Source organism: Arthrobacter sp. GQ119 (assembly GCF_059759125.1).
In genome coordinates this window covers 1-54,081 of sequence record NZ_JCAXEA010000019.1, presented here as the reverse complement: position 1 = coordinate 54,081, position 54,081 = coordinate 1, and the positions used below count along the sequence as shown (strand labels likewise).

Sequence of the window (54,081 nt, the reverse complement as noted above, 5' to 3'; positions counted from 1 at the left end):
TCTGCACCACATCCCGGCCGGCCCGCTGCAGGAGGCTGGCGGCCACCCCCGCACGGTATCCCGAGGCGCAGTGCACCCAGATCCGGCCCTCCGGGAGCTCGCCGAGCCGGCCCAGCAGTTCGTGCAGCGGCACGTTCACCGCACCTGCCACGTGGGACTCGGCGAACTCATTGGCCCGCCGCACATCGAGGACGGTGTCGCCGTCCGGCTTGTCAACGACGACGGCGGCCCAGTCGACCCGCGGATAGGAGGCCAGCGGGGCGTTCGGAGCCAGCGCCGCAGGCTCTGTTCCGACGGCGGCATCCGGCCGGTCGATGCCGATCCGGGAGAGGTCCCGGACGGCGTGCTGCAGGTCGTCCCGGCTGCCCACCAGCGTCAGTTTCTCGCCCCAGGGGATGACCCAGCCCAGGTAGGAGCTGAACATGGATCCTGAGCCGTATTCGAAGCACACGGAGCCCTTCAGGTGATTGCTGGCGAAGGCCATGCGGCGTCGGAGGTCCACCACCCATTCGCCGTTGGCCAGCCGGCGGGTCAGCTCGTCGGCATCCGGCGGCTCCGGCAGGCCCAGGTCTGCGGGCGGCGGGCCGGTGAGGTTTATCGGAGCCATGTGCGCGTAATAGGAGGGGTAGGCCGCAAGATTGTCCAGGAGCTCGGCGACGAAGTGCTCGGGATCAGGATCAGTGAGTGCGTGGTTCGTGGTGAGCTGCTCGCCGATGGTCGATGATCTGGCGGAAGTGGACGGCCCCACCGAGCAGAACGATCCGAAGCCGTGGGTGGGATACAGCGCTGCCGCGGGACCCGCCTCATCGGCCAGTCTGCGGACCGAGGCGTACTGGTTCCTCGTCAGTTCGTCGGTGTCTGCCGGACCGAGCAGATCGGTCCGCCCCACTGAGCCGTACAGCAGGCTGCCGCCCGAGAATACGGCCTGCTCCCCGTCCTCCGAACTGACGATGTAGGACAGGTGGGTGTGCGTGTGCCCGGGGGTGCTGACGGCTCGCAGTGACAGCCGGCCAATCGGCACTGTCTGGCCGTCCGCGATGGGTTCCCGCTCGAAACCGACCGCGTCCGCAGCGTTGACCAGGTAGGTGGCACCGTGGGCTCGGGCAAGGGTCAGGCCGCCGGTGAGGTAGTCATTGTGGATGTGGGTTTCGGCGACGTGCGTGATGCGCACTCCGGCGGCGCGGGCGGCTTCCTCGATGCGGTCTGTGTCGCGCTGGGCGTCAATCACCAGGGCCACGTGGCCGTCGTGGACCAGGTAGCTGCGGTCCCCGAGCTGCGGGGTCTCGATAACAACAACGTCCATAAACCGGTCCTTTCCCGCGACGCTCCCGCAGTTCTGCTCCACTTTGCCGGCCTGCACGGAGGCACCGGCCCTGATTCGCGGGGCCGGTGCCTCTCTGGGCGGCCGAAAGCGGTGCAGAAATTCCCTGGCCTGGCGGTTTCAGACCTTCAGGGGGACGGGGTGGACCTCGTCTGCGGGATGGCCTGCGCGCTCATGGATGCGCTTCACGGCATCCGCGGACGGCGCCTCGGAGAGGCAGTAGACAAGCCCGGAGTCGGGGTCGGCCCAGGCATTCTTGAACACCACGTCTTCCTCGCTCTGAATGGCGACGTCGGCCTCGTGTGCTTGCTTGAGGGCTTCCTGGGTCAGTCCCGCCATGTTGCGGTGGACATCCATGAATTCCGGCATGATGACGCTCCCTAATTGCTTCGACGGTGAATACCCGGGATGGGGCTGACGGTAGACCTGTGCCCTGCCCCCGTCAAGAGGATTTGGTGCCCACTTAAAGGCAGAACGACGGCGGCACGTGCGGTTCCGTGAAAACAGAACCGCACATGCCACCGCCGTCGTGATCAAAAACCCGTTAGCGCTTAGCCGGAGGGGTCAGATGCGGTCAGCCGCTCCCGGCCCGGGGCGGTTGGCGACCACCGGGGACATGCCGGTGAAGCCGTCGCGGGTTTCGGCGATCTCATGGATCTGTTTCCGGCAGGCGTACCAGCCGCCCACCATCAACCCGCAGGCCACGACCGTGACCAGCAGGGTCAGCGGCGAGTCGATGAAGACCATGACCAGCACGCCGAGGAGGAACAGCAGGGAGAGGTAGCCGGTGTAGGGGGCGCCGAACATCCGGAAGGACGGGCGCTTCAGCCAGCCCTTGTCCGCCCAGCGCTTGAGCTGCATCTGGCACAGCACGATGGTGGCCCAGGTGACGATGATGCCCACGGAGGCGACGTTCAGGACGATCTCGAAGGCCTGGGACGGGACGAGGTAGTTCAGCGGGACGCCGAGCAGGGATACGCCGGCGGTGATGGCGATGCCGCCATAGGGGACGCCCGCCTTGTTCATGCGCTGGGCGAACTTCGGGGCGGAGCCGGCGACGGACATGGAGCGCAGGATCCGGCCGGTGGAGTAGAGGCCGGCGTTCAGGGAGGACAGGGCCGCGGTGAGGACGACCAGGTTCATGATGACGTCCACGCCCTGGATGCCGATGGAGCCGAAGAACGTCACGAAGGGGCTGACGCCCTTTTCGTAGGAGGTGAAGGGCAGGAGCAGCGCCAGCAGGATGACGGAGCCGACGTAGAAGACGGCGATGCGGAAGACCACGGAGTTGATGGCCTTGGGCATGATCTTCTCAGGGTTCTCGGTCTCGCCGGCGGCGGTGCCCACGAGCTCGATGGAGGCATAGGCGAACAGGACGCCCTGCATCAGGATGATCATCGGCAGCAGCCCGTTCGGGAAGATGCCGCCGTTGTCGGCGATGAGGCTGAATCCGACTTCCTGCCCGGCGACCGGGGTGCCGAAGATGACGAAGTAGCTGCCGATGACCAGGAATGCGACCAGCGCTGCGACCTTGATGAGCGCGAACCAGAACTCCATCTCGCCGAAGACCTTGACCGAAACGAGGTTCAGGCACAGCACAACAACCAGTGCGATCAGCGCCCAGGCCCACTGCGGCACGGCGGCCATCCAGGGGACGTAGTTGCCGAAGAAGTTCATGTACAGGGCCGCGGCAGTGATGTCCACGATGGTGGTGGTGGCCCAGTTGATCCAGTAGAACCAGCCCGAGATGAACGCGGCCTTCTCGCCGTAGAACTCACGGGCGTAGGAGACGAACGAGCCCGAGGAGGGGCGGTGCAGGACGAGTTCGCCCAGGGCGCGCAGGATGAGGAAGGCGAAGAACCCGCAGACCGCGTAGGCGATCACGAGCGAAGGGCCTGCGGCGTTGAGCCGGCCGCCGGCGCCGAGGAACAGTCCGGTGCCGATGGCGCCGCCGATGGCGATCATCTGGATCTGCCGCGGCTTGAGGCTCTTGTGGTAGCCCTTGTCCTCCGCGTGAAGGAGCGATTCGGTGGCGTGGGCCTGGGCCGGGACGGTGTGGTCCGTGATGGCCGCTTCGGTAGCGACGCCCTGTAGGGGGTTGGGCATGGGGGATCCTTTGGTTTCCGGTTTTGGGGTTTCCGGTTGGGGGGGCGGTGGTGGTTACTTGCTGAGGTTGGCCAGGCGTTCGGGGCTGAGGAGTTCCTGGAGTTGCCCGGCGGTGAGGAGGCCGTGTGCGAGGACGAGCTCGGCGACGCCCTTGCCCGTTGCGAGGGCTTCCTGGGCGATGGCGGTGGCGGTGGCGTAGCCCAGATGGGGGTTCAGGGCGGTGACCAGGCCGATGGATTGTTCCACGGTGAGGCGCAGGTGTTCGGTGTTGGCGGTGATGCCGCGGACGCAGCGTGTGGTGAGGGTGCGGGCGGCGGCTTCGAGGTGGGAGATGCTCTTGTGCAGGCTGTGCACGATGATGGGTTCGAAGGCGTTGAGCTGGAGCTGCCCGGCTTCGGCCGCCATGGTGATGGTGACGTCGTTGCCGATGACTTCGTAGGCCACCTGGCTGACCACTTCCGGGATCACCGGGTTGATCTTGCCGGGCATGATCGAGGATCCCGACTGTACGGCGGGGAGGTTGATCTCGCCGAGGCCGGCACGGGGTCCGGAGGAGAGCAGCCGGAGGTCGTTGCAGATCTTGGAGAGCTTGACGGCAACGCGCTTCAGCACGCCGGAGAGGTGGACGAACGCGCCGACGTCCTGGGTCGCCTCGATGAGGTCGACGGCGGTCACCAGGGGTAGCCCGGTGATGTCGGCCAGGTGCCGGCAGGCGGCCTCGGCGTAGCCGGGAGCGGCGTTCAGGCCGGTGCCGATGGCGGTGGCGCCGAGGTTGATTTCGTGGATGAGCAGGTCCGCTTCGGCCAGGCGCAGCCGGTCCTCGCCGATGGTGATGGCGTAGGTACCGAATTCCTGGCCCAGGGTCATGGGCACGGCGTCCTGGAGCTGGGTGCGGCCCATCTTGACCGTGGTGCGGAATTCCAGGGCCTTCTCGGCGAAGGCGTTTTCGAGGACTTCCAGTGCGGCCAGGAGCTCCTTGACAGCGAAGATGGTGCCGAGCTTTATGGCAGTGGGGTAGACGTCGTTGGTGGACTGGGACAGGTTGACGTGGTCGTTGGGGTGCAGCCGGGCGTAGTCGCCCTTGGGGTGTCCCAGGATTTCCAGGGCCCGGTTGGCGATGACCTCGTTGGCGTTCATGTTCGAGGACGTCCCGGCGCCGCCCTGGATGACGTCCACCACGAACTGCTCGTGGAGGCGGCCGTCCAGGATGTCCTGGCAGGCCTGTTCGATGGCGGCGGCGCGTTCGGCGTCGAGGAGGCCGAGTTCCAGGTTGGTGCGGGCGGCGGCGAGTTTGACGGCGGCCAGGCCGCGGACCAGGTGCATGTTGGTGGAGAGCGGCTGGCCTGTGATGGGGAAGTTCTCCACCGCGCGGAGCGTGTGGACACCCCAGTAGGCGCCCGCGGGGACATCGCGGTCACCGAGCAGGTCATGCTCGGACCGGACGTGCAGGTCTTGCGCCTCCGGCAGGGGCAGGGTTTCGGTCATGTGCAGTCCTTAGTTGGCATCGTTGGCAGGGACGGAGTCGTTGGCAGGGACAGAAGAGAGGAAATCAGCGGCCTGGAGCAGGCCCACCGGCCTGCCGCCGCCGAGGACGGGGCCGGTGGCGATGCCGGCGAGCGGTGCGGTGTCGACGTCGAGCGCTTCCAGCGCGCGGACGGTCACCGGCATGCGGGCGCGGTCGCCGCCGTCGGAAATCTTGATGACGATGGCACGGCCGTCCGGCAGCCCCACGGCCTGGATGCCCTCAAAGCCGTCCTTCGCCAGCAGGCCTGGCATGAGGCGCATGAGCTCGGTGACGTCGCGGCCTTCTCCCGCCACCATCTCCGGGTGGCGACGCATGGCATGCGCGACGGCGGCTTCCGGACTTGCGGGGGCCGTCCCGCCGTCGTTGGAGGCGCCATCCGGGAGTCCTGCGGCGGCGAGCCGGCCGAAGGCGCGGGCCATCCCCCGGAGGGACAGCGCGAAGAGCGGGGTGCCGCAGCCGTCGGTGCTGATGCCGGACGGCTGCTCACCGGTCAGCTCGGCCACGGTTTCCCTGACGAGCTGCTGCAAAGGATGGGACGGGTCGAGGTAGCCCCGTACCGGCCAGCCGTTGATGACGCAGGTGGCGGCCATGGCGGCGTGCTTTCCCGAGCAGTTCTGCGTGATCTGGGTGGCCCGGCCGCCCTCTCGCACCCACTCTTCGCGTTCGGCCACGCCGTAGGGCAGGTCGGCGCTGTTCTCGAGTGCAGCGGCGGTGAGCCCGTGCATGTCCAGGATCCGGTTTGTGCCGTTCCGGTGCTCCGCGGCTCCGGAATGGCTTGCGGCGGTGAGGGCCAGGAGGTCAGCCGGGATGTCGAGCCCTGCGCGGACCAAGGCCACGGCCTGCAGCGGCTTGAGCGATGACCGCGGATAGAACGCGGCCTGCGGCTCACCGACGGAGAGCAGGGTGCTGCCGTCCGGTGCGGCAGCGATCAGCGAGCCGTAGTGGATGCTTTCCACGAGGCCGTCGCGGGTCTGGAAGGCAAGCGGTTCGTGGCGCGGCAGTGCCGCTGCAACGGCTGCTGGGGCAGGCGCCGCTGCAGCAGGCGCGGTGAACGAAGGGCTTGCCGGCATGGCGGGGGAGGGCATGGAGTCCTTGGGGTGGTGGGTTACTGCTGGCGGTTACTGCTTGAGGATGGAGTCGAGGGCCTCGCCGACGGCGAGCAAGTGGGTGCTCATGGCGGCGCTGGCATCCGTTGCCGAGCCGGCTTCGATGGCGTCGAGGATGCGCTGGTGTTCTATGTCGGAGGCGTGCTGGCGGTCTGTGACCAGGTTCAGGGTTTCGGACTGGTGGGTCAGGGCGTCGCGGATGTCCGCCACGACGCTTTCGAAGACCTTGTTGCCGCTGGCGCGGGCGATGGCGGCGTGGAAGTCGGAATCGAGCGCCACCCAGGCTTCGGGATCGGTTTCCCCGGCCATGGACGCCACCATGGAGCGGAGGACCTCCAGGTCCTCTGCTGTCCGGCGTTCGGCGGCGAGCCCGGCGGCGGGGACTTCGATATGCGGCCGCGCCTCGTTGAGGTCGCGTGCCGAGAACTGGCCGAGGACAAGGTCGTTGGCCACGTGGTCGGCGACGACGAACGTGCCCCGCCCAGTGCGGGTCACCGTCAGGCCCAGGGCAGTGCAGGAGCGGAGGGCCTCGCGGATCACGGAGCGGCTGACGCCGTACTGCTGTGCGAGGGCAGCCTCGGAACTGAGCTTGGCGCCAACGGCCACCTTGCCGGTTTCGATGTCTCCGCGGATGGCGTTAAACACGGCTTCCGCGGCGCTGAGGCGGGCCAGTGGTGCGGGAGTTCCTCCACTCTGCTGTCCGGCTGTCCGGCTGTCTGACAGGTTCACGCTTAAAATATGGCACTGGTCACACCTGGTGTCAACCCGGAGGTGCTGGAGGGTGGCTTTTCTGCGAGTCGGCTGCTGGGCTGTATCCTTCTGCCGCCACGGGCCGATACCCTCCTGCCATGGACGAATATTCAGAGGAACTTGTCAACCTTGCATTCATGGCGTTGGATCACGCGATCGATTCGGTCGTCTCATCGGGCGTCGACCTCGTACCTTTTGTTATTCGGGAAAACGGCGATCGACGGGATCTGCAGCGTTACCTCGCGGGCCAGCTTCAGGAAAGCGTCGCCGCAGCCAGGCGATCCGTCCGGGAAGAGCCCTTCCCTGACCGCGCAGCCGTCGCCTGGGACGGTTTTATGACCACTCAGGACGGGCGGCAGGAGGCCGTTTTTGTTGAATCCTACGAACAAGGCGCGCCCGCCGGGTTCATTCTGGCCCAGCGATATCAGCGAGCCGGGTTCCTCAAGAAAAAGCGGGAAGCAGTGGGGAACCCTGCATTGGTGGAGAAGAACACCGCGCCGCTTTTTTGAGGACAACATCCTGCATGCCGCACAGAATATTGAAGAGCGATGGAAGAGCAAGGGCCACAGGCTAATTCTTATCAGTAGCAGATTTCGTTTCCCTTAGATTTAAGGCAGTCGGTACGAACGTTCCGATATCGTGCTAATGCTTCTCCCAGTCAGAGCGTACGATGTGTATCAGGCAGAGAACGGCACGATCGTACCGAAGCGAGGTTCGGAGTGGCTCAAGGGTTTTCAGCACAGCTTGCGGCGGAAGTCCGCACCCGCCGCGCTGCGCTTCGGCTGAGCCAGCAGGATCTCGCCGACATGGCCGGAGTCTCCGAACGCTTCGTCCGGTTCGTGGAGCGGGGCAAACCGAGTGTGCAGCTGGACTCCCTCCTCGCGGTGCTGGAGACGCTGGGCCTGGAGCTGCGGCTGGCCACACGGGCGAGGGAAGCGGCCCGCGCACTGGTGAGCCAGCCGCCGTCGCCCGTTCCGCCAGGCGCCTCAGGTGGAGAGGCGGACGGGCAGCCATGAGGCACCGCATCGCGGATATCTACAAGCAGGGCGTCCTCGCCGCGCGGCTGGAACGGCACGACGGCGGCACCAAGTTCAGCTATCTGCCCGCATACCTGCAGAACGGCGGTCCCGCCGTCGCGAGTTCGCTGCCGCTCACGGCCGAACCGGTACTGTCCGCGGCAGGGGCGGCCCCGCCGTACTTCACCGGGCTGCTGCCCGAGGGCCGCCGGCTGAACGCCCTGCGGAGGTCGATCAAGACCAGCGCCGACGATGACCTCTCCCTGCTGATCGCTGCAGGCGGCAACCCGGTGGGAGACGTGCAGATCGTGGGGCACGGCGAGCCGCTGGATGTCGAGGAGCACGCGGTCGAGGTGGACCCGCGGAGGCCCGTGGACTTCGATGAGCTGCTCGGGGACTCGGGCCTGATCGATCCCGTGGCGCTTGCGGGCGTGCAGGACAAGCTGTCGGCCGGGATGATCTCCATGCCGGTGGCCAGCGCCGGCCGTCGGTTCATCCTTAAGCTCAATGCGCCCGAATTCCCGCACGTGGTGGAAAACGAACTCATCATGTTCCGCTATGCGGCGAAGCTGCGGATTCCGCTGAGCCGGGTGCAACTGATGCGGGACGTCGCGGGCCGGCCAGGGCTGCTCGTGGAGCGGTTCGACCGCGTGCCGGTGGCGGGCAGCACTGACCAAGTGGCCCGGCTCGCCGTCGAGGACGGGGCGCAGGTGCTGAAGCTCTATCCGGCGGACAAGTACAACGTAGGTTTCGGAACGGTCTGCCACGCGCTCGCCGAGTACTGCGCCGCACCCCTGCCGGCCCTGCGGAACCTGGCCATCCAGGCCGCCTTCGCGTGGCTGAGCGGCAATGGGGACCTGCACGCGAAGAACGTGTCCATGGTGCAGCAGCCACACGGGGAGTGGTCCATCGCGCCGGTGTACGACATCCCCTCCACCGTCGTCTACGGCGACAAGACCCTCGCACTGACCCTCGGCGGCAAGCGCACGGGCATTTCGCGGAAGCACTTCCTGGGCTGGGCCACCGGCCTGGGTCTGACCGAACGCGCGGCAACGCAGGTGGTGGAGCTTGCGCTGAAAGCGGCGGCCCCACTGCTCGCGGACCTGGACGCCGGCACGGCTTTTGCGTCAACGCACGACGGCGGCGGCTCGCCTTTCCCGGACATGGTCACCAGGGCGTGGGTCAAGGAGCTGAAACACCGACGGAGGCTGTTGGAGGGGTGAGCCGCGCGCAAGGGTGATGTCCCGCCGTCGTGCTTTGCATTTGGTCGGGCCCCTGCAGTTGGTCGGTGCCCTTCGTTGCTAGAGGTGCTGGATGCCTGCCCGCTGCATCGCATCCTTGTAGATGTCCACGCTCTTGGCGAGGAGCTCCTCCTGCTTGGCCTCGGAAACAGCAAAGGCCCGCCCGCCGAGCGCGCTGGCCTTGTAGATTTTGATGCCGTTGTTCTTCAGGGAGGAGTGGTAGGTCTTCTCAAAGAGGGTCAGGAAGGTGGAGGCGTCCGTGCCGTGGGCGATGATGGCCGAGACCCGTTTATTGATTTTCAGGAACTGCCGGAAGGGGCGCAGTCCGTCCGTTTTTTCCTGGACGTTGAGCGCTGACGGCATGTCCGGGTCGCGTACCCAGGGGTAAGCGTTCCACGGCATCACGTAGCGGGGGTCGAGTTCCGCGAGCTCGTAGATCTGGGTTGCCCGGCGCGCGGCTTCATCGTCATTGAGGTGGGACACAAAGCCGGATTCGGTGCCCTTGCCCGGGCTGACGTGCAGGCTGACGATCCGGCACTCGTCCTCGTCGTGGATGGGGTCGATGTAGGGAACGGTGGATCCCGGCTTCTTTTCCATGAGTTCGTCACACAGCTGCGTTACCGCCGCGATGTTCGGTTCCTGTAGCAGGGCCTTTTTTTCGTCCCAGTCAATCGTCACGGTCTCTCCCTCGGCAGCAAGGCGTCCAGAATCAGGCGTCTTGTTCCACTGTACGCTTTTGCCGGTTTGGGTGCGCGGGGAGATTCCCAACCCCTCGGAATATCGGACACCCCGTGAAAGGATGACGGGATGAAGATCACCCGACAGATCGTCGTCTTCGATACAGCAGATCTGACCGCCGAGAGCACCTTCTGGGCCGGACTCCTGGGTGGCACGGTGGAGACCGATGACGACTGGCACACTGTATACGTCGAGGAAGAACCGCGGCTGGGCTTTCAGCTCGCGCCCAACCACATTCCGCCTGAGTGGCCCGACGGGACGCCGCAGCAGATCCACCTCGACCTGTACGTCGATGACTTGGCCATCGCCCATGAGCACGTCATGTCACTGGGTGCCCGGCTGTTGAAGCCGGCAGACGACACGGAATCAGCCGAAGGTTTTCAGGTCTACGCGGATCCCGCGGGGCATCCGTTCTGCCTCTGCTGGGGCTGATTCAGTCGCCGAGCAGGCGGCGTTCGTGAGCAAACGCCACGAGTTGGATCCGGGTCCGGAGCTGCAACTTGTCCAGCACGCTGCGCAGGTGCGTTTTAACCGTCGCTTCAGAGATGAACAGGCCCTCCGCCATTTCACCATTGCTCAGGCCCTTGGCCGCGAGCAGGAAGACGTCCCGCTCCCGCACGGAGAGAACATCGAGGACCGACAGGTCCGGGCCGGTAGCGGGAGCATTGCGGGCGGCATGTTCAAAGAGGGAATGGATGGATCCCGGCGCGATAACCGAGTAGCCGGAGTGAACGGTGCGGATGGCGGCCAGCAGAAACTCGGGCTCCGCGCTCTTGAGCAGATACCCGCTGGCCCCGGCCTGCACAGCTTGAACCACCGCCTGATCACGGTTGAAAGTGGTCAGTGCGATGATCTTTGGCTTGTCGATTCCCGCCGCATCGGCCTGCTCAACGATCCTTCGCGTCGCCTCGACGCCACCCATGACGGGCATGCGCAAGTCCATCAACATCACGTCCGGACGCCGTTCCGTTGCCAGGGCTACCGCCTGTTTCCCGTCGCCGGCCTCGGCCGAGACTTCCATGTCCTCCTGGCTCTCAACGAGCATCCGGATACCGGCACGGAATAAGGACTGGTCGTCAACGAGAGCCACCGTGATGCGCGATCCTGCATCAGCCACGGCCGGCCGCTCCCTGTTCAACCGCTTCCCGCCGCGGCAGACCCGTTCCCATCAGAGGCGGTTCCGCTTCCGCAGAAGCCGCACCGACCTCCGCCGGATAGTCGTCCCGGCTTCCGTAAGGAATGAAGACGGTCACCCGGAAGTGTTCCCCATCCGGTCCGGCCGTCAGCCAGCCTCCGGCAAGATGGGCGCGTTCGCGCATGCCGGGAAGCCCGCGCCCGATCCTGGGCTCGGCCTGGTTCCCAAGGCGTTCCTGATCCACGGGTCCAATGGCCGACGCCGCGTGCAGGGTCAGTCCCGGTCCGGTCCAGTCAAAGTGGAGCCTCACATCTGTGCCGCGGCCGCCATGTTTGAGCGCATTCGTCAGGCATTCCTGAACGATCCGGAAAACGGCCACCTGTTGCCCGGTGGAGAGCTCCACGGGCGCCCCGGATTCGCTGCGGTGGATGTTCAGGCTGCCCCGCTGCATGCTTTCAATCAACGCCTTGATGTCGCTCAGTCGGGGCTGGGGCGTCACCATCCCGTCGTCGCGGACACCTTCGATTACGCGCTGGGCGTCCACCAGCGCGCTGCGGGCTGACCGGGCGATGGTGTCCAGGGCCCTGAGGACAGCAGGGGGCTGGCCCTTGCTCAAATATCGCGTTCCGTCGGCCTGTGCCGCTATGACCGCAAGAGAATGCGCGAGGACATCGTGAAGATCGCGGGCAATGCGTGTCCGTTCCTGCTCCACGACCAAGTCGATTTCGGTTTCCTTCAGGCTGCTCTGGGCCAGCTCGCGGGCACGGAAAAGGTTGCCGCGCTCCTGAGACAGCGCGAGCAGAAGACCGGCGGCCGCGCAGGCCCCCGCGATCAGAAGCAGGAGGGCGAACAACTGCCAGCCATAGGTCATGAGCATCGGCCTGTCACCGTAATGCAAGGGCATGTACCAGCCGACGCCGCCGCCGTATCTCCACGAGAGCATCAGGAAAGCAATAATGGCCGCAAACATCACATTGGCCCCCGCGGCTACGTAACGCATCCGCCGCGGCGCGGTCCACAGGATGAAGCCGAGAGCGATGAATGAGCCGATATATATGGCCCAGTGATTGGACGCCATCATCGGGATGGAATAGCTCACTTGCCCCGCGAGCAGTGCAGCCGTGAACCCCAGAGACACCACCGGTTGCCACACTGCCGAGGCAACAGCCAATGCCATAAGGACCAATGGTAAGTTCCCTGACCACGCCAGAAACGACCCTTGCATTCTGCCGGCTTCGGCCACGCACCAGAGGGAGAAGAAAATGACGGCCGCCGCGGGGGCGCCCCAACGCCGTGCAATATTCAGAACTGATTCCATGCCTGCCACCATATCCACGGGAAACAGGCGGAACCCGTCTGATCACGGCAATCTCAACCTAAAAGCCAGACGATTCATTCATGGGGCCAGTTCTTGCCAGCCTCCGGATCTCAAGCCCACAGCGGTCCCGGCGCCAGCGTTCTACGACCTGCGTGTTGGGTCCGGTTCCGGCGGCCTCGGACCGGGCTCCGGCAGAGGGCCAGGCGCCGGATCAGGATTCGGGCCAGGGGGCTGCGGAGATGTCGGATCCGGAGATCCAGGGGCAGGTTCTGGAGAGGTCGGATCCGGCGAGCCGGGTACCGTGGGTCCCGGCTCAGTCGGAAACGGCTCGGGTTCTGGCAGCGGTGGAATGGTCACGGGCTCCCCCTGAATCCTGCTCTGGCGTGCGGACGGCAATTCCAGACTACGGGCAGTTTGCTTCCGCACAACAGGGCCGGCCGTTGTTATCAGGGCCCGCCCTTATTAGCGGTCGATGCCCCAGTAGATCCGGATTGCCTCTGCGATAGGGCCCGTGGTGACATCAACCCGGAACGCGACGGGCGCGGTCCCTGTCTCTTCGATGACCGTGTCACGGTACACGCGGCCGCATGACGGGCAGAGCGTGTAGAGATCCTCATCTTCTGGCCATGCAGCCAACCCTGCGGGGATAGGGATGGCGCGTCCGTTATAAACGGGGATGCCCTGTGAGTTTGCCTGAATTAGTCCTTCGTTGCTGACTGTGTTGCCGCAGACGCAGGTGATGGTGGTGACATCATGATCGATGACTTCGGCGATTTCAGCGTCCATGATGAGCACTCCCGCGTTGGAATGGAACATTCTGTTCTGCTTGTAGCTTATGCCTGCCAGGGCGCCCAGGTGGCTAGAGCGCTCTACCGGATTTGCCGACCAGTGAGGAACTGATCAGGCGCGTCATGCCCGGGATCCCGGCCAGCCGGATCACCGTCCGCCGCGCAAGTGCGGCGCGGCGGGTGCCGGGGACGAACCAATGCGCGGCGGAAACGCCTGCCTTCTGGTGCCTCAGGACCAAGGGCCGAAGGCGCGTTTCAAAGCAATCGAGAGCCCGTCCAAGATCCGGTTGTTGCTTCAGTTCAGTCGCCAGCACGTACGCGGCGGCCATTCCAAGGGAGGCGCCCTGGCCGGCGAGCAGGGATACTGCCGCTGCCGCATCGCCGACCAGGACGACGCGTCCCGTGTGCCAACGGGGCATCCTGATCTGGGCCACCTGGTCGTAGTAGAGGTCTTCCGGGCACAGTCGGAGGGCTGCCGGGCAGATCCAGTTCAGCCCCCCGTACCTGGAGCGGAGCACGGCCCGCGGGTCATCGGGAGGGGCCGGGTCATCCGTACGGTGCACGGCCATGGCCGTAAGGCTTCCGTCAAGCAGCCGGTAGAAGAACATGGCCTCGTTGCGGGTATCGGTAACGGCAAACCTGTCTCCTACCAGCCGGGCCACCTCCGTGTCCCTGAATGAATAGGCGCCCACGTGGAAGCCAAGGTGGTGGAAGAAATCTGTTTCCGGCCCAAAAACCAGTTCCCTGATTCCTGAGTGGATGCCGTCCGCGCCGATGAGCAGATCCGCCTCCAGGAAAGTCCCGTCGTCAAGGGTTACGGACACGGAAGCGCGGCTCTGCCCGACGGCCAAGACCGTGCGCCCATAGCGCAGATCGACGCCGGGCGGCACTGCTTCGCGGATGGCCCGTTCCAAGTCAGGACGCAGGATGCTGACAAGTTCGCCCCTGACGACTTGGCTGAACCTGGCAAACGGCAGGCTGGCGCGGGTGTTGCCTCGGCGGTCCACATAATCCAGCCGTTCCACAAAGTAGCCCAGGTCCCGGATCCGCGGGATGATGCCCAAGGCCGTCGCAGCCTGCCACCCGGGACCAAAAAAATCCATCATGTAGCCTTGCGGCCGGGGTCCCGCAGCCTGCTCCAGCACGATAACGTCCCAGCCGTCACCCGCCAGAAAGGCCGCAGCAGAGAGCCCGCTGATGCCGGCCCCGCAAATGATCGCCTTCATGGGAGCCCCTTCCCGTTTCGTCCGGACTCTACGGCGGGATCGACCCGTCGCCGCGGGCATTACCCACGCTACGCTCCGGCTCCCGGGGGAACACCGGGGAACGCGGGGGAACGCGGGGGAAGTGTCGCGAACACGGCTAGCGAAAAGCGCTTCATTTTTATCCAGTGAATGGATAAACTGTCCGGGTTGGAGGCCTCTTCGGCTCGGGGGAGACACGGATGACTCCTAAGCAAACTTTGTTGGTAGCCCTCATCACCACAGGCCTCATTGGCGTGGTGTTGCTGTTCTTTGACTGGTCGGCCACCGCCCTGCAGGATCCGGCCAAAACCTTGGGGCTCCTCAGTCCCCAGGGTGTGGTCCGTTTGGGCGAGAGTCCCGACCGCGCACCGTTCACGCTGTTAGAGGGCGTGATGTTCCTGGCTGTAGGGCTGACGTTCGTCACGGCCGGCGTGGCGGTGTGGCAGCACCGGCCGAAGCAAAATCCCGGCCTGCTCCTGATGGTTGCGGGCTGGTTGTGGCTCGCGGCGGGCCTGCGGCGCTCGAGCGACCCCTTTGCTTTCACGCTGGGCGTCACGCTCACGCTGATGTACCAGCCACCGCTCCTCCAGCTTGCGCTGAGCTTCCCGTCGGGAATCCTGAAATCCCGGGCGGAGAAGCGCGGAGTGACGTTCTTCTTTGGTTTGTGGCTTGCCGTCCCAATAGCCAGCTGGGCATTCTTCGATCCCCGCCTGCACGTGGCGGCGGGAGAGTCGACGTCGCGGAACCTGCTGCTGATCTGGGACAGCCCGGAGCTGACCACCGGAATTGGCCATGCGGCTCGGATCTTGCAGGTCGGCGTCGGCGTGGCCGTGCTGGTCGTTCTCGTGAACCACTGGCGCGGGGGCACACGCGCGTATCGGGCATCGTTCCTCCTGCTGTGGCTGGCGGTCCTCATCAAGGCCGCGGCAACCATATGGGTGGCTCTTGCCGTGGTGCAGCTGTCCGGCTCGCTGTCCTCCGAGGCGCTGCTGTTGCAGTACCCCGCCACGGCGATCGTGCCGATTGCGGTGCTGCTTGGGCTGTGGCGCTACAGATTCGCCAGGGGGGACCTGGGTGATCTCATGGTGGAGATCGGTGCCGCACCGGTTGGCGAGAGACTCAGAAATGCCCTGCGGAAATCTGTCAGGGACCCCACCCTGTCGCTGTGGCAGTGGTCGCCGGAACGGAACTCCTACATCGACGGCTCCGGAGCAGTCCGGCGCCTCCCGGAAGGCAAGGCTGGCCGGGCAGGCATGGTACTCGAACACAAGGGGAAGCCGGTGGGGGCGCTCGTGTTCGACGCGGCCCTCCACGACCAGCCCCGGCTGCTTGAAGCCGTCCGGAGCGCCGCCTCCCTGACGCTGCACAACCAGAACGTGGAACAGCAGCTGAGGGAACAACTGAGCGAGGTCCGCCGCTCCAGGGAACGAATCGTCACGGCGGGTGACTCCAGGCGTCGCCAGCTCGAAAGAGACCTGCACGACGGCGCACAGCAGCGGCTGGTTGCGGTCACGATGGAGCTGGCCCGGGCGCGGCGGGCTGCGGAGAACCAGGAGGTGCGGGAACTGATCGAGCAGGCCAGCGAGGAACTGGCCGTCGCGCTGCGTGAATTGCGGGACCTGGCCCGGGGCGTCTACCCGCCATCATTGCAGGAGCGTGGCCTGGAGGGCTCGCTCACCGCGCTGGCTGAACGGGCGCGCGTCCCTGTCGAGCTGGAGATCATCCTTGCCGGAAAGCCGCCGCCGCCCGTGGAACTTGCCGCCTACTTCATCTGCGTTGAGGCCGTCACGAACACCGTTAAGCATGCCCAGGCCTCCCATGTCCTGATCCGCGTGGCCGGCACAGATTCGCAGCTCACTGTCGTGGTCATGGATGACGGCAGGGGAGGCGCGCGGCAGGGGGCCGACGGCGGGCTGCTGGGTCTGGCGGACCGTGCAGCCGCGTTGGGTGGTTCGCTTTCGGTAAGCAGCCCGGCGGGACTGGGAACAACCATCGCTGCAGGGCTCCCCTTTGAGGCCGAGAACGGAAAGCATTGGTCATGAACGTACGCGTCGCTATTGCCGACGATTCAGCACTGCTGCGCCGCGGATTGTCTGCCCTGCTCACTGCCGAGGGACTGTCGGTCGTCGGGGAAGCCGCGGATGCAGTCGAATTACTCGAGTGCGTTCACACGGAACGCCCGGATGTCGCGGTGGTGGACATCCGCATGCCGCCCAGCTACACGACCGAAGGCATTGATGCCGCCAAAACAATCCGGCGGATCCAGCCGGGAACCGGGGTGCTCCTGCTGTCCCAGTACGTGGAAACGGAGGGCGCGATGGCCCTGCTTGGCGACGGCGCCCACGACCTGGGGTACCTCCTCAAGGAACGGGTCTCTGACATTGACGACTTCGTCGACGCGCTGCGCAGGGTGGCGTCAGGAGGAACCGCCGTCGATCCCGAGGTGGTGGAACGCCTGGTGGCACGTCCGCATGAGGGGCACCAGGGCAGCGACGACCTGACGGGCCGTGAAAGGGACGTGCTGGAACTGATGGCTGAAGGGCGGACCAACCAGGCGATCGGCAAGGCCCTGTTCCTCGGTGAACGCACCGTGGAAGCGCATATCCGCAGTATTTTCCAGAAGCTCGACCTGCGCCCCGAGCCAGAGGACCACCGGCGTGTCCTTGCCGTCCTAAGGTACCTGCGCACCGGAAAGAGCCCTGTACAGTAGGCCGATTACAGGGCAGACGCAGAGGGGCCGGGCCCTGTCTGTGACGGTCCACAGGGCGGGTCCGGCCTCTTGCATGCGATTTTGTTTGACGGTGCTAGTGGCCTATCGAGAGGACCTTGCTGTCCTCCCACTTTGTGAAGCTGGTCCAGACGCCGCTGCTGCCCACCTTGAAGCGTACGTCGTGGTAGACCTCTTCGTCGCCCCATTCGGTGTCGGGCAGTGTGCGGTAACTGTGGAGCGTCACGGTGCCGTCGGAGGATTCCACACGCTTCTTGATGGTCTTCTTCTTTCCGATCTGGTCGTCGGAGAAGGTGTCCTCCTCCCAGAACCTCTGCTCAATCTTGACGTTCCGGTCCTTGGTGCATTTGACCGTGATCCGGTAGTCGAGCACCTTCTGGCCGGAGTTGTTGAACTTGTGGAATTTCGGCTTTGAAGGGTTGACGGTACAGGAAGCCTTGCTGGTGGACGCGTGGGCCGGCGCGCCGCCAAGCGCAAGGGGCACCACGGCCAGGCTCATGGCAACAGCGGCGGAGGCGGCGATGCGGGCACCGCGGGAACGGGTCTTCTTGAGGGTCTGCATTTTTTCTCCTGATTCTGTGTGAGTGGCGTCGGAACCAAAGTCTTCGGTTTCGACGTTTCAATGCTGCGCCCGTGGTCCTGCCCGCCGCTTCCGTGCCAGCACGGTAATCCCTCCCGCTTTCGAGCCGGGGCCACTGCTTCCTGATATGCACCTCCGGTGGGACGATTCCACTATGAGCGAGAAACCAGACGCGGCCGATCACGGCCCGCATCAGCATGCCCACACCGCGCCGACGACCCAGCAGATACGTACCGTGGGTCAGCGCCGCCGGGAGGCGGAGGAGAAGCTTGAGCACCACCTGCAGGAAGCGCGCCACAAAGAGCATCCGCACTCCGATGAGGCCATCAAGGAGGATGGTCCTAAGGCCGATGGCAAGTCCTGAGCACCGGCCCACCCATGCGGCCTGCCAGGACCTGTGGACAGGGCGACGGTTATGCGGCCCTAAACGCCCGGGTTCCGGTGCGTAAACCGCCCCGCCACAAGCGTCGCGGCCACGGGCATTTCGGCGAAGACGGCATCCGGAACAGCCAACGGATCGCCGTCGAGCACCGCGATGTCGGCTGGGTCACCGGCTTGGATGCGGCTTCGCCCGCGTGACGAGGCCGCCAGTGCCTCTTCGCGGGTGAGAGCCTGCTCCGGGTGCCACGGGCCGCGGCCGTCCGGGCGGGAGCGGGTGGTCGCGGCGGACATCGCGAGCCACGGATCCAGCGGGGCGACCGGGGCATCGGAGCCGAGCGCCAGGGTTGCGCCGGCGTCCAGCAGCGACCGCAGCGGGAATGCCCGGTCGGTCCGGCCGCTCCAGTTGGACTCGGCGGCGTCACGGTCGTCCAGGGCGTGCGCGGGCTGAACGCTCGCCGTCAGCCCCAGTTCGCCAAATCGCGCGAAGTCCTCCCGCCGCACAAATTGGGCGTGCTCGATCCGCCCCGAAACGCCGGCGGCGGCGAAGGCGTCCAGCGCCACCTTGTTGGCGCCGTCGCCGATCGCGTGGACGGCCGGAACGAAGCCTGATTCCCGCGCGCGCACCAGCAGCTGGAGCAGCTCGGCTTCGCTGACGGTGAGCATCCCGTGGCCGCCGTGCGGATACGGGTCCATGCAGTAGGCAGTGCGCGTGTTCAGGGAGCCATCGATGAGCACTTTCAGCGGCCCCACCCGCAGCAGTCCCGCCCCGCCGTCGAGCTCCTGGCCGGTGTGCATCCCGGCGGCGGCCGCCCGCTGCAGGTCGTCCGGGTAAACGCCCGCGTCCACCCGGAGAGAGCCGAAGCCACCGGCCAAACGGCGCAGCCAGACGTCGCGGTTCCACGTCATTTCGAAGTCGACGATGCCCACAATGCCGCGGGCGGCGGCGGACCGGCCGGCATCCCGTACCCACGGATCAACCACCTCATCCGGCAACCTGCCCAGCTCCCGCGTCACAGCAAACGCCGCATCCTCGCGCAGCAGGCCGCCGGCATCCACCTCCATGCCGTACGTTGACGCGGCAGCTGAGTTCAGCCACACGCAGTGAAGGTCGTGGCTGAGCAGGGCAGTCGGCTGGTGGTGGGTGGCGGCGTCGAGCATTTCAAGGCTGGGCACATCCGCCCATACCGCGTCCCGGAAGCCGACACCCACCAAAGTGCGGTTCGGGGACGTGCCCGAAAGGCGGGCCCGGACCGCCTCGACGGCATCCCGCGCGGATTCCGCCTTGGACAGATCGACCCTGTTGGCTGCGAGGGCCCACTGCGTCATGTGCACGTGCTCATCCCACAGGCCCGGGATGGCGAATCTGCCATCCAGGTCCACCACCGGAGTGTCGCGGGGCACTTCTCCTGCGGGTCCGACATGGGTGATGACCCCACCGGCAACGCGGATATCCAGCAGCGCCGGCTCCCCGGGCCGCCTGACCGAGGCGAGCAGAAGGTCGGCCGCAGCGGGGTCCGTTGCCTGAGGAAGCATGGGAACAGGCTAGGGGTGGGCCGCCCGGGCAGCAAATCCGCCGCCGCGGCCAAGACCCGCACAGGGCGCCTCTTCACAGCAGCGGCTGGAGGGTGCATTCTGGACCTGAACGCGCGGTTCCGACAAGGACGTCGGGGGAGGAGCCGCGGTCTGCTGACGTCAACGGTCTCGCCATATGTGGGGAATGGCATGGCTGCCCGGGCCGTTCCCGCCGAGCAGGAATGGGGAACCTCAGCCGCATGCACAGCACCACCGATACCCAGCACACCCTTCCACGCCCGGCCCGGGACGTGTGATCGCCATGGACCGCACCCTCACCCAGCACCGGCTCAAGATCCATGTCCACATCGATGACCACCTGCTGACGGCCAGCATTGAAGTGCGCGGAACCCTTACCGTCGCCAACCTCCGCGCCCTGTACGTCATCGCCCGCAGGACCAGCGCGCTGCTGCCCGGCCGCGAGATCGTCATTGACCTCACGCATGCCCGGGCGGCCACGGATGCCGTTAGTGTCCTGCACGATCCGGTCCAGCTCAACAGTCTCGCCATCACTTCCGGCAACAAGGGGCTGCTGTGCCCGCTGCGGATCCTGGATCCCCCGCACATGCACGTTAGCCATCCGCCGGAGGCCCCGACAGCCGACCCGTTCCACGGCGGACAGAACAGGAGGCTGCCAAAGGGGCGGCCCGTCAGGAGGCAGGAGAAAGTATGAAACCCGGCCGCGTCGTGATGCTTGTCCTTGGCACGCTCGCGGCCCTGCTGGGCCTGGGGCTGCTCGCCGCTGCTGCAGGAACCGGATGGCTCAACATCCAGCAGCGCGATGAGGGCTTCTTCACATCATCCACAGAGCGCTTCGAGGCCAGCTCCCACGCCATCACTTCCGTGGGGCTGGACATCATGGTGGGCCAGCGCCTCCCCGACGTCATACCGTCGGACACCGCAGGCAGCATCCTCCTCCGCGGCGCGTCCGCCACCGCGGGCAAGGACATCTTCATAGGCATCGCCCGGCAGGAGGACGTGACGCGGTACCTCGACGGCGTGAGGCGCTCGGAAATCAGGGAGCTCAACCTGCGGCCCTTCAGGGTGGAGTACCGGGACGTTTCCGGTACCAGAACCCCCGCACGCCCCGGCGCACAGACCTTCTGGGCGGCTTCCGCCACGGGCGCCGGCACCCAGGAACTCCGCTGGGACCTGATGCCCGGCAGCTGGGCCATCGTGGCGATGAATGCCGACGCCACCGCTCCCGTCGCCGCCGACCTGCAGGGCGGCATCCGCTCCGACCTGCTCTGGCCGCTCTTCGTTGGCCTGCTCATCGCCGGAATCGTGCTGCTGGCCATCGGCGTGCCGCTGATCGTCGCGGGCGCCATGGGGCTGGGCCGCCATGGCCCGCCGCCGCAGCGTCCGACGGCGGGACCTCCCGCCGCTGTCCCCGCAGGCGCCGGATCCCCGTACAGCGCCGGCCCCGCCGGGGGCGACGCGGCCGCGCCACCCCCGCCGCCCGCCGTCGGGCTCTTCTCCAACGCGCCTTACCCCGCCCGCCTCAGCGGCCACCTCGACCCGGCACTGTCCCGGTGGATGTGGCTGGTCAAGTGGTTCCTGGCGATCCCGCACGTCATCGTGCTGTTCTTCCTGTGGTTCGCCCTGATTGTCACCTCCATCGTGGCGTGGTTCGCCATCCTGTTCACCGCCCGGTATCCGCGCTCGCTGTTCAACTTCAACGTGGGCGTGCTGCGGTGGAGCTGGCGGGTGTCCTTCTACGCTTTCACGGCCGTGGGCACCGACCGCTACCCGCCCTTCACCCTGGCCCGCACCGACTATCCTGCCGACTTCGACGTCGACTACCCGGAGCGCCTCTCGCGCGGCCTGGTGCTCGTCAAGTCATGGCTGCTCGCGATCCCGCACCTGCTGATTGTGGGGGTGCTGGCCGGAACGAGTCGAACCTGGGTGGCGTCCGACGACGACTGGTCCGGTTCCGGGGCGCGCTACGCAGCGGGCGGCTCCGTTTCGTTGATCGCCCTCCTGACACTCATCGCCGCCGTCATTCTGCTATTCACCGGCCGGTACCTCCCCAGCCTGTTCGACCTGCTGCTCGGCCTGAACCGCTGGGTATACCGCGTCACCGCGTACGTGGCACTCATGCGGGACGAGTATCCGCCGTTCCGCCTCGACATGGGCCCGGCAGACCCGGGAGAAACGCTGCCCGCCAATCCTCCGAAAGGCCAATCATGAAACTCACGGTTCAAACATTCGTGACCCTCGACGGCGTCATGCAGGGTCCCGGCGGCAGGGAAGAGGACATCAGCGGCGGCTTCGAATTCGGCGGCTGGCTGGTACCGTACGTGGACGAAGACTTTGGCCGCCTCGTCAACGGCTGGTTCGCCGAGGCCGACGCGATCCTGCTGGGCCGCACCACGTACCAGATGTTTCAGCCCTACTGGGAGCAGGTCACCGATCCGGGGGACGCGGTGGCCGCCGCCCTCAACTCGCTGCCCAAGTACGTGGTTTCCAACACCATCAGCAACCCGACGTGGAACAACACCAGCATTCTCTCCGGCAACTTCCTCGAGGCGATTGATGACCTCAAATCCGGACCGGGCCGGGAACTGCAGGTGCACGGCAGCCACCGCCTGGCCCGGGCACTGCACGATGCCGGCCTCGTGGACGAATACCGGATCCTCGTATTTCCCCTTGTGCTGGGCCAGGGCAAACGGCTCTTCGAAGGCGGGGCCATGCCCTCCGCCTACACTCTGGCCGGGCACAAAGCCACGTCGGCCGGCGCCATCCACGTCACATTGGTCCCCACGGCCTTCGGCGCATCGGAGCTGGAAGCGGGGGAGTTCGAGGTGCGGGAGGGGCGGGGCCAAATTAAGGAGTAGCTGGCCTAAGCGCCTTAACTCCGACGAAGCCGTTCCATTTCCCGCCGGTCTTTCTTTGTGGGCCGCCCTGCGCCGCGGTCACGCTGTGGCAGGCCAAGCGCCGGGGCGATCGGGCGGGGAGGCGTGTGATCCGTAAAGCAGTGCGAGGCCGCCTCCGCCCCGACGCGCTTGGCGATCAGGCGGCGCACTTCGAGGATGCGCTCGTATCCCGGCTGGCGGACCCGGACGGTGTCGCCGGGGGCCACGGACTGCGACGCTTTGGCCGGGTTTCCGTTGAGACGGACATGCCCTGCCCGGCAGGCGGCTGTGGCTGCCGAGCGTGTTTTGTAGGCGCGGATGGCCCACAGCCAGGCGTCAATGCGGACTGTTGCGGGGGCTGAAGGAAGGCTGCTCATGACTGCTGCCGAGTATAGGCCTTGTTTCCGGCCAGCTACTATATGCCTAGTACTCTACACGGGGTATAGTACCGATCATGGTTAGGCATAAGGAGTTTGACGGGACGCTGAGGGACTGGGAAGCGGTCTTCCGGCAGGGGGTGCTGACTTTCTGGACCTTCATCGCGCTGGACGCGGACTGGCATGACGTGTCCAGCCTCAAGGTCCGGATTTCGCAACTGACCAACGGAACGTATGATCCGGCCGACCAGACGCTCTACCGCCAGCTGCGGCGCCATCTGGACGTTGGCTTGGTGGACATGCGTCTGGAAAGCAGTCCAGGCGGTCCGCCGAAGAAGCTGTATACGCTCTCCCCACGGGGGCGCGACGTGCTGGAGCAGTTCACACTCCGGAACATTCAGCCATTCTCACGGCCAGAAGTCCGAACAGTTATCGAGAGGATCCCGGCATGAACTTACAGGTCATCCTTCGCACCAACCTCAAGTGGTTTATCCTCATCAACACGATTAGCACGATGGTGTTTCTGCCGCTCATGAATCATTTCGTGGTCAGCGGATCCCAGCTCGGCGCGGGAATAACGGGAATCAGCTACGGTGCTGTCTGGTTTGTCAGCGGTCTCGTGACCGGCATCGCAGACAATGCAGCTACACGCCAATACCATCCGGGCTTGAGCTACGCAGCCTTCTCACTATGCATCGCCATCCTGGTATTTCTGGCGGGAAAGCTTATCTGGCCCACCATCATGCCGTTGAGCTGGACAGCCGTTCTGGTGTTCTCCGGCGTCTGCGCCGCCGTGGTCGCTCTGCTCCAGCTCAAGATAAGGCGGACTGACCAGGGCTACACGGGCAAGGACCTGTTCGAATAGCGGCCCCGGGCAGGGCAGATGTTCAGGAATCCGAAACGGCGGAGCTGACAGTCGTCGGGCTGTCGTATTCCTTGTCCGGAATGTTTTCCAGCGCGCTGATGACATTCCCGTCCGCGCCTGATTCCTGGGCATGCGCGACAAGGGCGTCACGGGTGGCAGGGTAATCGATACCGCCAAGGAATTTCTGAACCTGGATCGGGTTGGGGGCGTCGCTCATTTCAGTTCCTTTCCTTCATGAGGGGTAGGGCGTTTTCTTTCGGAGAGTCAGAGAGGACCACGTTGAAGGCCTCCACCCGGCGGTCCTTAACCGTAGTGGGCGATTCGAGGTGCACGGCGCCCGTGGGCAGGATCCCGGCCCCGCCGAAGGATTCCATGACGCGCCACTGGGCCACGACGTCTTCGCCGCAGTGTTCGGGCGGCAGCTGCTCCCAGAAGCGGAAGCCGCCGGCTTCCTCCAGCGCCTGGCGGCGGAACATCGTACAGCCGCCCAGCCACGCCACCTTGTAGGGCAGCCATTGCCCGGGCTCGAGGCCCAGTTCGGCGCTTAGGTGGCTCAGGTTGGCGGCACTGTGCAGAGGCCACCGCTGGAAGGCGGGCTCATCCGGCCTGATGCGTTCCGGCATCACGGGCCCTTCCCAGGCAGCAAAAGCCCCGGTCTGCTCGGGCCTGCGGTCAGCAAGATACGAAAGGCCCTGGGGTGCCATGCCCACGAAGCCGCAGCCGAGCTCGTCCAGTGCATCGCTCATCCTTCCCAGGGCGCCGGGCTCCAGCCACACGTCGTCATCGAGGAAGAGCACCTTGTGTGTGATCGCCTGTTCGAGGAGGAACTGCCGGTGTTCTGCCAGGCCCCGGCGGGGCAGGTGCCGGAGCAGCCCGACTTCCGTCCCCTGCGCCCTGAGCACGCGCACGATGGCAGAGACCGGCGCCTTGTCCCAGACGGGTTGCCCGTCTGACTGGTCACTGACTACCAGGCGGAAAATGGGGCCGGGTTGAGCGGCCAGGCCAGCGAGTGTGACGGCCAGTTCCGCCGGTCTGTTGCGCGTGGGGATGAGGATGTCCAGGGTCGCGTCTTCGATGGTCTGTCCTGTGGCCCAGCTGGCTGAAGTATGGCGTTTCATGACCACCGCCTTTCCGTGGCCGATTAGTCTGAGTTGTGCATTGTCCTGAACGGGACATTGTCCTGAAAGGATGCATTGCCCCGAAAGTGTGCATTGTCCAGATACCCCCGCAGCCCGGTTCCTAAACGCGTCTCCGGCGAGTCGTACGGGGAGGACTGACGCGCCGGCTGAGTAGCACGCCACCGGGGGCCAGAAGCCTAGGCCACCAGTACGGCTGCGGCAGAGTCCATGTGTTCGCGGATTGTGTTGCGGGCCAAGGTGGCATCGCCGGTTTCGATCGTGGCCACGATGTCGTGATGGCGGGCGACGCTCATGTTCTTGACGCCTTTTTCCAGCCCGGCGAACATGATGGACATCCGGATGGACCCTTCCAGCGCTTCCCAGGAGTGAAGCAGGGTCTCGTTGCCCGTGAGGCGGCACATGGTGCGGTGGAATTCGAGATCGGATTCGATCCGCTCCTCGAGGGTGCCCTTGGTTGCGTCCTCCATCGCCTGGATGGCGGCGCGGAGCGAATCGATGACGTGCTGCCGGTCCGGCAGTTCGCACAGGGTACGGGCCGCCAGCGATTCGAGGGCAGCCCGCACGGAGTAGATGTCGCGGATTTCCTTGGCATCGAGGTTGCGGACCGAGAGGCGGCCGCGCGGGCCTGCCGTGAGCAGGCCTTCCTGTTCGAGCTGGCGAAGGGCCTCGCGGAGGGTTCCGCGGCTGATCTGCAGCATGTCGGAGAGCTCGGTTTCCACCAGATGGCGGCCGGGTTCCAGGGCGCCGCTGGTGATGGCGGCGCGCAACGCGGCCAGCGCCTGCTCGCGAAGGCTCTTCTTTTGCAGTCCCAGCAGGGACGCTGTTGGCGCGGGCATCGATGGTTCTCCCCAATGTTGGTGGTCGACTGTTTACAGACGCTCTGTTAACAGTAGATGGTACGGCAGAAGCGCGGGTGACGGCAGGTGCCGTCCCCGCGCTTCTTGCGCCCGGTCGGCCTGGTCAGCCGAGTTCTGCAAGGACCTTGGCCACGATCCGCTGTACGGACAGGCCGTAACGCTCGTGCAGCGTGGGCAGGGCGCCGGCGTCGAGGAATTCGTCCGGCAGGGCCACCGGCACCACACGCTTCCCCAAGCCGGCAGTAACAACTGCCGAGGCGACGGTCTCGAACAGCCCGCCCACCACGCTATGGTTCTCCAGGGTCACCGCGAGCCGGTCGGTGTTGATTTCGGCCAGGACGGTTGCGGCGTCGAACGGCTTGATGGTGGGGGTGTGGACGACGGCGACGTCCACCTTGTGCGCCGCCAGCGCGTCAGCTGCCTGCAGGGCCCGCATGGTCATGAGTCCGCTGGAGACGAAGACGACGTCGTTGCCTCCGCGCAGCACCTTGGCCTTGCCCAGTTCGAAGGTGTAGTCGTACTCGTCCAGTACGGTGGGGACATTGCCGCGGAGCAGGCGCAGGTAGGTGGGTCCATCGCTGGCCGCGAGCTGCGGCACGGCCTGCTCGATGTCCAGGGAGTCGCAGGGATCGACGATGGTCAGGTTGGGCATGCCGCGGAAGATCGCCATGTCCTCGGTTGCCTGGTGGCTGGGCCCGTAGCCGGTGGTGAGCCCAGGGAGGCCGCCGACGATGTTGACGTTCAGGTTGGGTTCGGCGGCGTCGAGGCAGAGGAAGTCGTAGGCGCGGCGTGCAGCGAACACGGAGTAGGTGGAGGCGAACGGCACCAGGCCCGTTTCGGCGAGGCCTGCCGCTGCGCCGAAGAGCAGCTGTTCGGCCATGCCCATCTGGAAGAACCGTTCCGGAAAGGCCTTCGCGAAGATGTGCATGTCCGTGTACTTGCCCAGGTCCGCGGTGAGGCCAACGATCTTGTCGTTTTCCTGTGCGGCCTTCACCAGGGCGTGGCCGAACGGGGCCGGGCTGGTCTTCTGGCCGGGATCGGCGAAGGACGCGATCATGGCGGATGTCTTGAGCTTGGGAATTGTGCTCGTGGCGACGGTGCCCTTCACTGCGGTGGTCGTCGCTGCGGTGGCGGTGCTCATCGGGCGGCCTTTCCTTCGTATCCTGCGGTCAGCTGCTCACGGCAGAGCTGCCACTCGTGTTCTTCGATGCGCATGAAGTGCGCCTTCTCGCGTTCTTCCAGCAGCGGCACGCCGCGGCCCACTTTGGTGTCGCAGAGGATCACGGAGGGTCGTCCCACTGCGGCGGCCTGGGCGGCGGCGTTGTCGAATGCCTCCAGCAGCGCGCCCAGGTCGTTACCGTCCACCCGTTGGGTGTACCAGCCGGCGGCTTCCCATTTTTCGGTGATCGGCTCGGTGCGGAGCACTGTGTCGGTCTTGCCGTCGGCCTGCAGGGCGTTGATGTCAACCATGGCGGTGAGGTTGCCGAGCTGGTGGTGGTGGGCGCCCATGGCTGCTTCCCAGGTGGAGCCTTCGTCCAGTTCCCCGTCGGAGAGGAAGTTGTAGACGCGGGCACCGGAGCCCTGATGCCGCAAGCCGAGGGCCATGCCGACGGCGATGGTCAGTCCGTGGCCGAGCGACCCGCCGGAGATTTCCATGCCGGGGGTGTAGGTGGACATGCCGGACATGGGGAGCCGGGAATCGTCAGATCCGTAGGTTTCGAGTTCCTCGACGGGGACGACGCCGGCCTCGGCCAGGGCCGCGTAGTGCCCGATGGCGTAGTGCCCTGTGGAGAGCAGGAACCGGTCGCGCTCCTCCCACTCGGGGTCGTCCGCCCGGAAGCGGAGCTGGTCGGAGTAGACGGCGGCGAGCATGTCCGCCGCACCGAGTGCCTGTCCCACGTACCCCTGGCCCTGGACTTCGCCCATGGTCAGGGCGTGGTGCCGGATGCGGTAGGCGGCGGCACCGACGCGCTCGCGGCGTTCTGTGGCTGTTTCCGTGCTCATTCGTTCCTTCTCAGAGAGTCCGCGGGAGTGCAGTTCCTGCGTGCTGATTTCGTTGATGGCGGTCATCAGGCGTTCACCGACTGGGGTGTGCTTTTCGTGATCTCATCGGCGAGTTGGCGTTCCCGCATGCCCCAGGTCTCGCGGGTGACGACGGCCGCCCAGAGGCCAATCGCCGCGTACAGGCCGAACAGCATGGCCGGGCCCATCCAGCCGAAGCTGACGAACAGCAGGGTGGTGACGAAAGGCGTGAAGCCGGAAACCATGGCGGAGATCTGGTAGGCCAGGGATGCGCCGGATGCACGGGTCTTTGCCTGGAACAGCTCCGGAAACCATGCGCCCTGGGCTCCGGCGAGGGAGTTCTGGCAGACTGCGTAGGAGATGATAATCGTTGCGATGATGAAGACGAACAGGCCGGTGTTTACCAGCAGGAACATCGGAATGGCGAACAGCAGAGCGAATGCGCAGGACCAGACGTACACGGGGCGGCGGCCGATCTTGTCGGTCAGGCGCGCCCAGGCTGCGGTGGCAAAGATGCCCACGGCGGATGCGATGCACAGCGCCACCAGGGTCTGGGTCTTGTCGGCCAGTTGTTCGGTGTGGAGGTAGGAAATCATGTAGGTGATGGACACGGCGTAGCCGGCGGTCTCCGCAACGCGGAGGCCGATGCCCTTCACGATGTTGCGCCAATCCGTCTTGATGACCTCGACGATCGGGGACTTCACGATGTCGCCGCTGTCCTTGACTTCATCAAACACGGGGGACTCAGGAACCTTGGAACGGATGATCAGGCCGACGACCACCAGCACGATGCTGGCAAGGAAGGGGATGCGCCAGGCGAGCTCGCCGCCGAGGTTCACGCTGACCAGGAACACCAGGTTGGCCAACAGCAGTCCTACGGGGAAGCCGGCCTGGACGATGCCGGTGTACTTGCCCTTGGCCTTCCACGGTGCGTGCTCGTAGCTCATCAGGATCGCTCCGCCCCATTCCGCGCCGAAGGCCAGGCCCTGGACGATGCGGACGAAGACCAGCAGCGCCGGAGCCAGCAGGCCCACCTGGCTGTACGTGGGCAGCAGCCCGATCAGGAAGGTGGCGACGCCCATCAGGATGAGCGAGGTGACCAGGACGGGCTTGCGTCCCACCTTGTCGCCCAGATGGCCGCCGATGATGCCGCCCAGCGGCCGGGCGGCAAAGCCGACGCCGAGGGTGGCGAAGGCGGCCAGGGTGCCGGTCACCGGGTCATCCGTGGGGAAGAAAGCCGTCCCGAAGTACAGGGCGGCCGCGGTGCCGAAGCCGATGAAGTCGTAGGTCTCGATTACTGCGCCAACGCCCGAGCCGATGGCGACCCTCTTGGCGTCCTTGGTGCCGTGGACCGGCCCGCGCATATTCAGAGCATCGTTGCTCATGGTGGTTCCCTTTCGAAGAGCGGCTGAATCAGCGTCCAGCGCTGTCGACTGTTAACACGATAGGACCCAGTGTGACCGCGGTCATGCTCAGTGTCAACAGTTAACCTAGGAGGTTGACTGTTAACAGTCAACCCGGCTACTGTGGTGGCCATCACTACCCTGCCTGCCGGGCACGAACAACCAGAGGATCAACGACGATGTTCCATTCCCGACTCGGATGCTCATCCATCAGCTTCAGGCACCAGGACCTTCCCACCGCCTTGCGGACCATTGCGGGGCTGGGTTTCGAGGAGATCGACCTCGGGGCCCTTCCCGGGGTCTGCAACCACGTTCCCTATAAACTGGACGGGCATGCCGTCACCGCAGTGGCCAAAGACGTGGCCGAGTCCGGCTTGCTGGTCCGTTCGGTCAATGGGGACATCGGGGATCTCAACGCAGTGCTCGACGGCGGCCGTCAGGCCGCGCGGGGCCGTCACCTTGACGCCCTGCTCACGCTGGCAGCCAAAACCGGGGCAACGGCACTGGTGCTTCCCTGCGGCCGGCTGAGCCATGAGCCGGTCCGGAGCCTCGAGGAGGATCTGGACGAAATAGCAGCCCAGCTGGTCCGGGCCAGCCGGCGGGCGGCGGAGTCCGGCGTCAAGCTCTGGACCGAATCGCTACACTTCCTGCGGTTCTGCTGGAACCTGGACCGCGCAGAAGCGCTGGCACAGCGGCTGGCGGGCTCCGGCGTCGGAATTGTTATGGACTTCAGCCACATCGTTGCCGCCGGCGAGGACCCGCAGGAGTACCTGCGCCGCCACAAGGGCCGGATTGCCCACGTTCACCTGCGCGATGCCGTGCCGGGCAACCTCAACCTCAGCATCGGCAACGGGCTAACTGATTTCGCCGGAGGGCTGCGCTCGCTGGCAGAACAGGGCTACACGGGCCACTTCTCCCTCGAACTTGAAACCCGCGACGTGACCCACGACGAACGCCCGGCCGCCGCCGCCAAGGCCGCCAGCTTCATCACCGACCTCATCTGAACCGACCCCAAAAGCACATCAAGCAACCCAAGGAGCATCATGACCACCATCCAGCGCACCGCCGTCCTCACCGGGGCAACCTCTGACCGGGGCATCGGCCTCACCACCGCCCGCCGCTACGCCAGCCAGGGCTGGGGCGTGGTGATCCTGGACCTCGACGGCGAGAAGTCCGCGAAGGTCGCCGCCGAAATCGGCAACGAATTCAACGTCCCGGCCTTCGGCTACGAGATTGACGTCGCCAACGAAGGCTCCGTCAACGCCGCCCACAAGGCAGTGGCGGCCGAGGTCGGCGCCGGCACCCTCCCTCCCGTGGGCGCCCTCGCGAACATCGCCGGCATCACCTCACCGGCGCCGTTCCTGGAGACCACCCTGGAGCTGTGGCACAAGGTGATGGACGTCAATGCCACCGGCACCTACCTCGTCACCAAGGCCTTCCTGCCGGACATGACCAACAACGGCTGGGGCCGGATCGTGAACATGTCCTCCGTCTCCGCCCAGCGCGGCGGCGGGGTGTTCGGCAAGGTCCCATACTCCGCCGCCAAGGCCGCGATCCTCGGTTTCACCAAGGCCCTGGCCCGCGAACTCGGTGACACCGGCGTGACCGTCAACGCCATCACCCCCGGTGCCGTGGACACCAACATCCGCGTGGGAAGCACCGAGGAACAGGAGGCCGCCATCAACGCCGGCATCCCCCTGGGCCGCAACGCCACCACCGAGGAAGTCGCCGCCGTCATCACGTTCCTGTCTTCCGAGGACTCGGCCTACCTGACCGGCACCACCATCGACATCAACGGCGGAAGCCACATGCACTAACGGCGGCGCGGTGCTCAGTGACTATGAAGGGCGCTGAACGGCTCCCTGCCTACTCAACGGTCACGCGGACGCACTGGGCCACATTGTTGCCCATGCCCTGATAATTCCAATGCTGTTCGAGCGGCTGGACGGCGCCCGTAGCGTCTCTTGCGCGGCATACCAGTTCATGCTCGCCGGGGTCTGCCACCCAGGGGAGGCTCCAGCTGCACCACGCATAGGCGCCGGCCGGCCTGTCCAGCTGCGCGGGCATCCAGTGCCCGTCGACGCCGACCTCCACGCCCGTCACCGGGCCCTCGCCGGACCAGGCGCGGCCGCGCAGCATCACCGGGCCCCGCGGCAGGTGCCGCCGGCGTGTGAAGAAGTCCGGGACACCCGGTGGAAGCATCAGCGCGCGGACCCTCATCCGCGTCACCGGAGTGCCGGCGTCCTCCGCGGTGTGCTGGTAGCGGTACGCGACCGCCTGCTGGAAACCCTGGAATGGCGAGGCCACCACCTGGATGGAGTGCAGCCACTTGACGCTCGCCATGCCGTACCAGCCGGGAACCACCAGCCGCAGCGGGTAGCCGTGCTGCGGTGGCAGGTCGGCGCCGTTCATCTTGTAGGCCAGCACCACGTCGGCGCGGAGGGCCTCCGAAATGGGCAGGCTGCGTGCATAGTGATGGCGGACGCCGCCCTGGATTCCTTCGTCCAGGCCGGTGAACACCACCTCGGTGGCCTCCGGCTCAATCCCGGCCTTTCCCAGAAGGTAGGCCAGAGGAACTCCCGTCCATACGGCCGTGCCCACGCCTTCGAGCGTCCAGGGCTGGCTCAGCGGCCTCGGCCTCAGGAGTGAACGCCCGTTGCCGGCGCATTCGAGCGTGACCGGCACGCTGATCGCCGGATCCCTCTTCAGGGCGGCCAGCCCCAGTTCCACGGCCCGTTCGACGGCGCCGCCGATCCTCACGTGCCAGGCCGCCGGATCCACGTGCGGTATGTCGAAGTGCGTCAGTACGTAGTGCAGCCCGGGCGGCGTGACATCCTCACGGAGCGCCTCCAGCGGCATCGAATGGTTCCGTACCGCGAGTTGCAACTCCGCACTGGTCAGCGGACCGTACGTGGGTTCCTCCGGATGCGGCGCGGGCCCGGCGGACTTGCGGCGCCTGTAAATCACCTTGGACATGGCATTTGCGATTCTGCTCGGTTCTGCGGGCTGGTCCCCTTTGACAGGTTTACGCCGAGCCCGCGAAGCCGTCAATGCCACAGTTGCCCGTCAGGCCACACTTCGGAAGCCCCACAAGCTCCGAAAAGTCCCGGCCCTTCGAAGGGCTACCCGGCGGGCGGCTGGTAATTCTGCGGCGGTGCCGGAGGCTGGTTGCCCGCGGGGCCCCAGCCGTAGGGACTGCTCGGGGCGCCGGCCGAGCCCTGGAACGTTCCGCCCGGAGGCGTGCCGCCCTGGAGGCGAAGGAGCTCAGCGGTGTTTTCGGCGGTGCGTATGCCAGCCACCAGGGATTCCAGCCCGATTCGTGCCAAGGCCAGGTAGATCAGGACGAACAGCGGTCCGATCACGATCATGACGAGCAGGGCCATAGCCACGTTCCGGCTGGCGAAGGCGCCGATGACGAACGCGAGGTAGGCGATGCCCAGCGCCACCATGATCAGTATGTACACGATCCTGGCGATGGACGGCGCTACAAATTTGGTAAATGACAGGTCAAACAGGGTCTTCATGGTCCCCCCAGACTTCCCCGCCGCAAGCCGGCGGATTGCGATGACATTGCCAGCCTAACCCCTGGAGGCGGCTCCGGGGTCTATGGCTCAAGATCGGTGCTTAGGACCGGACGCGGTTTTCCGTATGCTGCGCCAGCGAGACCATGGATCCCGTGTCCAGGACGGCCATGTGCCCGACATCTGTAGGCTTTTTCGCCGGCCGCGGCGGCTGGGCAGAGGCGGCGAGAGAGGACTGGACCGGCTGGACCTGCGGCGCAGTCCCGGCGGCCTTTGCCGCATCTGGTCCGCTTGCGCCCGCCCCGGGCGCGCGGGTCGGCCGGGGCGGGACCGGACTGGCGTTGGCGCCTTCGCCGCCGTGCAGCGCTGACTCCACGAGCGGGGCCACCTTCACCACTTCTCCCACCCCTGTGACGGGCGCCTCCGGGACCGGGATGTCGAGCACCGGAGCAGTCTCCCGTGCCCGGGCCACGGCCCGGGCGTCCGCAGCGGCAACCGCCTCTGCCCAGTCCTTCGCGAGGACAGGCGGCACCGGGCGTGCCGCAGTCAGCAGCGGGTGATGGGCGACGGCGGTGCGCAGCGCGCTTTGCAGGCCGGCGCGGGTCATCAGTGTCTTCCAGTCCACGGAAGGACGCGGTGCGCGGACCGGGCGCGGGGCACGGGGTTCCTTCGCAGGCTTCGGAGGCAGCGCCTCCCTAGATTTCGTGTCGGCCGGCAGCCGCACAACTTCGACGGTGTCGTTCCTGGGGATCCTGCCGAACAGGGCCATCACGATCAGCACGAGCAGGCGGCTGAAGCCGGCGATTACGAGCATGACGATGAAACTAATGAACAGCCCAAGCGACATGAGAAGGGCCACGAACACCGTGCCGAAAAACGTCAGGTTCAGTGCAACCGTTGTCGGATCTTCCACTTCACCCTCCTAACCCACCGCTGCTGCAAGCCGGGGCATTCATTGCCCACATGCAACAGCCTTTACCACCTTACGGACTATTTACTGCCGACATGCCCGCATGACAAGGCCGGGCGGGTGTTGTTTCGAACCTGTTACCGGACGGGCCTGTCGTCTTAGGCATATAGTCGAGATCAGCAATTTACTCCACACTTTCAGGGAACTTCGTGAGCCAGTCCCAGACCTTTACCGGCAACTGTCCTTGCCTCTCCGGAGAGCAGTACGCCGACTGCTGCGGCCGCTTCCACAGCGGGGCCGCGGACGCCGCGACGGCCGAACAGCTCATGCGCTCCCGGTACAGTGCGTTCGTTCTCCTGGATGCCGGATACCTCCTGAAAACCTGGCACCCGGACACCCGGCCCACCGATCTGGACCTGGATCCCGGGCTGGAGTGGCGCCGGCTGGACATCGTCTCCACGAGCCGCGGCGGCCCGCTGGACAACCAGGGCCTGGTGGAGTTTACGGCGCATTTCAGGCAGGACGGCAAACGGGGCGTCCAGCACGAAACCAGCCGCTTCCTCAGGGTGGACCGCCGCTGGTACTACTTTGACGCCGGCGCCGTCGTCCTTCACCAGGCCTAGCCGGTCCGGACGGGGCCCTGCAGGGCGCGGTACGGGGGACCCACTGTGCCGTGGCTCCTAGTGCTCCTCGTAGTCGGCCGTCGGCGTGAAGCCAGCGCGGTCCACCTTGCGGTGGAAGCGCATGCCGGCCATGCCGCCCACGACGGCGGCCACCAAAGCGACCACCGCGACCACGACGGCGGCGATGATGCTGGTTGTGGTGAGCTGGCCTTCGTTCACCGGAATCCGCGGGAAACTGTTCAGCTGCGCGAGGATATTGAACTGTTCGCCGGCGATCATGCCGAGGACGGCGACGATGATGGCGGCGATCAGCGCCCAGATCCAGACCATCAGGCCCTGCTTGGCGCCGTTGAACCTCGCCATCCGCCCGGCCACGTAGCCTCCGCTGTAATACGAGACGAAGAGGATCAAGAGCAGCACGATGATGCCCACGAGGCCCACCGTCTCGTTCGACGCCGCCTGGCCGATGGCGGCATTGACGTCGGGATTGGTGGCGAGCCCCACGGCCGTTCCGGCTGCCGCCACAAGGGCCGTCAGCAACACGGCCATGCCTGTGGCCGCCAGCCAGCCGAAGAACGCCGAGCCCACCTTGACCCCGCCGAAAGCCTCCTTTTCGCGGGCGATCGCGGTCTCCCGTGAGGCGAGGTTGGGGTCGGAGTGCGGCCGCGCGTCGTCGCCCTCCGGGTCCGGAGCATAGTCCCGCTCGGCGTAGGGCGCCTGAGTGGTCATGGCCCTGGTGCTTGTGTCAGTGTCCCGTGCGACGGTGTCCGCTTCCCGTGTGTCCCCCTCGCGTGACTGGGTGGCGTCGTACACCGGGGTTTCGTCGGGCCTGCGGCCTGACTGCATGTGCCGGGGGCGTCTGTCCTCGGAACTGATTGGGCTGCTCATCGAACGCCTCACTTTCATTGAACGGACCAGGCTCACGGTCTAAGCCGGGCAACGCAATGCCGAGGCCAAGGCGCTGGCCTCACTTCTAGCTAACTCCGTTCAATGCTTTGTAGCAAGGATGCTTACTATCTGGGTTTTCGTGCCGCCCTTCCTGGATGCAACCGGATTCCTTCCCCGGTTAGCGGTACTTTCGGTGCAGGTCTTCCTTAGCGGACGCGTGCGGCGAAGCGTCGGCGATCCATGGCCCGGTGCCTTCGGACTGGTCCAGTACCCCGGCTTCCAGCCACACGTAATCCCCGGCGAGAACCTTGCGTGACAGTTCGCGGTCGCCGTCGTCCGTATTCCGCCACAGCTGGTCAAAGTATTCGTCCACGCGGACGCGGGCCTGCTCGCAGTAGGCCTCGGCCAGCTCGAACGCCGTGGCGCCCTGCTCGGGAGCCGTTCGCAGCAGCATCTCCGCACGCGAGCAGCACGCGGCCATGGCGAAGAGCTCGGCGCCGATGTCCACGATCCGTCCCAGGAATGCCTGCTTGTGCTCCAGTCTGGCCTGCCACCGCCCCATGCCGTAGAACGTCTGCCGGGCCAGCCGCCGTGAGGACCGTTCCACAAAGCGCAGCTGCTTGGCGAGCCGGCCGAACTCGCTGTAGGAGCGGGGGTCCATCCCGGCTCCCGCCACCAGTTTCGGCAGCCACTTCGCGTAGAAGCCGGAGGCCCCGACGGCGGCCCTCGCCTTGTCTGACAGGCTGGCGTCCGCGGAGGCCAGATCCCCGGCGGCGGCCAGGTGGGCGTCCACGGCCTCACGGGCGATCAGCAGCTTCATGATCTCCGATGACCCTTCGAAGATCCTGTTGATCCGCAGGTCACGCAGTTGCTGCTCCGCGGGCACGGCGCGCTCGCCCCGGGCCTCCAGCGAATCCGCGGTTTCGAAACCCCGGCCTCCACGGATCTGCACCAGCTCATCTGCTATCCGGTAGCTGATTTCCGTCGACCACAGCTTGGCGAGGGCGGCCTCGATGCGGACGTCCTTCTGCCCGGCGTCGGCCATCTCGGCGGACAGTTCAAAGACAGCGTCCAGGGCAAACGCCGTGGCGGCAATGAATGCGATCTTCTTGCCCACGGCCTCGTGCCTGCCCACCGGCCGGCCCCACTGGGTGCGCGCATTGGACCATTCGCGGGCGATCTTCAAACTCCAGCGCCCGGTGGCAACGCACAGGGCCGGAAGCGAAAGCCGTCCGGTATTGAGCGTTGTCAGTGCGATCTTCAGGCCCTGGCCCTCGCGGCCCAGCCGGTTGGCTGCCGGAACCCTCACCTGGTGGAAGCGGGTGACACCGTTTTCGATGCCCCGAAGGCCCATGAAGGCATTCCTGTTTTCCACGGTGATGCCCGGCGAGTCCATTTCCACCACGAAGGCGGTGATGCCGCCCTTGTGGACCGTGCCGTCGGCGGTGCTGTGCCGCGGCACCACGGCCATCACCACAACAAGCTCCGCGATCACGCCGTTGGTGGTCCAGAGTTTCACGCCGTCCAGAATGTACGCGTCGCCGTCGTCCGTGGGGACAGCGGTGCTGCCCATCCGGGCGGGATCGCTGCCGACGTCGGGCTCTGTGAGGAGGAATGCGGTAATGGCGCCGGCAGCGCAGCGCGGCAGGTATTCCCGCTTCTGTTCGGCAGTGCCGAACACCTTCACCGGTTCCGGCACCCCGATGGACTGGTGGGCGGAGAGCAGCGCGCCCAGGCTGGGGTGCACCGAGCCCAGCAGCCCCAGCGCCCGGCCGTAGTACACCAGCGAAAGCCCCAGTCCGCCATACTCCCGCGGGATCTTCATGCCGAACACGCCTAGGTCAGCCAGCGCCTTCAGGTACTCGTCCGGAATCTTGGCATCGCGCTCAATGACCCGCCCGGACATCGTCCGGCACAGCGCCGTGAGCTGCTCCATGAAAGCCTCGCCGCGCTCCACGTCATCGGCTTTGGCTGCCGGCCAGGGGTGGATGAGGCTGAGGTCGAAGCTGCCGAGGTACAGGCCCTTGGCGAAACTCGGCTGCTCCCACGCCGTCTCGCGGGCCGCCTCGGCGACGGCTCTGGCATCCCCGGCAGATGCACCGGAGCCGATCTTCTCGGCGGCCACCGGCGTTTCCGACGCCGGACTGTCGATGGGCGTGATGGCGCCGGCCTGGGGCCGGGTGACGCGGCCGTCAGTGGCGGGACTCTCAGTGGCGGAGCTCACGGGGCATCTCCTCTAACCGGTGACCGGCTCAAGCCCTGGGTCCGCCGCGGGTGGAGAACCCTTCAGCTGTCCCTCAATGCTACCCGCGGGTAAGTACCCGTGCTAGGGGAAGGCTGACCCGCAAAATCACCCGGCAACTCAACCGTGGAAGCGTGGTGGACCAGCCGGTCCCACACGTGGTTGATGCCGTGGACCAGGCCCAGCAGCGTGCCGGCGACAACCAGCCATGCCAGCCGCCCCACCCCTACCAGAACGAGGGCGGTCATTGCCGCCACCACCACGAACAGAACCAGTGCCAAAGCAAAAACCAGCGTTCCGATGAACACCAAGGTGGCGTTCTCCACTGCACTTAGGTCAAACTGCATGTTTCCCCCTGCGCCGTTGCTGCGGTTGATCAGTAGCACGAGCGTAGGGTGCGGAGGCGCGGTCCAGCCACAGCCTCGCAGGCGGGTCGAGCCGGTTGATACGGGATCGAAATCATACTGCTGCGTAGGTCACGGCCTTGTCTCAGAATCCTCACCGGTCACAGTGGTTTCGTTATGCGGCAGGCAGCGGGGACGGCAGCGGCCGCTGTCCGTCCGGGGTGGCGCAGGGGCGCGCCGGCGCGCACCGGCGGAAAGAGGCTCTGCGTTAACCTTGTAGTTGGCAGTTTTCGGGTTTCCCCCTGCCCAGACCATCCCCGACGCAGCTTAGGAGAGTGTGTGCCCCGGTTTGCCGCGTCTTCCGCTGACGCCATCAGCGCACGGCTCCGGGACCTTGAGCTCCTAACCAAGGGGCCCGCCTGGGCGCTCACGCGCTCCGCCCCCTGGGTGATTGCCGTGCTGCAGGCGTCCTTCACCAGGACCCGGCCGCAGCTTCCGCTGGAAGAGTTCCATGCCGACGTCGACTCCTTCCTTGAGCAGCTCCGCCGCCAGGAGCCGGGGCTGGGTGGTGCGGCCAACGGGAAGACCTTTGGCGATGAATGGACGCGCAAGCAGTTCCTGACGCGACGGAACCAGTCCGGACAGATCGTGTACGAGGTCACGGAACCGGCCGCCCGTGTGCTGGCCTTCCTGGACAGTCTTTCCAGCGAACGTTCCACGCTGAACGGTTCCCGGCTGGGCACGCTGCTGGGCGACGTGGAGAAGCTCGCCAACGAAACCAACCCGGACCAGAGCGCCCGGCTGGAGTCCCTGGAGGAGGAGATCGAGGAGCGTCAACAGCTCATCCAGGACATCAGCTCAGGGGACTTTGACGGGCTGCTCGATGACGACGAGGCCGTGGAAGCCGCCGGCAACATCCTGGACCTCGCGGCCAGCCTGCCCGCCGACTACAAGAAGATGCGAGACCGCATCGAGGAGCTTGTGGGCGAGCTGCGCAACCAGATCATCGAGGAATCGCTGACCAAGGGCGCCACCATGGCCCAGGTGCTGGAAGCGGACAAGCGGCTGCGGCAAAGCCCGGAGGGCAGGACCTTCCGTTCCTTCACGGCCTTCCTGGATGATCCGCAGCAGCAGCTGCGCTTCCGCTCGGCGATCGGAGAGGTGCTGAGCCGGCAATTCGCGGACGACCTCTCAGCGGAGGACCGCGAAACTCTGAAGAACCTCGTGGCCGAGCTTCGCCACCAGCACAGCCAGATCCAGCGCATCTATGGCAAGCTCAGCGAGAGCCTGAACACCTACGTCCAAAGTGATGACTTCCGCCAGTCCGTCCGGCTCCGCAAGGTGCTGCGCGAAGCCGAACAGGCCATCCGCGGACTGCCGTACGAGCGTGAGCGGCCAGGCCTCGTCCCCGGTCCAGTGCTCTTCAACGCAGGCTTCGAATCGCTGGCCATGGTGAAGCTGTTCGATCCCGACGAATTCGCGGCCCCGCCGAAGCTCGCGGATCCGATCGCCTTCAGCGACTCCGACCGCGTGCGCTCGCCGCGCACCGGCAAGGCGAACCCGGAGGCCATCCGGGCAGCCATGGCGGGCGCCGCGTCCCTTGCCGAGGCGTGGGGGCAGCTGCCTCCCGAGGAACGGCACATCAACTCCATCCGGGCTCTGCTCTCGCACGCCCTCCACGACGGCGCCGGCTTCGACCGCGAAGCCTGGGACGCCGTCGAGTTTGAACAGATCGACGGCACCACCCGCAAGGCCTACCTTCCGGTGGTCACCCTCACGAAGGATTCTGATGACTGAAGAGATGACGACGGCGGCCGCCCCGGCGGTTGAGCCCACCGAAACCGAAGCCCCTCCGGCAGAGCCTGCCGAAACCCGGACCGATCCCTTCCCGGTCCGCCCCCGGGACACCTTCGTCGACGGTGCGGCACTGTTCCCCGGTGATACCGGCGTGCTCCCCATGAAGGTGCGCCAGGCACTGGTGAAGCTCCTGAAAGGCCCTTATGTCGACGGCGGACGCGACGAAAAGCTGTGGACCACACTGCTGGACAACCAGCTCATCCTCCGCAGCAGGCTCTCCGAACTGTTCCTCACCCTGCAGCTGGACCACGAGCGCAAGATCGCTGTCCTGCGGCCGGTCGACCCCGAGGCCATCGGAGGAAGCGCACGTTCCAGCATCCTGCGCCAGCAACGTGCCCTGAGCCGGGTGGAGACCATCGTGCTGCTCCGCCTCCGGCTGCTGCTGGACCGCCACGTCACAGCCCAGACCGACCCCACCATCACGCGTGAAGAAATCGCCGAACTCGTGGCGCACTACCAGCCGGCAGGCCAGCAGGACGCCCTCCGCGACTCGGACGTGGTGAACCGGGCCATCACAAAGCTCCTCGCCCGCCAACTCCTCCTCACCACCGGCCTGGACGACGTCTACACGATCTCCAACGCCCTCCCGCTGGCTCTCCCCTTCGAAAACATCGGCGACATCCCGGCCCAGATCGAAGCGCTGGTGGCAGCAACGGCAGACCCCGCCGGCACGGAAGCGATGCTGGAGCTCGACGACGGCCCGCTGGTTGAGCCTGTCGAAGCCGATGAAGCGGCGGACACTGAGGACGACGGCGACGCCGAAGGGAGCGGCAAGTGAGCATCGCAACCATGCTGCCGATGGGTGAACTCACCAACCCCGGCCAGATGCGCCTGGCGCTGGTGCAGGTGGTCAACTGGGGCACGTTCCACGGCGCCCACACGATGCATGTGGACCGCAACGGCACGCTCCTGACCGGCAACTCGGGCGTCGGCAAGTCGACGCTGTTCGATGCCATGCTGCGCGTGTTTGACGCCCGCCCGCGCTCCAACGAGGCGGCAGCCCAGCGTTCCGGCGGGGCCGTGGAGGACAAGAGGACCACCTTCACGTACATGCGCGGCAAGGTGGGCGACAAGGCTGTGGGGGAGGGCTCGGCCAGCGCGTTCCAGCGCCCCGGTGCCACGTGGTCCGCCGTCGCCCTGACGTTCGACAACGCCGCCGGCACCACGGTGACGGTGTCTGCGCTGTTTGACCTGCCGAAGAACGGCACGGAGTCCAGCGTCGGGCGTTATTACCTGATCGACAACAGGCCCCTGGATCTTGCCGCCATTGAGGGCATCGCCGAGAAGCGTTTCACCAAGGCGGCACTTGAAGGCATCTTCCCGGACGCGCAGGTGTTCGACGTCCACAAGGCCTTTGCCGAGCGGTTCCGCCGGCTGCTGGGCATCAACTCGGACCAGGCGCTCCCGCTGCTCCGCGTGATCCAGGCCGGCAAGGGCCTGGGCGGCAGCGTCAACACGTTCTTCCGCGACCAGGTGCTGGATGCGCCGGCGACGCTGGCCGCTGCGGACGGAGTCGTTGAGGAATTCAGCAACCTGATGTCCATCCGGCAGCGGCTTGAGGACGTGCGGCAGCAACGCGACCAGCTGGCCCCGGTACCGGAGCTGAACAGGGACTATGCCCAGTCCCTGCTGGATGCAAACCGGCTCCGGGAACTTGCCGGCGAGGAATTCGAGGCCTACCGGCAGCGGCTCGCCGTCGCCGTCCACGAGAGGACCCTCGCCCGGGTCAAGGCACGGGCGCAGGCCAAGGCCAAGGAGCTCGGCGCTGAACGGGCCGTCCGTGACAGCCTCGCCAAGGACCTGCGCCAGCTCGAGGCTGAGTACAACAACCAGGGCGGCAACGCCATCTCCTCCATCGAGCAGTCGCTGGAGAACGCCCGGGTCGGCCTCAAGCTTCGCCAGCAGGTGGAAGAGGCGGCCCGCCAGTCGCTCGCCGATGCCGGCCTGCAGCTGGACTGGACGGCCGAGGGGTGGGAGCAGGCGCACGAGCTCGCCGCCGCCCGCTCCGCGGAACTCAGGGACGATTCGGAGACGTTGAAGGAGCTCCGCTTCGAGGCCTTTGACGGGCATGCGACGAAGAAACGCGAACTCGCTGCGGCCGAACAGGAGCTCATCTCCCTGAAGACGCGCAAGTCCCTGCTGCCGCCGTCGAGCATTGAGAACCGCGCTGCGATCTCCGCCGCCACGGGCGTCCCCGAGGAACTCATGCCCTTCGGCGGCGAGCTCATCGACCTCGCCGAGGGAGAAGAACAGTGGCGGCCCGCCGCCGAGCGCGCGTTGCGCAGCCTCGCCACGACGCTGCTGGTTCCGGGCGAGCACTTCGCCGCCGTCACGCGCTATTTGAACGACCACACCGTCCGCGGCGCCCTGCGCGCCGTGGATGTGTCCAAGCCGCTCGCCGGCGGCGCGCTGGCGGTGGAGGACGTCTCCGACGGCGATCTGCTGACCAAGCTGGACATCCTCGCCGCCGGGCCCAGCGGCGGCTCCGCCGCACAGGCCAGCGAGTGGATCCGTGAACGCATCGCCTTGGACTTCGCCTACCCCTGCGTAGAAAATCCGGATGATCTTGCCGCGCTCGAGAAAGGCCTGAGCCTGGGCGGCGTGGTCAAGCGCAACAGGCACACCGTGGAGAAGGACGACCGCTTCACCGGCCGCCAGGACTACGTCCTTGGCTTCGATAACGCCTCCAAGATGGAACTCGTCGCGGCACAGGTGGCGGACCTGCAGCAGGAGGTGGCCAAGGCAGCCGAACTCGCCCAGAGCAGGGAGGAATCCCACCAGGGCATGTCCCGGCAGCTCGAGGCGCTGCGCCGCATGGCCGAGGACCACCGTCCCTGGGAGCAGGTCTCCGCGGCGGTCGCCGCGGATGAACTCGCCCGGATCGAACAGCGGCTCAAGGATGCCCTTGCGGCGCAGGCCGACCTCGAACCGCTGCGTGCCAATATCGAGGCTGCACGCCAGAAGCACCAGTCCAGCACCGAAGCGGCCGCGGTGCTGCAGAGCGAGTACAAGGCACTGGACCACCAGCTCACCACCGCCGATTCGCTGCTGGAAGCCGCGCGGACCCGCCTGGCCCAGGCGCCGCCGTCGGCCTCCACCGCCGCCGCACTGGAGCCGTACTTCGAGGGCTTCGGCGACGTGACGGAAATGCATGAGCTGGACAACCTGGCCGCCCGGGTCAGAACCCAGCTGCTGGGGGAACTGCACGCCGCGGAATCCCGGGGACAGGCGATGTCCGAGCGGCTGACCCGGATCTTCGAGGGATTCGTGCGGGAGTGGGGCACGGCGATCTCGGCCGACCACGGCACGTCGATCGGCGCAGCCAGTGAGTTCGAAGCCCGCTACCACGCGATCGTCAGCGACGGCCTGCCGGCGCAGGAAGCGGAGTTCCGGCAGTTCTTCAACCAACGCACCCACGAATCGTTCAGCACGCTGCTGCACCTGCTGGACGAGGAACGGCGCTCCATCATGAGCCGCATCCTGCCGCTCAACGGCATTCTCTCCGAGGTCAACTTCCATGAAGGCAGCTTCCTGGAGCTGGACATTAAACAGACCCTGCCGGCCACGGCCAAGCAGTTCAAGGACGCCATCCAGAACGCGCTGAAGACCCGTCATTCGCGGCCCGGCAGGGAAGTCCCCCACACCAGCGTGGACGACGAGGCCGAGCTCACCAGCCGCTACAAGTCATTGGAAACGCTCGTGAAGCGGCTGGGTTCCCAGGCCCCGGAGGACCGGCGCTGGCGCGCCGAGGTGCTGGATGTCCGCGGCCACCTGTTCATCCAGTGCAAGGAGCACCGCGAAGTCCACGCGGCGGCCGGAAGCAAGGGCGGCAAGCGGACCGAAGTGTTCATGCACGCCGACACCGGCTCCATGTCCGGCGGTGAGCGGCAGCGGTTCACGGCGTTCATCATGGCGGCGGCGCTGAGCTACCAGCTGGGCATCGCCGAACAGGGCTTCACCACATACGGGACGGTGATGATGGATGAAGCGTTCGTCCTGGCCTCCGAGGAATTCGCCGGCGCCGGCATCAAGGCGCTGCACGAATTCGGCTTCCAGCTGCTCCTGGCCGCCCCGGAAAACGTGATCGACCTGTCGCGGCATCTCGGTTCCGTCACGGAGATCCTGCGGGACAAGCGCACCAACCGCTCGGGCGTGCTGACCGCCCCCGTGATTGGGCCGAGGCCCGGATCCGAAGGCCAATGGCGGTCCGAGGCGAACCCCGTGGACATCGTGCTGCGCTGAGGGTGCCGCCGCCGCTGGACTCCATTCCCCCGTGACCTTGCCTTTGCTTTATAACAAATCGATGGATTTATTGATGACGAGCTAGTGGGAGCGCATTTCCGCGTGCGAATCTGGTGAGCACCAACTTCGCCACAGCTCCACAGGGTCATCAACACTCCCACGCGGCGGGCCAGAGCCACCCTCTGCCGAGCTTGACGGCGTCCTCACGAAAGGCACCATCATGCGTTCTGCTCACCGCGCCACGTTCGTTACCTCCCTGGCGGCCGCCGCCGCCCTCAGCCTTGCCGGGTGCGGGGCAGTCGCGGAGTCGGCGTCTCACAATGCGACCCCGTCGGCGGCGGCGGTCGGCGCCACCTCCACCGCGACTGCCACGGATGCGCCCGCCACCGCCACGCCTGCGCCGGCCTCGCCCGCACCTGCCAGCACGAAGCCGGGAGCTGCGGCGCCGGGGGGCGGTGCGCCGGGTGCTGCCGACTCCGGCACTGCCGCGCCCGGTTCCGCTGACCTGGCAACCTTCACGTTCCCTGGTGACAAGGTGTCCTTTAAATACCCGGCCACATGGAAAGTGGAACTCTTCACGGGGTTGGGGGCGGCGCCGGCATCGGGCACGGCAACTGTGTACGACGTCAACGGCAACCGGCAGGCAACCATATACTCCGGCCATGTTGCTGACGGCGTGACCCACCCGGTCACCAGGAACGTCTTCGAAACCCAGCCGGTTCCCGGCCTGCAGAAGCAGCCGGCCCCCGCCGCGCACTACTCCTTCTACGCGGACCGGGTGGCGGACACCTCCGTCTACCGCATGCACCTCACGGCCGGGGCCCCGCCCTCCGGCGCAGACCTGGCGCAGGACGGCATCATCCGCGTCGGAAAAGATGTGCTCGTGGCGGAGGTCCAGTTCATCGAAAAGCCCTTTGCCAGCGACGCGGCCGCCAAGGCATGGCTGGCGGGCGACGAAGGGCAGGCCCTGAAGGCACTCCTGCTGAGCATTTCTTACCGCTGAACCCGAGCTCTGATTGAGCTTGCCGGGCCAGGTTCGGCAAGCTCAACCAGCGAAGTATTAGGGGGCTGCGGGATGCGGGCATGACACAGAGAATTACGCGATGCAAAGCTTTCGTAATTCGAGAGAGGATAGGCTAGCCTTAGTCGCGTTCGCTTCATTGATCTAAGGAGTTCCGTGACTTCCCCCCTCTTCTCCGGCCCCGGCCGTGTGCCCGGCGCAGGTACCACCCGCCGCACCCTCCTCAAGACCGCCGGCAAGGCCACCGCCGTTGTGGCTGCCGCAGCCCTGGCGCTGACCGGCTGCTCCACCGGCCCGGCCGCTTCCGCTTCAGATCCCTCAGCTTCGGAATCGTCCAGCTCGCAGTTCCCCGTGACGATCAAGCACGCCTTCGGCGAAACCACCATCAAAGAGCAGCCCAAGCGCGTCGCCACCGTGTCCTGGGTAAATGACGACGTCGCCATCGCCCTGGACGTGGTTCCCGTGGGTATCCCGAAGAACGAGTGGGGCGGCAACGACAAAGGCTCCACTCCCTGGAAGGACGCCGCCCTCGAAAAGCTCGGCGCAGGCTTCGGTACGGACAAGGCCCCCGCTCAGTACTCCGAGGCTGACGGCATCAACTTCACTGAGATCGCCAAGCTCAACCCGGATGTCATTCTCGGCGCCTACTCGGGCCTGACCGCAGAGGACTACAAGAAGCTCAGCGAGATCGCTCCCGTCGTTGCCCACCCCGACGTCGCCTACGGCACCTCCTGGCAGGACTCCACCAGCATCATCGGCAAGGCCCTCGGCAAGGAAGCCGAGGCAGCGAAGCTGATCTCCGAGACCGAGGCCACCATCAAGGAGAAGGCCGCCAAGTACCCGCAGCTCGCGGGCAAGACCTTCATCTACGGAAACCTTGAGCCCGCCAAGGGCGACGGTGTCAACGTCTACACCGCCAACGACAACCGCCCGCGGTTCCTGTCCTCCATCGGCATGAAGCTGGCCCCGGTCGTGGAGGAGAAGGCCAAGGGTTCCAAGGACTTCTTCCTGGCATGGTCCGCAGAGAAGGCCAACGAACTGGATTCCGACATCTTCGTGACGTGGGTCCCGGACGCCAAGACCACCGACGCCATCAAGAAGGACGCGCTGCTCGGCCAGATCCCCGCCATCAAGGACGGTGCCCTGGTCGCCGACTCGGACAACACGCTGACCCTCTCGATCTCGGCCGCCTCGCCCCTGAGCCTGCCGTGGTCGCTGGACACGTTCCTCCCCCAGCTCGGTAAAGCTGCCGACGCGGTCCAGTAACCAGCAATGACACCACGTACGACGACGGCGGCCGGCAGCAGGATGCCCGGCTCACCGTCCGGCCCGCTCGCCCCGCGCGAACTGGCAGCTAACGACCCCATTTCGGCTCTGACGGGGCATCAGCTGCCAGTTCGCGAGAAGGTAAAGCGCGCCCCCGGAATGCGGGCCGCCTGGCTGGCCGCCGCCGTCGTCGTACTTGTCGTTGTCTGTGGAGTGTCGCTGGCCGTGGGGGCGCGGGGCCTTTCCCTGGCCATGGTCTGGCAGGCACTGACGCAGTTCGATCCGGGCGACGGCGACCACGCCGTGATCCATGCCCGGATCCCGCGCACCATCATGGGACTGCTCGCCGGTGGGGCACTCGGTCTGGCCGGCGCCGCGATGCAGGGCGTGACCCGCAACCCGCTGGCCGATCCTGGCATCATCGGCGTGAATGCCGGTGCGGCCCTGGCCGTGGTCACGGGCATCTACCTTTTCGGCGCGTCCTCCCTGGGCGCGTACATCTGGTTCGCGTTCGGCGGCGCCGCGGCGGCCGCCGTCGTGGTTTACCTGATTGCGTCCATGGGCAGGGACGGTGCCACGCCCGTCAAGCTCGCCCTGGCCGGCGCAGCCCTCAGCGCAGGCCTGTACTCGCTGATGAACGTCATCCTGGTCTCCAGCCAGGACACCCTGGACCGCTTCCGGTTCTGGCAGGTGGGCGGCATCGCCGGCCGCGACTGGTCTGTCATCCTGCCCGGCCTGCCGTTCCTGGCGGCCGGCGCGCTGATCGTGCTCTGCACCGGTCGCATCCTGAACAGCCTGGCCCTCGGCGACGACCTTGCCCGGGGGCTCGGCCAGCGGGTCGGCCTGGCACGTTCGGTGACGGCGCTGGGCATCGTGCTGCTCTGTGGTTCAGCCACCGCACTCGCGGGCCCGATCGCGTTCGTCGGCCTCGTCATCCCGCACGCGGTCCGCTTCCTGACCGGTCCGGACTACCGTTGGATCCTCCCTTTCTCCCTGGTGCTCGCCCCGGCCCTGCTCCTTGTGTCCGACGTCATCGGTCGTGTGGTGCTGCTGCCGGGCGAGGTTCCCGCAGGCATCATGACCGCCCTCGTCGGAGCCCCGGTCTTCGTGTGGCTCGTCCGCCGCGGCAAGGGGGCCGGACTGTGACCACCCAGCGCGAACGGGCACCTGAGGCCCCCCGCCTAGAGCGCGAACCGGCAGATAATGCCCTCAAAACCGCGAAAACAGGGCATTATCTGCCCGTTCGCGCGTCATTCCTGCGCCGGGCGCTGCTGAACCGGACAGCGGTCCTCGGCGCCGCCGTCGTGATCCTCTTCGCCGCGGGCATCCTGCTCGGCAGCTACACCGTCACCGTTCCCGACTTCTTCCGGATCCTCACTGCGCACCTCACCGGCGGCGAGAGAATTCCGGGTGCCAGCTTTATCGTGATGGAAAGCAAACTGCCGCGGGCGGTGATCGGCAGCATGATCGGCGTTGCTTTCGGACTGTCCGGCGGCCTGTTCCAGACAATGCTCCGCAATCCGCTGGCCAGCCCCGACGTCATCGGCATCAGCTACGGGGCCAGCGCCGCCGCCGTCACGGCCATCGTTGTATTCGGGGCCACCGGCGCGGCCGTTTCGGGTGCTGCCCTCGGCGGTGCCCTTGGCGTCGCGGCGCTGATCTACGCTATCTCCCGCAGCGGCTCGCTGAGGGGAGGCGCCGGCTCCCGGGCGGGAAGCGGCAGCGCCGCGGGCAACCGGCTCATCCTAGCGGGCGTGGGCATCGCCTCGGCACTCGGCGCGCTGGTGAATTTCCTGCTGACCCGCACGGACATCCGCACCGCGGCCGACGCACTGGTCTGGCTCAACGGCTCACTCAACCACGCGAGCTGGGACCGCGCCGGAGTGCTGGCGGCGGCACTCCTGGTCCTCGTGCCCGCCGTCGCAGTCCTGGCCGGCCCGCTGCGCATCATCGAGCTGGGCGATGACACCGCCGCCGGGCTCGGCATCCGCGTGGACCGCGCCCGGCTGGGCGTGGTGCTCACCGCCGTCTCGCTGGCCGCCGTGGCGACGGCGGCAGCCGGGCCGGTGGCCTTCGTCGCCTTCCTGGCCGGCCCCATTGCCCGCCGCTTCACCGGCAAAGCCAGCCTCCCGGCGTCGGCCTTTGTAGGCGCCCTGATAGTGCTGGCCGCCGACTACTTCGCCGCCAACATCGCCCCGCTGCTGCTGGACGGCACGGCGCTGCCGGTCGGCGTGGTCACCGGCGCCCTCGGCGCCCCCTTCCTGCTGTGGCTTCTCGTCACCGCCAACCGAAAGGATGCCTGACATGGCTGTTCTCAAAGCGAAGGACCTGACGCTGCAGTACGACCAGCGGCGCGTCGTTGAGGGGCTCACGGCAGAGATCCCGGAGGGCCGGGTGACCATGATCGTGGGCGCCAACGCCTGCGGCAAGTCCACGCTGCTACGGGGCCTGTCCCGGCTGCTCAAACCCGCCGGCGGAACCGTCACCCTCGACGGCAAGGACATCCACTCCCTGCCCGCCCGCGAACTGGCCCGCACCCTGGGGCTGCTGCCGCAGCACCCCACCGCCCCGGACGGCATCACGGTCAGGGACCTGGTGGGCCGCGGCCGGTACCCTCACCAGGGCTTCTTCCGCAGCTGGTCAGAAAAGGACGACGCCGCGGTGCAGCGCGCGCTGGAAGCCACCGAAACGCTGGAGCTCGCCGGGCGGAACGTCGACGAGCTGTCCGGCGGGCAGCGCCAGCGCGTGTGGATCGCCATGGCCTTGGCCCAGGAAACGGACGTGCTCCTGCTCGATGAGCCCACCACCTACCTGGACCTCGCGCACCAGGTGGAGGTGCTGGACCTTGTCACCGACCTCAACCGGCAGCGCGGCACCACGGTGGCCATCGTGCTGCACGACCTGAACCTCGCAGCCCGGTATGCGGACCACGTCATTGCCCTGAAAGGCGGACGGATCGTCGCCGAGGGCGGGGCCCCCGACGTGATCACGGAAGAGCTGGTCCTGGATGTTTTCGGGCTGGAATCCCGCGTGCTGCCGGACCCGGTTTCCGGCACTCCGCTGATCATCCCGATCGGACGCCACCACGCCGCATCCCCAAAAGCCGTACCCACAACCCTGGAGTTGGTCTCATGAGCTCAGTCAACAGCCCTGCCGGAACAGGCACGAAGGCCGCGGCACGGGAAAGGTCCGGGGCCATGCCGCAGCTCGCCACCGAGCCGATGACCCTCGCGTTCGACGTCACGGTCAGCGCCGTCCAGGAGCTCGGAGCAAACTTCCGCCGCATCACGTTCGGCGGCTACTCGCTGCGCGACTTCGGCGTGCACGGCAGGACCATGGACCTGCGCATCAAGCTGGTGATCCCTTCCCTTGCCGACGACGGCACGCAGCTCGCGCTGCCCCCCTTCCACATGGAGAACACGGGCTGGTACAAGGAATGGCTCGCCATGGATCCGGCCGTCCGCGGCTCCATGCGCACGTACACCGTCCGCCACGCCAGGCTCGACGCCGTGTACCCCGAGATCGACGTCGACTTCGTCATGCACTTCGATGCGGACGGCCACGGCGGGCCCGCAGCGAACTGGGCGCGCAACGCCCGCCCGGGCGATGCCATGACCATCATCGGGCCGAACAACCGTGCCGCGCACTGCGTTACGGCGGAGATCTACTCGGGCATCGAATGGCGGCCGGGCCTGGCCCAGCGCGTGCTCCTGGCGGGCGACGAGACGGCCGTTCCCGCCATCAGCGCCGTCCTCGAAAGCCTGCCGAAGTACATGACCGGGCACGCCTTCCTGGAAGTCCCGGAGGCGGGCGACTTCCTCGATCTCGAAACCGATGCCGACGTCGACATCACCTGGCTCGCGCGCGGCGCCGCGATCGGGCGCTCGCGTCCGCATGGCGAGCTGCTCCAGGAAGCGGTCCGGGCCGCCGTCCCGGTGCCGGGCTGGGTGGGCATCAAGTCTCCCGACGCGTCCGCCGGTCCCGAGCCGGAGGACGTCAACGTCGACCAGGAGATCCTGTGGGAGACGCCTGCGCGCATGGACACAGCGGCCATCGTCGCCACCAAGAACCCGGCCGTGCCCGCCGGCGCCATGCCGTTCTATGCCTGGATGGCGGGTGAGGCCGGCGTCATCAAGGACCTGCGGCGCTATCTCGTCCGGGACGTCGGCATCGACCGGAAGCAGGTTGCCTTCATGGGGTACTGGCGGCAGGGGAAGGCCGAACTCTAGGCCCGGCGCTCTGCCCCGGAAGGAGCGTCACCGTTCATCTGCGGTTTGCCTTCGCGTTTCTCCGGGTGTGTACCTTGTCCCGGGTGGGTTCTTATCCTTTGCTTCCGGACCGGGATGGGCGACGGCGGTACGTGGCCCTGGGCGATTCGTTCACCGAGGGTGTGGGGGACCGGAGCAAGCATCTGCCGAACGGTGTGCGGGGCTGGGCCGACCGCGTGGCGGAGAGGCTCGCCAAAGCGGAGCCGGGCTGGGAATACGCCAATCTCGCCATTAGAAGCAAGCGGCTGCGCCACATCATCGCCGAACAGCTGGAACCGGCGGTTGCCTTGGAACCTACCCTCATTACGCTGTATGCCGGCGGCAACGACATCCTGGACTTCGGCACGGACATGGACACGCTCATGGAGCAGTATGAGGCGCTCGTGGCCACACTCGCCGGAACCGGCGCCACCGTCGTGCTGTTCACAGGATTCGACGTCAGGGTGTCCGCGCTCCTGGAGCCGCTGAAAAGGAGAAACGCCTCCTATAACGAACGGGTGCGGGAACTCGCCGCCAAGTACGGAGCAGTGCTGGTGGACTATTGGTGCTTCGACGCCCTGCAGGACCGCCGGATGTGGGACGCCGACCGCCTGCACATGTCCAAGGCCGGCCACAAGTATGTGGCGGCGCAGGTCCTGGACCACCTCGGCGTGCCGCACAAGATCAGCCTCAAGGAGTGGGAGCCCCCGTCGAGGATTACGCTGCGCGACTGGGAGCGACGGCAACGACGCTGGGTGAACGACTGGGTGCTTCCACTCTTTGGACGGAAGATCCGTGGCGTCACCCTCGGGGACAACCTGACCCCGCGCTGGCCGGAGCCCGTGAAGGTGCCGCGCAAGGGCGGCCTGAAGAAGCTGATCGAGCAGGCCGAACCCTGAGCTGGCTAATTCTGCGGCGCGGGCTGGTCCAGCAGGTTCTCAAACCCCGGAGCCACCCGGTTCGCGGCGAATTCCATGACTTCGAACTCGGCCACACCGTTGACGTAGAACGGGTCCTTCGCCAGGGAGGCGTCCAGCGTTTGCCGGTCGGCTTTTGACAGCAGCAGGCCTCCCGTGCGCGGGACCTTCCTGCCGGCAGCCATAAATACGCCCTCGTCGAAGGCGTCCTTCAGCCAGGCCACGTGGGCATCGAGGTGGTAGTCGACGATATCCTGGGCAACCTTGTAGGTCAGGGAAACAACGTACATGCCCGCCAGCCTACCGTTATTCATAGATTGCCTTCCCCGGACAGTGTGCCGCTTGAATCGTCAATCTTCTTTTCTCCTAGGATGGAGCCATGACGGAACCGCGCTGGCTCAACGCCGATGAACGCCGGGCCTGGCTCGCCCAGCTGAGCATCAACACCATGCTGCCGGCGGCCTTGGACACCCAGCTGCATACTGCCGGCAAGGTGTCTTTGTTCGACTACAACGTTCTGGCGATGCTCTCCGAGGCCGAGGGACGCTTCCTGCCCATGAGTGAATTGGCCGCCCGGACCAGCGCGTCACTCTCCAGGCTTTCCCACGTGGTCACCAAGCTCCAGAGCCGTGGGTGGGTGGAGCGCCGGCCGCACCCGGGGGATGCGCGCGTGACCACCGCACACCTGACTGAGCAGGGCATGAGGACCATTGTGGGACTGGCTCCGGGTCATGTGGAATCAGTCCGCTCGCTGTTCCTTGACGCCCTGACTGAGCAGGATGTCGCGGACCTCGCGCGCATCGGGGAAAAGATCGTGGGGCGCCTGGACAGCAACCACTGGATCCTCCGCGAACAGCCTCCCAGGAAGTAGCCACCCGGAGCGGCGGCACGAACAGGCGCGTCTTGGTTGCTCGCGGCAACTGCTGGCAGACTGGACCCATGAATTTCACGTCCCGATTCGTAGCCTTGGGAGACTCCTTCACGGAAGGGGTCGGTGACGACGACCCCGCACGTCCCAATGGTGTACGCGGCTGGGCAGACCGGGTCGCCGAGCAACTCGGTGCCGCGGATCCGGGATTTGGCTACGCGAACCTTGCCATCCGTGGCAAGAAGCTCCGACAGATCATGGCTGAGCAGGTGGATGCCGCCGTCGAACTTCAACCGACATTGGTGAGCATCTACGCCGGCGCCAACGACATCCTCCGGCCCAAGATCGATATCGACAACCTGTTGGAGGATTACGACGCCGGCATAAGCAAACTCAGGGCGGCCGGCGCCACGGTGGTGATGTTTACAGGTTTCGACGCCCGCGGCTCAAAAGTGTTCGGCACGATGCGCGGCCGCACAGCTATCTACAACGAACTCGTCCGCGGCATCGCCGGCGACCATGGAGCGCTGCTGGTCGACTACTGGCGCTTCAACGAGTATTACGACTGGGGCATGTGGGCCAAGGACCGCATGCACATGTCCGCCGCCGGCCATGCCAACATGGCCAAGCGCGTCCTCACCGTACTTGAGCATGACCACTCCATCGAGGTTCCGCCCATGACGCCGGTGCCGGAGCTCAGCGGCGTGGACGCCCTCCGTGCGAACGCGCAATGGTTCCGCGAGTTCGCTGCGCCCTGGGTTGTCCGGCGGGTCACCGGAAAATCCTCGGGTGACGGCCTCCAGCCGAAGTACGCACAACTCACCCGGCTCTAAGGGTTGTCTAGGTTTGCGCCGCCGGATTCGCCTTTAATTCTCACGTCTCGTAGACTTGGTAGGCGCTAGGTGGCGCGGAGCGTGTGCAATTGCTCCGGTTGGCGGTGGCTGTTGGCAGTAATGACAGTCCTGCAGGCCGGTAGTTAGGGGCTCAAGTTGCGTGCATTCCTGTATTCGCCCAGCATTCCGGCACTTCGCAATGGCTTCCATTGCCCGGTGCCCGTGGCCCATCGCATTTCGCCGCAGCAATGAATTCCCGGTTTTGCCGAAGAGTTTAGCGTGGGGAATGGCATTGGGGCTGGATGCGGACGCTGCCTGCCGCACGGTGACGCAGAACGCTGCCAGCCGTTTCAATCATTTTTCAGAGGAGAGTCGTCATGGCAGCACACTGCCAGGTGACCGGAGCCGAGCCGGGCTTTGGACACAGCATTTCGCACTCGCACCGCCGCAACAAGCGCCGGTTCGACCCGAACATTCAGAAGAAGCGCTACTGGGTTCCGTCCCTGCGCCGTAATGTCACCCTGCAGGTCTCTGCAAAGGGCATTAAGACCATCGACGTGCGCGGCATCGACGCAGTCGTCGCCGACATTCTTGCACGAGGGGTGAAGCTCTAGTGGCTAAGGACAAGGACGTACGTCCGATCATCAAGCTCAAGTCGACCGCGGGCACGGGTTACACCTACGTCACCCGTAAGAACCGTCGTAACGACCCGGACCGTCTGGTCCTGAAGAAGTACGACCCCAAGATCCGCCAGCACGTCGAATTCCGAGAGGAGCGCTAAACATGGCTAAGAAGTCCAAGATCGCTCGCAACGAGCAGCGCAAGGTCATCGTTGAGCGTTACGCCGCAAAGCGCCTCGAGCTGAAGAAGACCCTGGTTGACCCCAACGCGACTGACGAAGCACGCGAAGCTGCACGCCTCGGCCTGCAGAAGCTACCCCGCAACGCCTCCCCGATCCGTCTGCGTAACCGCGACATCATCGACGGCCGTCCCCGCGGCACCTTCCAGAAGTTCGGCATCTCCCGTGTTCGCTTCCGCGACATGGCTCACCGCGGTGAGCTCCCGGGCATCACGAAGTCTTCCTGGTAATCCAGCGCCGCTGATTCCAGCTGCTTGAGAAGGGCCGGCAACCGTATGGTTGCCGGCCCTTCTTTGCGTTAACGCCCCATCCTCCGCCGGACCGGCGCGGGTGACGCACCACACAGAACGGAATTACGACGCCGGCACCTGATTGT

57 protein-coding genes (1 of these 57 only partly in view) are annotated in these 54,081 nt (G+C 66.2%); 30 read left to right on the top strand and 27 right to left on the bottom strand.

The window, feature by feature from the left end:
* From AC6CH3_RS17385 to AC6CH3_RS17360, 6 genes are all read right to left on the bottom strand, one after another.
* Positions 1-1,303 carry the 5' portion of an MBL fold metallo-hydrolase gene (locus AC6CH3_RS17385; protein WP_498133597.1) on the bottom strand. 74 nt of this gene lie to the left of the window's left edge, so only the first 1,303 of its 1,377 coding nucleotides appear in the window; the start codon lies at positions 1,301-1,303; its stop codon lies beyond the left edge, outside the window.
* 138 nt (positions 1,304-1,441) lie between these two features.
* Positions 1,442-1,690, bottom strand: coding sequence for an SCO4226 family nickel-binding protein (locus AC6CH3_RS17380; protein ID WP_498133596.1), 249 nt, complete (start codon positions 1,688-1,690; stop codon positions 1,442-1,444).
* A 195-nt stretch (positions 1,691-1,885) separates the two neighbouring features.
* The gene (locus AC6CH3_RS17375; protein ID WP_498133595.1) at positions 1,886-3,427 is read right to left on the bottom strand and encodes an amino acid permease; all 1,542 of its coding nucleotides are present in this window, start codon (positions 3,425-3,427) and stop codon (positions 1,886-1,888) included.
* 54 nt (positions 3,428-3,481) lie between these two features.
* On the bottom strand, positions 3,482-4,912 hold the full coding sequence (locus tag AC6CH3_RS17370; protein ID WP_498133594.1) for an aspartate ammonia-lyase: 1,431 nt from the start codon (positions 4,910-4,912) through the stop codon (positions 3,482-3,484).
* 9 nt (positions 4,913-4,921) lie between these two features.
* Positions 4,922-6,037, bottom strand: a complete 1,116-nt coding sequence (locus AC6CH3_RS17365) for an asparaginase (protein WP_498133593.1) — start codon at positions 6,035-6,037, stop codon at positions 4,922-4,924.
* Between the two features lie 33 nt (positions 6,038-6,070).
* On the bottom strand, positions 6,071-6,787 hold the full coding sequence (locus tag AC6CH3_RS17360) for a FadR/GntR family transcriptional regulator (RefSeq protein ID WP_498133592.1): 717 nt from the start codon (positions 6,785-6,787) through the stop codon (positions 6,071-6,073).
* A gap of 119 nt (positions 6,788-6,906) precedes the next feature.
* On the opposite strand from AC6CH3_RS17360, the gene AC6CH3_RS17355 reads away from it, so the two are divergent.
* The 3 genes from AC6CH3_RS17355 (at position 6,907) to AC6CH3_RS17345 (ending at position 9,047) form a co-directional block, all read left to right on the top strand.
* On the top strand, positions 6,907-7,317 hold the full coding sequence (locus AC6CH3_RS17355; protein WP_498133591.1) for a hypothetical protein: 411 nt from the start codon (positions 6,907-6,909) through the stop codon (positions 7,315-7,317).
* Positions 7,318-7,527: 210 nt separating this feature from the next.
* Complete coding sequence (locus AC6CH3_RS17350) at positions 7,528-7,824, top strand: helix-turn-helix transcriptional regulator (protein ID WP_498133590.1); 297 nt, start codon at positions 7,528-7,530, stop codon at positions 7,822-7,824.
* Complete coding sequence (locus AC6CH3_RS17345; RefSeq protein WP_498133589.1) at positions 7,821-9,047, top strand: type II toxin-antitoxin system HipA family toxin; 1,227 nt, start codon at positions 7,821-7,823, stop codon at positions 9,045-9,047. Before AC6CH3_RS17350 ends, AC6CH3_RS17345 begins: the two co-directional genes overlap by 4 nt.
* Positions 9,048-9,125: 78 nt before the next feature.
* On the opposite strand, the gene AC6CH3_RS17340 is transcribed toward AC6CH3_RS17345, so the two are convergent.
* On the bottom strand, positions 9,126-9,743 hold the full coding sequence (locus tag AC6CH3_RS17340; protein WP_400580735.1) for a uracil-DNA glycosylase family protein: 618 nt from the start codon (positions 9,741-9,743) through the stop codon (positions 9,126-9,128).
* A gap of 129 nt (positions 9,744-9,872) precedes the next feature.
* Here AC6CH3_RS17340 and AC6CH3_RS17335 point away from each other — a divergent pair, with 129 nt between their 5' ends.
* Complete coding sequence (locus AC6CH3_RS17335) at positions 9,873-10,235, top strand: VOC family protein (RefSeq protein WP_498133588.1); 363 nt, start codon at positions 9,873-9,875, stop codon at positions 10,233-10,235.
* Position 10,236: 1 nt separating this feature from the next.
* On the opposite strand, the gene AC6CH3_RS17330 is transcribed toward AC6CH3_RS17335, so the two are convergent.
* The 4 genes from AC6CH3_RS17330 to AC6CH3_RS17315 all read right to left on the bottom strand — a co-directional run bounded on the left by AC6CH3_RS17330 (position 10,237) and on the right by AC6CH3_RS17315 (position 14,270).
* Positions 10,237-10,920, bottom strand: coding sequence for a response regulator (locus tag AC6CH3_RS17330; RefSeq protein WP_498133587.1), 684 nt, complete (start codon positions 10,918-10,920; stop codon positions 10,237-10,239).
* Complete coding sequence (locus tag AC6CH3_RS17325) at positions 10,913-12,115, bottom strand: sensor histidine kinase (protein WP_498133586.1); 1,203 nt, start codon at positions 12,113-12,115, stop codon at positions 10,913-10,915. The genes AC6CH3_RS17330 and AC6CH3_RS17325 overlap by 8 nt, the downstream gene beginning before the upstream one ends.
* Positions 12,116-12,718: 603 nt before the next feature.
* On the bottom strand, positions 12,719-13,072 hold the full coding sequence (locus tag AC6CH3_RS17320) for a hypothetical protein (RefSeq protein ID WP_498133585.1): 354 nt from the start codon (positions 13,070-13,072) through the stop codon (positions 12,719-12,721).
* A 43-nt stretch (positions 13,073-13,115) separates the two neighbouring features.
* Positions 13,116-14,270 (bottom strand): FAD-dependent monooxygenase, encoded by a 1,155-nt coding sequence (locus tag AC6CH3_RS17315; protein ID WP_498133584.1) that lies wholly within the window; start codon positions 14,268-14,270, stop codon positions 13,116-13,118.
* A 218-nt stretch (positions 14,271-14,488) separates the two neighbouring features.
* On the opposite strand from AC6CH3_RS17315, the gene AC6CH3_RS17310 reads away from it, so the two are divergent.
* Together AC6CH3_RS17310 and AC6CH3_RS17305 are read left to right on the top strand one after the other, a co-directional pair.
* A complete protein-coding gene (locus tag AC6CH3_RS17310; protein WP_498133583.1) occupies positions 14,489-16,330 on the top strand; it encodes a histidine kinase in 1,842 nt (613 codons plus the stop codon).
* Positions 16,327-16,998 (top strand): response regulator, encoded by a 672-nt coding sequence (locus tag AC6CH3_RS17305; protein ID WP_498133582.1) that lies wholly within the window; start codon positions 16,327-16,329, stop codon positions 16,996-16,998. Before AC6CH3_RS17310 ends, AC6CH3_RS17305 begins: the two co-directional genes overlap by 4 nt.
* Positions 16,999-17,092: 94 nt before the next feature.
* On the opposite strand, the gene AC6CH3_RS17300 is transcribed toward AC6CH3_RS17305, so the two are convergent.
* The gene (locus AC6CH3_RS17300) at positions 17,093-17,578 is read right to left on the bottom strand and encodes a hypothetical protein (protein WP_498133581.1); all 486 of its coding nucleotides are present in this window, start codon (positions 17,576-17,578) and stop codon (positions 17,093-17,095) included.
* Positions 17,579-17,750: 172 nt separating this feature from the next.
* On the opposite strand from AC6CH3_RS17300, the gene AC6CH3_RS17295 reads away from it, so the two are divergent.
* Complete coding sequence (locus AC6CH3_RS17295; protein WP_498133580.1) at positions 17,751-17,960, top strand: hypothetical protein; 210 nt, start codon at positions 17,751-17,753, stop codon at positions 17,958-17,960.
* A 59-nt stretch (positions 17,961-18,019) separates the two neighbouring features.
* On the opposite strand, the gene AC6CH3_RS17290 is transcribed toward AC6CH3_RS17295, so the two are convergent.
* Positions 18,020-19,510, bottom strand: a complete 1,491-nt coding sequence (locus AC6CH3_RS17290; RefSeq protein ID WP_498133579.1) for an amidohydrolase — start codon at positions 19,508-19,510, stop codon at positions 18,020-18,022.
* Between the two features lie 301 nt (positions 19,511-19,811).
* Between AC6CH3_RS17290 and AC6CH3_RS17285 the strand changes: the two genes are divergently transcribed.
* From AC6CH3_RS17285 to AC6CH3_RS17275, 3 genes are read left to right on the top strand one after another with little or no spacing between them, the layout of a single operon-like run.
* A complete protein-coding gene (locus AC6CH3_RS17285; RefSeq protein WP_498133578.1) occupies positions 19,812-20,222 on the top strand; it encodes a hypothetical protein in 411 nt (136 codons plus the stop codon).
* Positions 20,219-21,739, top strand: coding sequence for a DUF4389 domain-containing protein (locus AC6CH3_RS17280; RefSeq protein WP_498133577.1), 1,521 nt, complete (start codon positions 20,219-20,221; stop codon positions 21,737-21,739). Before AC6CH3_RS17285 ends, AC6CH3_RS17280 begins: the two co-directional genes overlap by 4 nt.
* Positions 21,736-22,386, top strand: a complete 651-nt coding sequence (locus AC6CH3_RS17275; protein WP_498133576.1) for a dihydrofolate reductase family protein — start codon at positions 21,736-21,738, stop codon at positions 22,384-22,386. The genes AC6CH3_RS17280 and AC6CH3_RS17275 overlap by 4 nt, the downstream gene beginning before the upstream one ends.
* 14 nt (positions 22,387-22,400) lie before the next feature.
* Here the strand turns inward: AC6CH3_RS17275 and AC6CH3_RS17270 are convergent, their stop codons facing one another.
* Positions 22,401-22,781, bottom strand: a complete 381-nt coding sequence (locus AC6CH3_RS17270; RefSeq protein ID WP_498133575.1) for an RNA-binding S4 domain-containing protein — start codon at positions 22,779-22,781, stop codon at positions 22,401-22,403.
* 77 nt (positions 22,782-22,858) lie between these two features.
* Here AC6CH3_RS17270 and AC6CH3_RS17265 point away from each other — a divergent pair, with 77 nt between their 5' ends.
* Both AC6CH3_RS17265 and AC6CH3_RS17260 read left to right on the top strand, forming a co-directional pair.
* On the top strand, positions 22,859-23,233 hold the full coding sequence (locus AC6CH3_RS17265) for a PadR family transcriptional regulator (protein ID WP_498133574.1): 375 nt from the start codon (positions 22,859-22,861) through the stop codon (positions 23,231-23,233).
* Positions 23,230-23,646, top strand: coding sequence for a hypothetical protein (locus AC6CH3_RS17260; RefSeq protein ID WP_498133573.1), 417 nt, complete (start codon positions 23,230-23,232; stop codon positions 23,644-23,646). The genes AC6CH3_RS17265 and AC6CH3_RS17260 overlap by 4 nt, the downstream gene beginning before the upstream one ends.
* 22 nt (positions 23,647-23,668) lie before the next feature.
* Here AC6CH3_RS17260 and AC6CH3_RS17255 read toward each other — a convergent pair whose 3' ends face one another.
* The 6 genes from AC6CH3_RS17255 to AC6CH3_RS17230 form a co-directional block, all read right to left on the bottom strand.
* The gene (locus tag AC6CH3_RS17255) at positions 23,669-23,863 is read right to left on the bottom strand and encodes a DUF2795 domain-containing protein (RefSeq protein ID WP_498133572.1); all 195 of its coding nucleotides are present in this window, start codon (positions 23,861-23,863) and stop codon (positions 23,669-23,671) included.
* A 1-nt stretch (position 23,864) separates the two neighbouring features.
* Positions 23,865-24,764, bottom strand: coding sequence for a glycosyltransferase family 2 protein (locus AC6CH3_RS17250; protein WP_498133571.1), 900 nt, complete (start codon positions 24,762-24,764; stop codon positions 23,865-23,867).
* A 197-nt stretch (positions 24,765-24,961) separates the two neighbouring features.
* Positions 24,962-25,621, bottom strand: a complete 660-nt coding sequence (locus AC6CH3_RS17245; RefSeq protein ID WP_498133570.1) for a GntR family transcriptional regulator — start codon at positions 25,619-25,621, stop codon at positions 24,962-24,964.
* A gap of 124 nt (positions 25,622-25,745) precedes the next feature.
* A complete protein-coding gene (locus AC6CH3_RS17240) occupies positions 25,746-26,783 on the bottom strand; it encodes a transketolase family protein (RefSeq protein WP_498133569.1) in 1,038 nt (345 codons plus the stop codon).
* Positions 26,780-27,646: a transketolase gene (locus AC6CH3_RS17235; RefSeq protein ID WP_498133646.1), complete on the bottom strand. Its 867-nt coding sequence runs from the start codon at positions 27,644-27,646 to the stop codon at positions 26,780-26,782. The genes AC6CH3_RS17240 and AC6CH3_RS17235 overlap by 4 nt, the downstream gene beginning before the upstream one ends.
* A gap of 65 nt (positions 27,647-27,711) precedes the next feature.
* Complete coding sequence (locus AC6CH3_RS17230; protein WP_498133568.1) at positions 27,712-29,049, bottom strand: MFS transporter; 1,338 nt, start codon at positions 29,047-29,049, stop codon at positions 27,712-27,714.
* Positions 29,050-29,246: 197 nt separating this feature from the next.
* Here AC6CH3_RS17230 and AC6CH3_RS17225 point away from each other — a divergent pair, with 197 nt between their 5' ends.
* Together AC6CH3_RS17225 and AC6CH3_RS17220 are read left to right on the top strand one after the other, a co-directional pair.
* Positions 29,247-30,071, top strand: a complete 825-nt coding sequence (locus AC6CH3_RS17225) for a sugar phosphate isomerase/epimerase family protein (RefSeq protein WP_498133567.1) — start codon at positions 29,247-29,249, stop codon at positions 30,069-30,071.
* Between the two features lie 39 nt (positions 30,072-30,110).
* Positions 30,111-30,884: an SDR family NAD(P)-dependent oxidoreductase gene (locus AC6CH3_RS17220; RefSeq protein WP_498133566.1), complete on the top strand. Its 774-nt coding sequence runs from the start codon at positions 30,111-30,113 to the stop codon at positions 30,882-30,884.
* A 49-nt stretch (positions 30,885-30,933) separates the two neighbouring features.
* Here the strand turns inward: AC6CH3_RS17220 and AC6CH3_RS17215 are convergent, their stop codons facing one another.
* From AC6CH3_RS17215 to AC6CH3_RS17205, 3 genes are all read right to left on the bottom strand, one after another.
* Complete coding sequence (locus AC6CH3_RS17215; RefSeq protein ID WP_498133565.1) at positions 30,934-32,043, bottom strand: sulfite oxidase; 1,110 nt, start codon at positions 32,041-32,043, stop codon at positions 30,934-30,936.
* A gap of 146 nt (positions 32,044-32,189) precedes the next feature.
* Positions 32,190-32,591, bottom strand: coding sequence for a DUF4282 domain-containing protein (locus tag AC6CH3_RS17210; protein ID WP_498133564.1), 402 nt, complete (start codon positions 32,589-32,591; stop codon positions 32,190-32,192).
* Between the two features lie 100 nt (positions 32,592-32,691).
* Complete coding sequence (locus AC6CH3_RS17205; protein ID WP_498133563.1) at positions 32,692-33,501, bottom strand: hypothetical protein; 810 nt, start codon at positions 33,499-33,501, stop codon at positions 32,692-32,694.
* 206 nt (positions 33,502-33,707) lie between these two features.
* Between AC6CH3_RS17205 and AC6CH3_RS17200 the strand changes: the two genes are divergently transcribed.
* The gene (locus tag AC6CH3_RS17200; protein WP_498133562.1) at positions 33,708-34,121 is read left to right on the top strand and encodes a YchJ family protein; all 414 of its coding nucleotides are present in this window, start codon (positions 33,708-33,710) and stop codon (positions 34,119-34,121) included.
* A gap of 57 nt (positions 34,122-34,178) precedes the next feature.
* Here AC6CH3_RS17200 and AC6CH3_RS17195 read toward each other — a convergent pair whose 3' ends face one another.
* From AC6CH3_RS17195 to AC6CH3_RS17185, 3 genes are all read right to left on the bottom strand, one after another.
* Positions 34,179-35,009 carry a TIGR04086 family membrane protein gene (locus tag AC6CH3_RS17195; protein WP_498133561.1) on the bottom strand — a complete coding sequence of 277 codons (831 nt, stop codon included), beginning with the start codon at positions 35,007-35,009 and terminating at the stop codon, positions 34,179-34,181.
* A 178-nt stretch (positions 35,010-35,187) separates the two neighbouring features.
* Entirely contained in the window at positions 35,188-37,233 is a 2,046-nt protein-coding gene (locus AC6CH3_RS17190; RefSeq protein ID WP_498133560.1) for an acyl-CoA dehydrogenase family protein, read from the bottom strand.
* A gap of 62 nt (positions 37,234-37,295) precedes the next feature.
* Positions 37,296-37,598 carry a hypothetical protein gene (locus tag AC6CH3_RS17185; RefSeq protein WP_498133645.1) on the bottom strand — a complete coding sequence of 101 codons (303 nt, stop codon included), beginning with the start codon at positions 37,596-37,598 and terminating at the stop codon, positions 37,296-37,298.
* 336 nt (positions 37,599-37,934) lie between these two features.
* Here AC6CH3_RS17185 and AC6CH3_RS17180 point away from each other — a divergent pair, with 336 nt between their 5' ends.
* The 10 genes from AC6CH3_RS17180 to AC6CH3_RS17135 all read left to right on the top strand — a co-directional run bounded on the left by AC6CH3_RS17180 (position 37,935) and on the right by AC6CH3_RS17135 (position 51,127).
* The gene (locus tag AC6CH3_RS17180) at positions 37,935-39,392 is read left to right on the top strand and encodes a DUF3375 family protein (RefSeq protein WP_494033840.1); all 1,458 of its coding nucleotides are present in this window, start codon (positions 37,935-37,937) and stop codon (positions 39,390-39,392) included.
* Complete coding sequence (locus AC6CH3_RS17175; RefSeq protein WP_498133559.1) at positions 39,385-40,230, top strand: DUF4194 domain-containing protein; 846 nt, start codon at positions 39,385-39,387, stop codon at positions 40,228-40,230. Before AC6CH3_RS17180 ends, AC6CH3_RS17175 begins: the two co-directional genes overlap by 8 nt.
* Positions 40,227-43,694, top strand: coding sequence for an ATP-binding protein (locus AC6CH3_RS17170; RefSeq protein WP_498133558.1), 3,468 nt, complete (start codon positions 40,227-40,229; stop codon positions 43,692-43,694). The genes AC6CH3_RS17175 and AC6CH3_RS17170 overlap by 4 nt, the downstream gene beginning before the upstream one ends.
* Positions 43,695-43,914: 220 nt before the next feature.
* Entirely contained in the window at positions 43,915-44,697 is a 783-nt protein-coding gene (locus tag AC6CH3_RS17165; RefSeq protein WP_498133557.1) for a hypothetical protein, read from the top strand.
* A 174-nt stretch (positions 44,698-44,871) separates the two neighbouring features.
* A complete protein-coding gene (locus AC6CH3_RS17160; RefSeq protein WP_498133556.1) occupies positions 44,872-45,981 on the top strand; it encodes an iron-siderophore ABC transporter substrate-binding protein in 1,110 nt (369 codons plus the stop codon).
* Positions 45,982-45,987: 6 nt separating this feature from the next.
* Positions 45,988-47,127: a FecCD family ABC transporter permease gene (locus AC6CH3_RS17155; RefSeq protein WP_498133555.1), complete on the top strand. Its 1,140-nt coding sequence runs from the start codon at positions 45,988-45,990 to the stop codon at positions 47,125-47,127.
* Between the two features lie 89 nt (positions 47,128-47,216).
* On the top strand, positions 47,217-48,284 hold the full coding sequence (locus tag AC6CH3_RS17150) for a FecCD family ABC transporter permease (protein ID WP_498133644.1): 1,068 nt from the start codon (positions 47,217-47,219) through the stop codon (positions 48,282-48,284).
* 1 nt (position 48,285) lies between these two features.
* A complete protein-coding gene (locus tag AC6CH3_RS17145) occupies positions 48,286-49,116 on the top strand; it encodes an ABC transporter ATP-binding protein (RefSeq protein ID WP_498133554.1) in 831 nt (276 codons plus the stop codon).
* Between the two features lie 62 nt (positions 49,117-49,178).
* Complete coding sequence (locus AC6CH3_RS17140; RefSeq protein WP_498133643.1) at positions 49,179-50,210, top strand: siderophore-interacting protein; 1,032 nt, start codon at positions 49,179-49,181, stop codon at positions 50,208-50,210.
* 83 nt (positions 50,211-50,293) lie between these two features.
* On the top strand, positions 50,294-51,127 hold the full coding sequence (locus AC6CH3_RS17135; RefSeq protein WP_498133553.1) for an SGNH/GDSL hydrolase family protein: 834 nt from the start codon (positions 50,294-50,296) through the stop codon (positions 51,125-51,127).
* 5 nt (positions 51,128-51,132) lie between these two features.
* Here AC6CH3_RS17135 and AC6CH3_RS17130 read toward each other — a convergent pair whose 3' ends face one another.
* Entirely contained in the window at positions 51,133-51,435 is a 303-nt protein-coding gene (locus tag AC6CH3_RS17130; protein WP_498133642.1) for a YciI family protein, read from the bottom strand.
* 89 nt (positions 51,436-51,524) lie between these two features.
* Between AC6CH3_RS17130 and AC6CH3_RS17125 the strand changes: the two genes are divergently transcribed.
* The 5 genes from AC6CH3_RS17125 (at position 51,525) to rpsN (ending at position 53,935) form a co-directional block, all read left to right on the top strand.
* Positions 51,525-52,016, top strand: coding sequence for a MarR family winged helix-turn-helix transcriptional regulator (locus AC6CH3_RS17125; RefSeq protein WP_498133552.1), 492 nt, complete (start codon positions 51,525-51,527; stop codon positions 52,014-52,016).
* A 68-nt stretch (positions 52,017-52,084) separates the two neighbouring features.
* Positions 52,085-52,846 (top strand): SGNH/GDSL hydrolase family protein, encoded by a 762-nt coding sequence (locus tag AC6CH3_RS17120; RefSeq protein ID WP_498133551.1) that lies wholly within the window; start codon positions 52,085-52,087, stop codon positions 52,844-52,846.
* A 377-nt stretch (positions 52,847-53,223) separates the two neighbouring features.
* Positions 53,224-53,460 carry a 50S ribosomal protein L28 gene (gene rpmB, locus AC6CH3_RS17115; RefSeq protein WP_400481670.1) on the top strand — a complete coding sequence of 79 codons (237 nt, stop codon included), beginning with the start codon at positions 53,224-53,226 and terminating at the stop codon, positions 53,458-53,460.
* Positions 53,460-53,627 (top strand): 50S ribosomal protein L33, encoded by a 168-nt coding sequence (gene rpmG / locus AC6CH3_RS17110; RefSeq protein WP_003798558.1) that lies wholly within the window; start codon positions 53,460-53,462, stop codon positions 53,625-53,627. Before rpmB ends, rpmG begins: the two co-directional genes overlap by 1 nt.
* Before the next feature lie 2 nt (positions 53,628-53,629).
* Positions 53,630-53,935, top strand: coding sequence for a 30S ribosomal protein S14 (gene rpsN / locus AC6CH3_RS17105; protein ID WP_003798555.1), 306 nt, complete (start codon positions 53,630-53,632; stop codon positions 53,933-53,935).
* The last annotated feature ends 146 nt before the right edge of the window (positions 53,936-54,081 follow it).

What these genes read in the sequence shown, in the direction of transcription:
- AC6CH3_RS17355 (WP_498133591.1), top strand. Translation starts at nt 6,907, where the DNA reads ATGGACGAATATTCAGAGGAACTTGTCAACCTTGCATTCATGGCGTTG.
- AC6CH3_RS17230 (WP_498133568.1), bottom strand. Translation starts at nt 29,049, where the DNA reads ATGAGCAACGATGCTCTGAATATGCGCGGGCCGGTCCACGGCACCAAG.
- AC6CH3_RS17310 (WP_498133583.1), top strand. Translation starts at nt 14,489, where the DNA reads ATGACTCCTAAGCAAACTTTGTTGGTAGCCCTCATCACCACAGGCCTC.
- AC6CH3_RS17270 (WP_498133575.1), bottom strand. Translation starts at nt 22,781, where the DNA reads ATGAGCAGCCTTCCTTCAGCCCCCGCAACAGTCCGCATTGACGCCTGG.
- AC6CH3_RS17305 (WP_498133582.1), top strand. Translation starts at nt 16,327, where the DNA reads ATGAACGTACGCGTCGCTATTGCCGACGATTCAGCACTGCTGCGCCGC.
- AC6CH3_RS17255 (WP_498133572.1), bottom strand. Translation starts at nt 23,863, where the DNA reads ATGAGCGACGCCCCCAACCCGATCCAGGTTCAGAAATTCCTTGGCGGT.
- AC6CH3_RS17225 (WP_498133567.1), top strand. Translation starts at nt 29,247, where the DNA reads ATGTTCCATTCCCGACTCGGATGCTCATCCATCAGCTTCAGGCACCAG.
- AC6CH3_RS17335 (WP_498133588.1), top strand. Translation starts at nt 9,873, where the DNA reads ATGAAGATCACCCGACAGATCGTCGTCTTCGATACAGCAGATCTGACC.
- AC6CH3_RS17245 (WP_498133570.1), bottom strand. Translation starts at nt 25,621, where the DNA reads ATGCCCGCGCCAACAGCGTCCCTGCTGGGACTGCAAAAGAAGAGCCTT.
- AC6CH3_RS17185 (WP_498133645.1), bottom strand. Translation starts at nt 37,598, where the DNA reads ATGCAGTTTGACCTAAGTGCAGTGGAGAACGCCACCTTGGTGTTCATC.
- AC6CH3_RS17375 (WP_498133595.1), bottom strand. Translation starts at nt 3,427, where the DNA reads ATGCCCAACCCCCTACAGGGCGTCGCTACCGAAGCGGCCATCACGGAC.
- AC6CH3_RS17165 (WP_498133557.1), top strand. Translation starts at nt 43,915, where the DNA reads ATGCGTTCTGCTCACCGCGCCACGTTCGTTACCTCCCTGGCGGCCGCC.
- AC6CH3_RS17140 (WP_498133643.1), top strand. Translation starts at nt 49,179, where the DNA reads ATGCCGCAGCTCGCCACCGAGCCGATGACCCTCGCGTTCGACGTCACG.
- AC6CH3_RS17120 (WP_498133551.1), top strand. Translation starts at nt 52,085, where the DNA reads ATGAATTTCACGTCCCGATTCGTAGCCTTGGGAGACTCCTTCACGGAA.
- AC6CH3_RS17260 (WP_498133573.1), top strand. Translation starts at nt 23,230, where the DNA reads ATGAACTTACAGGTCATCCTTCGCACCAACCTCAAGTGGTTTATCCTC.
- AC6CH3_RS17295 (WP_498133580.1), top strand. Translation starts at nt 17,751, where the DNA reads ATGAGCGAGAAACCAGACGCGGCCGATCACGGCCCGCATCAGCATGCC.
- AC6CH3_RS17345 (WP_498133589.1), top strand. Translation starts at nt 7,821, where the DNA reads ATGAGGCACCGCATCGCGGATATCTACAAGCAGGGCGTCCTCGCCGCG.
- AC6CH3_RS17365 (WP_498133593.1), bottom strand. Translation starts at nt 6,037, where the DNA reads ATGCCCTCCCCCGCCATGCCGGCAAGCCCTTCGTTCACCGCGCCTGCT.
- AC6CH3_RS17290 (WP_498133579.1), bottom strand. Translation starts at nt 19,510, where the DNA reads ATGCTTCCTCAGGCAACGGACCCCGCTGCGGCCGACCTTCTGCTCGCC.
- AC6CH3_RS17325 (WP_498133586.1), bottom strand. Translation starts at nt 12,115, where the DNA reads ATGGCATTGGCTGTTGCCTCGGCAGTGTGGCAACCGGTGGTGTCTCTG.
- AC6CH3_RS17320 (WP_498133585.1), bottom strand. Translation starts at nt 13,072, where the DNA reads ATGTTCCATTCCAACGCGGGAGTGCTCATCATGGACGCTGAAATCGCC.
- AC6CH3_RS17315 (WP_498133584.1), bottom strand. Translation starts at nt 14,270, where the DNA reads ATGAAGGCGATCATTTGCGGGGCCGGCATCAGCGGGCTCTCTGCTGCG.
- AC6CH3_RS17380 (WP_498133596.1), bottom strand. Translation starts at nt 1,690, where the DNA reads ATGCCGGAATTCATGGATGTCCACCGCAACATGGCGGGACTGACCCAG.
- AC6CH3_RS17300 (WP_498133581.1), bottom strand. Translation starts at nt 17,578, where the DNA reads ATGCAGACCCTCAAGAAGACCCGTTCCCGCGGTGCCCGCATCGCCGCC.
- AC6CH3_RS17370 (WP_498133594.1), bottom strand. Translation starts at nt 4,912, where the DNA reads ATGACCGAAACCCTGCCCCTGCCGGAGGCGCAAGACCTGCACGTCCGG.
- AC6CH3_RS17240 (WP_498133569.1), bottom strand. Translation starts at nt 26,783, where the DNA reads ATGAGCACCGCCACCGCAGCGACGACCACCGCAGTGAAGGGCACCGTC.
- AC6CH3_RS17250 (WP_498133571.1), bottom strand. Translation starts at nt 24,764, where the DNA reads ATGAAACGCCATACTTCAGCCAGCTGGGCCACAGGACAGACCATCGAA.
- AC6CH3_RS17130 (WP_498133642.1), bottom strand. Translation starts at nt 51,435, where the DNA reads ATGTACGTTGTTTCCCTGACCTACAAGGTTGCCCAGGATATCGTCGAC.
- AC6CH3_RS17195 (WP_498133561.1), bottom strand. Translation starts at nt 35,009, where the DNA reads ATGAGCAGCCCAATCAGTTCCGAGGACAGACGCCCCCGGCACATGCAG.
- AC6CH3_RS17215 (WP_498133565.1), bottom strand. Translation starts at nt 32,043, where the DNA reads ATGTCCAAGGTGATTTACAGGCGCCGCAAGTCCGCCGGGCCCGCGCCG.
- rpsN (WP_003798555.1), top strand. Translation starts at nt 53,630, where the DNA reads ATGGCTAAGAAGTCCAAGATCGCTCGCAACGAGCAGCGCAAGGTCATC.
- AC6CH3_RS17220 (WP_498133566.1), top strand. Translation starts at nt 30,111, where the DNA reads ATGACCACCATCCAGCGCACCGCCGTCCTCACCGGGGCAACCTCTGAC.
- AC6CH3_RS17145 (WP_498133554.1), top strand. Translation starts at nt 48,286, where the DNA reads ATGGCTGTTCTCAAAGCGAAGGACCTGACGCTGCAGTACGACCAGCGG.
- AC6CH3_RS17265 (WP_498133574.1), top strand. Translation starts at nt 22,859, where the DNA reads ATGGTTAGGCATAAGGAGTTTGACGGGACGCTGAGGGACTGGGAAGCG.
- AC6CH3_RS17210 (WP_498133564.1), bottom strand. Translation starts at nt 32,591, where the DNA reads ATGAAGACCCTGTTTGACCTGTCATTTACCAAATTTGTAGCGCCGTCC.
- rpmB (WP_400481670.1), top strand. Translation starts at nt 53,224, where the DNA reads ATGGCAGCACACTGCCAGGTGACCGGAGCCGAGCCGGGCTTTGGACAC.
- AC6CH3_RS17155 (WP_498133555.1), top strand. Translation starts at nt 45,988, where the DNA reads ATGACACCACGTACGACGACGGCGGCCGGCAGCAGGATGCCCGGCTCA.
- AC6CH3_RS17175 (WP_498133559.1), top strand. Translation starts at nt 39,385, where the DNA reads ATGACTGAAGAGATGACGACGGCGGCCGCCCCGGCGGTTGAGCCCACC.
- AC6CH3_RS17285 (WP_498133578.1), top strand. Translation starts at nt 19,812, where the DNA reads ATGGACCGCACCCTCACCCAGCACCGGCTCAAGATCCATGTCCACATC.
- AC6CH3_RS17125 (WP_498133552.1), top strand. Translation starts at nt 51,525, where the DNA reads ATGACGGAACCGCGCTGGCTCAACGCCGATGAACGCCGGGCCTGGCTC.
- AC6CH3_RS17235 (WP_498133646.1), bottom strand. Translation starts at nt 27,646, where the DNA reads ATGAGCACGGAAACAGCCACAGAACGCCGCGAGCGCGTCGGTGCCGCC.
- AC6CH3_RS17280 (WP_498133577.1), top strand. Translation starts at nt 20,219, where the DNA reads ATGAAACCCGGCCGCGTCGTGATGCTTGTCCTTGGCACGCTCGCGGCC.
- AC6CH3_RS17275 (WP_498133576.1), top strand. Translation starts at nt 21,736, where the DNA reads ATGAAACTCACGGTTCAAACATTCGTGACCCTCGACGGCGTCATGCAG.